Here is a 43,476-nt window from a genome sequence, read left to right on the forward strand (position 1 = left end):
CCATGTTCTACCGTGAAGCCGGAGATTTCAAAGTCTCCTACAGGGATGACAGCCAGACCTTTCCGATCAGGTTCGACCGGTACCGGTATTACTTTGTGCTGGCCGTGGCCTTCGGCATCATACCCTTCTTCATCAACGACTACTGGGCCAATGCTCTGCTGCTGCCGTTTCTGATCTATGCCATCGCGGCGATCGGGCTGAATATCCTGGTGGGCTATTGCGGGCAGGTCTCGCTGGGCACCGGCGGGTTCATGGCCGTGGGGGCCTATGCCTGCTACAAGCTGATGACCGCCTTTCCCGATGTCTCCATGTTCATCCACGTGATCCTTGCGGGCGGCATCACCGCGCTGGTCGGCGTGCTGTTCGGCCTGCCAAGCTTACGGATCAAGGGCTTCTACCTTGCCGTGGCCACGCTGGCGGCGCAGTTCTTTCTCGTCTGGCTCTTCAACCGGGTGCCGTGGTTCTACAACTACTCGGCCTCGGGTCAGATCAACGCGCCCGAGCGTGACGTGTTCGGCATCATCATCACCGGCCCCAACGCGCCGGCCTGGGCCACCTACCTGTTCTGCCTGATCTTCCTGACGGTCTGCGCGCTGATCGCCCGCAACCTGACCCGCGGCACCACCGGCCGGAGCTGGATGGCGATCCGCGACATGGACATCGCCGCCGAGATCATCGGGGTCAACCCGCTCAAGGCCAAGCTGACCGCCTTTGCCGTCAGCTCCTTCTTTGTGGGCGTCTCGGGGGCGCTGTTTTTCTCGGTCTATCTGGGCGCGGTCGAGGTCGGCGAGGCCTTCGGTATCCAGAAATCGTTCCTGGTGCTGTTCATGGTGATCATCGGCGGGCTGGGCTCGATCTTCGGCTCGTTTGCCGGGGCGGCGTTCCTGGTGCTGCTGCCGGTGGTGCTCAAGGTCGTGGGCGCCGACATGCTGGGCTGGCCCACCGATATCGTTGCGCATCTGCAGCTGGTGATCGTGGGCGCGCTGATCGTCATGTTCCTGATCCTCGAACCGCACGGGCTGGCGCAGCTGTGGCGCGTGGCCAAGGAAAAACTCAGGCTCTGGCCCTTCCCGCACTAGGGCCGCCTACATCGAAGGGGGCCGCTGGAGAGCCCCGACCCAACATCGGACAAACCAAGGGAGGAGAAACCCGATGAACAAGAAACTGGCAACCGTGGCGCTGAGCGCCCTGATGGCCGCAGGCCCGGCGATGGCCGACCTCGTGTTCCCGTCGCTCAGCTATCGCACCGGCCCCTATGCTGCGGGCGGTATCCCGTTTGCGGATGGCTATGCCGACTATTTCACCCTGCTGAACGAGCGTGATGGCGGCATCGGCGGCGTTCCCATCAAGGTGATCGAATGCGAAACTGGCTATAACACCGAAAAAGGTGTGGAGTGCTACGAATCCACCAAGGGCGAAGGCGCGCTGGTCTATCAGCCGCTCTCGACCGGGATCACCTATCAGTTGATCCCCAAAGCCACGGTGGATGATATTCCGATCCACTCGATGGGTTACGGCCGCACCTCGGCCAAGAACGGCACCGTGTTCAGCCACACCTTCAACTATCCCGCCAACTACTGGGATGGCGCTTCGGGCGCGGTCAACTACCTGCTGGACGAAAACGGCGGCGACCTGAGCGGCAAGAAAATCGCGCTGGTCTACCACAATTCGGCCTATGGCAAGGAACCGATCCGCACGCTTGAGGAGCTGTCCAAGAAGCACGGCTATGAACTGGTCGCGCTGCCGGTGGATCATCCGGGTCAGGAGCAGAAGTCGCAGTGGCTGCAGATCCGCCGCGACCGTCCCGACTATGTCCTGATGTGGGGCTGGGGCGTGATGAACCAGGTCGCCGTGCAAGAAGCTGCGAACATCCGCTTCCCGATGGAGAACTTCATCGGTATCTGGTGGTCGGGCGCCGAGCATGACGTGATGCCCGCCGGCGAAGCCGCCAACGGCTACAAGGCGTTGACCTTCCACAATGTGGGCACCGACTTCCCGGTCTTTGACGACCTCAAGACCCACGTGATCGACGCGGGCAAAGCGGCCGGCGCAGGCGATCAAGTCGGTACCGTGCTCTACAACCGGGGTCTCTATGCCGCGATGCTGGCGGCGGAAGCCGCCAAGAAGGCACAGGAAATCCACGGCACCGCCGACATCACGTCTGCAATGATGCGGGACGGCATGGAAGCGCTGGAGATGACCGAAGCCAAGATGACCGAACTGGGCCTGCCCAACTTTGGTCCGGCGTTCTCGGTTACCTGCGAAAACCACGGCGGCGACGCGCTGGTTGGTGTGACCCAGTGGGATGCGGCCAACAAGACATGGTCGCTGATCTCCGACTTCAAACCCACCGATGGCGAAGTGATCGGTGCACTGATCGAAGAAGATTCCGGCGCCTACGCCTCGGAAAACAACATCTCGGCGGGCTGCAACTAAGCCGAGCCTGTCCCGGCCCGGCGCCGGGACGGACAAACACCCGGGGCGGCAGGTGCCTTGCCGCTCCGAACCGGACAAGTCCCGCAAGGGACAGGCATGAGGACGAACGCTAATGCTGGACATGCTCCAGACAAAAGCAGGAATGATGTTGGGCGCATTGCTGATGCTCGCCGCGTGTGGCGAGCCCGTAATCGATGGCCCGGCATGCACGGGGCTTGTCCGACCCTATTCCCCGGCTCCCGATTTTAGGGGCGCTGACTCCACGACCGATCCGTTCGTCCGCGTTCTCGAAGCGCAGGCAGCGCAAGTCGCGGGATTCGCCGTGCCCAAGACCGGCATTCCAATCGACGTTCTGGCAATGACCACCGGCGGCCAATATGGTGCGTTTTCCTCCGGGGTGTTGACCGGATGGCCCGAAGGCGAACGTCCGAAATTCAACATCGTGACCGGCGCCAGTGCTGGTGCCGTGATTGCTCCGCCGGCCTTTGCCGGGAAGGACTTTGATGACAGGCTTAAGGGGAATGTGGGCATCTCGACCAAGGATGTCCTGACGCAGAGGCCATTCTGGACGCTTCCGGGTTCAAGCTCACTCTATTCAACGGCGAAGCTCCGCAGGCGCGTCAGCGATAGGATAGACAAGCCACTTCTGGACGCGATCAAAGGACGCGCTGATACCAGCACAAAAGGTCAAATAGTCAACACCGTGGTGCTCGGCGCGGTCAACCTCGACAATGGCAAGTTCGAGGTGTTGGATATCGGCCAGTATCTCACGGTCACACAAGATGATCTCGCTCAACGCAAGGAATGCCTCACCGAGGCGGTCCTGGCCAGTTCTGCGATCCCGGTTCTGTTTCCACCGCGGCGCATCGGGGGGTCACTCTATGCGGATGCGGGTGTTCGGCAGCATGTCTTCCTGGAACGCCTGGCCAGGGCACAGAAATTCGCCACGCAAAGCACAGGCCGAAAGTTCGACGTTAGGGTCACGATGCTCGTCAACGGTGACCTTGTCGTCAACCAGACCGAACAAAGCGCCCAGTTGATAAAGCTAGCCCAGCGCAATTTTCAATTGGTCAATGATCAGGGGTTTCGCGACTCAATCGGTCGGGTGATCCGCGTGGTAGAGAAGAACAAATGGGGTTTCCGGGCCCTGATGGCACCGCGGATTCCACCGGATACCTGCACAAGCCCCGATCCCCTGTTTGACGCCTGCATAACCAATTTCCTGTTCGAGGCGGGCAAATCCATGACCGAAACCGGACCGATCAAATGGCTGAACAAGGATCAGCTGAAAAACAAGATTAACGAATTCTGAGGGAGTTGAAGATGCTGGATGCGGCAAATACCACCGACGTGCAGGCCGACACCCTGCTTGAGGTCAACAATATCGAGGTGATCTACAACCACGTGATCCTCGTGCTCAAGGGCGTCAGCCTCACCGTGCCCAAGGGCGGCATCACCGCTCTGCTTGGAGGCAATGGCGCGGGCAAGACCACCACGCTCAAGGCGGTGTCGAACCTGCTGCACTCCGAACGGGGCGAGGTCACCAAGGGCTCGATCAAGTATCGCGGCCAGAGCGTCCATGAAAGCGACCCGGCCGATCTGGTCGAGAAAGGCGTGATCCAGGTGATGGAGGGGCGCCACTGCTTCGAACACCTGACCGTCGAGGAAAACCTGCTGACCGGCGCCTATACGCGCAAGGACGGCAAGGCCAACATCCAGCAGGATCTGGAGCTGGTGTACAATTATTTCCCCCGCCTCAAGGAACGCCGCCGCTCTCAGGCGGGCTACACCTCGGGCGGCGAGCAGCAGATGGTGGCGATGGGCCGCGCGCTGATGTCCAGGCCCGAGACCATCCTGCTGGACGAACCCTCGATGGGTCTGGCGCCGCAGCTCGTCGAGGAGATCTTCGGCATCGTGAAGGACCTCAACGAGAAAGAGGGCGTATCCTTCCTGCTGGCCGAGCAGAACACCAATGTGGCCCTGCGCTTTGCCCATTACGGCTATATCCTGGAATCGGGCCGTGTGGTGATGGACGGCCCCGCCGCCGAGCTGCGCGAGAACCCGGACGTCAAGGAGTTTTACCTCGGCATGTCGGATGAAGGGCGCAAAAGCTTCCGCGACGTGCGGTCCTACCGCCGCCGCAAGAGGTGGTTGTGAGCCAATGGCGGATCCAGTCACCCTCGCGGATTTCATAGGTCTCTACGAAAAAGAGTATCTGCTTCTCGTGAAGACCTACGAGGATTACAACAATCAGAGCCTCCTGATCAAAGGGTGGAGCGTCACCGTCGGCATGGCGTCGATCCTGGCGGCCTATCTGGCGAAACCGCCCGACCGTCCGGGCCGTCTGGCCGTGCTGATCGCCGCCTGCTCGGTCCTGCCATTCCTTGCTCTCGACACCTTGTGGAAGGCGCTTCAGCACGGGTATCTGCTGCGCATCGGCGAGATCGAAGAGGTTTTCCGTCAGATAGCCGACAATCCCAAGATCGGGCTGGGCGATCTTGCCGGGGCTCCGTTGCAAGGGTTTGAAACCTGGGCAACCGGTTTCGACAAGGTTTCCCTTTCAGGTTACCTCAAGGCGTTCTGGAACAGCACGGTGCTGCTTCCGCACATCCTGATCATCGGCTTCGGAATACTCCTTGCCTGGCGTTTTCCTCCCAAACCCGCTCAGCAGACAGCTCAGGGAAACTTGTCATGACGACCGTTCACTATGATGCCCTCGAGACCCGCAGCGCGGATCAACGCGCCTCGGATATCGCCAAGGCGCTGCCCGAACAAATCGCACGGGCCAAGGCCGCGCCCGGCTTTGCCGCGCTGGCAGATGCCGACCCTGCCGCCGTCACCAGCACCGAGGCGCTGGCCGCCCTGCCGGTATTGCGCAAATCCGAGCTTAGCCGGGCACAGGCCGAGCATCCGCCCTTTGGCGGTTTCACGGTCAAACCTGCGCATGGGTTCGCGCATATCTTCCAGTCTCCGGGTCCGATCTATGAACCGGGCGGAGTGGACCACGACTGGTGGCGCATGGGCCGCTTTCTGCACGCCACCGGGATCGGGCAGGGCGATATCGTGCAGAACTGCTTCGGCTATCACCTGACCCCTGCGGGCATGATCTTTGAAAACGGTGCCCGGGCCGTCGGTGCCGCCGTACTGCCCGCCGGCACCGGCCAGACCGAGTTGCAGGTGACCGCCGCCCGCGACGTGGGCTGTACGGCCTACGCAGGCACGCCGGATTACCTCAAGGTGATCCTAGACAAGGCCGACGAGATGGGCGTGGCGCTGAACTTCTCCAAGGCCGCCGTCGGCGGCGGGGCGCTGTTCCCCTCCCTGCGCCAGGAATATGCCGATCGCGGCATCACCTGCCTGCAAAGCTACGCCACCGCCGATCTGGGCAACATCGCTTATGAAAGCCCGGCGATGGAGGGGATGATCGTGGACGAGCATGTCATCGTCGAGATCGTCACCCCCGGCACCGGAACCCCCGTGGCCCCGGGTGAGGTGGGTGAGGTCGTGGTGACCTCGCTCAATCCCGACTATCCGCTCATTCGCTTCGCCACCGGCGACCTGTCTGCGATGATGCCGGGGCAGAGCCCTTGCGGCCGCACCAACATGCGGATCAAGGGTTGGATGGGCCGCGCCGATCAGACCACCAAGATCAAGGGCATGTTCGTGCGCCCCGAGCAAGTGGCCGCGCTGGTCGAGAAACATGACGAGATCGTCAAGGCCCGCGTCATCGCCTCGCGCCAGGGCGAGATGGACGCGATGACCGTCCAGATCGAGAGCCCCTGCGGCAATGACGACGCCTATGCCAGATCGGTGGTCGAGGTGCTGAAACTCAAAGGCGCGGTCGAGGTCGTGGCCCCCGGCTCTCTGCCCAAGGACGGGCTGGTGATCGAGGATCAGCGCGTCTACGACTGACCGGTTCGGCCCTGGCCGCCCCGCTTGCCATCGCCCCGATCCGAGGTATCCTTGGCCGATGGCAGGGGCGGCGCGATGATGCGGGTGATCAGGGTTCTGTCGATACTGGGCCTGCTCTTGGGCTGTTCCGCCCCGCAGCCCCGGCCGCCATCCGCACCCGACCCTTTCGTCTATCGTCAGGAAGAACTGGCCCGGGCGCACAGTATCGTGTTCCTGCTGCCGGGCGTCCTGACCCCAGGCGAGATCTTCGACCCGGTCCGCACTTGGACGCCGTCGGGCTATGCGCCGGTCTACTACCGCTTTCCCGGCATGGACGGAGCGCCGCCGGATTACGATCTGGTCATCTCTCAGGCCGCGGCCGAGATCGCCGCCTTTGCCAATCGTCACCCCGGCAAGAAAATCAGGCTGATCGGCTATTCGACCGGCGCCCCCGTCGCCCTGATCGCCGCAACCGGGATCGACCGCGACGACACCCGCGTGGCGGCGATGTCCTCAGCAGTCGAGCAAGCAGGCGGCCTGCGCACCGCGCTGAATGGTGCCGCCGATATCCTTGCGGCGGCTCTTCGCAGCGGCAGTCTCGACCTCAACCGGATCTGGCCGGAATATTACAAGACCCTTCTTTTCGGTCGCGACGGGCTGCGCGACCCCGACCGGCGCAAACGAGCCGCGCAACTGCTCGAGCAGGAGCGTGACAGGTTGATCCAGCCCGACATTGCGCTCAGCCGCGCCCAGACCCGCGATCTGCGCCGCTGGCGCCTGCCGCCGACGCGGGTGCTGGATGCCGACCGGATCCGGTTCTTCGTCGGGACCAGCGATCCGGTTTTCCGCCCTGCCCAGACCCTGCGCTTCGCCCGCAAGCTCGGTAACCCGCGCATCCTGGGCTATCCCGGCCATGGGCATGTCCTGTTCGTGTCCAGGCCCGAGGTCTTCGACGATATCCGCGCGTTCTTCGAGGAGCCCGGGATTGGGGCCTATTAAGCCCGTCCGCGATCATCATCGAAAAGAGCGAGATCCGTAGCGCACCGATGAAAACCGGCTAAGCGACCGTCCGGGGCATCCTGCAATCTAAAGATCCGTGCACGCCCTCGGCCCGACCCCGGCCGCGCTGCGGCGGCATTTTGGCTCTGGCCATGCGATTATCCGGCGTGGGCACTGGTATTTCCGACCAATCTGGTCGAATAAGAGGCAAAGGCAATCCCGCAACCGACCCGCATGGCCGATATCGAATACTCAGAACAGGGCTCACGCCACCGCAACGCGCTCGGCACTCGGGTGCTGGGGGGGATCGCCTTTGCTGTGGCGGCGGCCTGCCTGTTGCCGATGTTGGCGGTGGCGCTGGCGGCGATCACCGGCGGGACGGATACGATCTCGCATCTGATCGGAACGGTGCTGCCCGGCTATGCGCTGACCACGCTGCTGCTGGTGGGTCTGGTGGCCTGCGGCACCTTCTGTCTGGGCGTCGGCGCGGCCTGGCTGGTGACCATGACCCGCTTTCCCGGCGTCCGTTTCATGGAGATCGCGCTGGTCTTGCCGCTGGCCTTTCCCGCCTATGTACTGGCCTATGCCTACACCTTCGTGCTGGATCATCCGGGCATCGTGCAATCCACGCTGCGGCAGGTGACCGGCTGGGGCCCACGCGACTACTGGTTCCCCGAGATCCGCTCGACCGAGGGCGCCGCGATCATGCTGATCCTCGTGCTCTACCCTTACGTCTATCTGCTGGCCCGCGCCGCCTTCCTGCAGCAAAGCGCCACCGCCTTTCTTGCAGCCCGCGCGCTGGGGTCGAGCCCGTGGTCGGCCTTCTGGAAGGTCTCGCTGCCGATGGCACGCCCGGCGATTGCGGGCGGTGTGCTGCTGGCGGTGATGGAGACCATCGCCGATTTCGGAACCGTCGCCTATTTCGGCGTCCAGACCTTTGCCACCGGCATCTATACCAGCTGGTTCTCGATGGCCGACCGGGCGGCGGCGGCGCAGCTGGCGCTGTGCCTGCTCAGCTTCGCGCTGCTGCTTGCAGTGATCGAGCGCACCCAGCGCGGCAAGGCGAAATACTACCAGTCGGGCAAGCGCCACGCGGCGATGCCCGCTTCGCACCTCCACGGCTGGCAGGCGGTCGCGGCGTTCATCCTGTGCGCCATTCCGGTGGTGCTGGGCTTTCTGCTGCCGGTGGTGATCCTGGTGCAAATGGGGATGGATTCGGAGCAAAACCTGCTGTCGAAGCGCTATGTCGGCTTCATCCGCAACTCGCTGACACTGGCCGGAACCGCCGCCTTCGTCACCGTCTGCGCCGCGATCTGCGTGGGGTTCTTCCAGCGCCTGAAACCGGGCCGCAACTCGGCCGCGGCGGCTTATCTGGCGCGGCTCGGCTATGCGGTGCCCGGCGGCGTCATCGCCGTGGGCCTGATCGTGCCCTTCGCCGCCTTCGACAACGCGCTGGATGCATGGATGCGGGCCACGTTCGACATCTCCACCGGGCTTTTGCTTACCGGTTCGATCTGGCTGCTGGTCGCGGCATACATGGTGCGGTTTCTGGCGGCGGCGCTGGGCGCCTATGAAGGCGGGCAGAGCATGGTGCATTCAAACATGGACGCCGCTGCCCGCTCGCTGGGCCAGACCCCGTTCGGCACCCTTCGCCGGGTACATCTGCCGATCCTGACGCCCTCGCTGCTGACCGCGCTGCTGATCGTGTTTGTCGACGTGATGAAGGAACTGCCCGCGACGCTGATCATGCGCCCCTTCAACTTCGACACGCTGGCGGTGCAGGCCTACCGGCTGGCCTCGGACGAGAGGCTCGAAGGGGCGGCGGTGCCCTCGCTGGTCATCGTTGCCGTGGGGCTGCTGCCGGTGATCCTGATCTGTCGTCAGGTCGGGCGCAACCGTTAGGTAAAGGCGACCCCAGATCCATCTATAGCATGGTAAGACGCGATCTCTGGGCAGGTTGGTTCGCGTTGAAACTTGGGGAGCTTAAACATGCGCCCCTCTCTTGCCCGGGCCTATGATCGCCCTGACGATCAACGCCACAACTGCGCCCAGGAACATGAAAGGTAAACAGTATTGGAGGATATCCAGCCACGTGGCTGTGGAATAATGCCAGTTATAGAGGTCGCCGGCATCGCCACCGGAGCTTTGCGGAACAATCAAGCGGCGTGGAGACAACAACAAACCATAAACGCCGCCAATCAATGCCGAAATCAAAGCACCCCAAACCACTGCTCTCAACCAGGATAGCGGCTTTCGCATAACACAATAAAGAACCGGTGCCGCAACGATCCAGCAAAAGGCAAATGCGATTGGTAGACCGCACAACATGATCAGAAAGAACAAGCGGGGAGCCGCAAAAGCAAACGGGCCGGCAAAACTCAGGCATCCCAGAAAAGCAGCAATGTTCACCGCACGCGCCCGCTCCCGGGTGGTGTATGCGCGCGTTGTACTTCTGTCCGTTCCAGGGTCCGGCATTTCGCATTCCAAGTGGGTTGGGCATCAGGTCCAAGAAGACGAATATTCATAGGATAACTGTTCGTAAAGACACCAAAAATGACTATCGATGCGCTTGTATCTCGTTGTTTTAACGCCAGACCACCAACACCGACCCGGCGCCCACCATTGCCAGCCCGGCCAGATTGGCTGCCGAGAACTCCCGCGCCGCCATCCCAAACGCTCCCGCCCGGTCATAGGCATAGCTTGCCGCAAGCTGCCCCAGGATCACGCAGACCATGTACGAGGCTACACCCAACCGCGGCACGGCGAGGATCGAGACCAGCACCACATAGACCCCGATCAACCCGCCAGCCCACACCCATAAAGGCACCGCTGCCATCTCCGCACGCCGGGGAAACGGGCCGCCAACGGCAGTGAGTAGCGCCAAAAGCGCCGCCGCGCCCACGGCAAAGGCCAGCGTCGCCGCCTGCACCGGGCCGCCCAGCATCCCGGCCATGCGGGTATAGATCGGTCCCTGTGCCGCGATCAGCGCGCCGCCCGCGATCACGGCCAGGATCAGAACCCCCGTCATGCCAGCACCTTGTAGAGATAGGTGGTCGGTTCATAGACCTCCTCGAGCGGGTTGCGGCAATAGTTCGGAATCTCTCCCGCCACCTCATATCCCAGCCCCTGATACAGCGCCTGCGAGGGGTCACCGCTGCGCGTATCCAGCACCAGCAGCGTCTTGCCCAGTTCTCGCGCCCGTGCCTCGAGCGCCTGCATCAGGGCCCGGCCCAGCCCCTGCCGCCGTGCCTCGGGATGCACCAGAAGCTTGGCCACATCTGCGCGGTGCGGCTGGTTCGGCATCGCCGCCATGGCCAGATGCACGGTTCCCACGACCTGGGCCCCGTCGCAGGCGGCAAACAGTTCCACCCCGCGTCCCACGGACGGAAACACCCGGTCGGCCCAATAGGCCCGCGCCTCGGACACCGGGAAGGGCAGGATGAACCCCACGCTGGCCCCCGCCTGCACGCAGTCCCGCAACAGGCCGGTCAGATCCTCCAGCGCCTTCGGCAGCGCCGCGCGCTCCAGCCGCCGGATCATATCAGCACCAGCATGTACCGCGCCCCGCGCGCCGGAGCGGTGACGAACTCGGTCGTGCCCGACAGGTGATAGCGCAGGCAGTCGCCGCCGCTCAGCGCATGGGGCACGCCGTCCACGGTCAGGGTCAGCGCCCCGTCGAGCATGATCAGATGATGCTCCTGCCCCGGTTTCGGCGGCGCGTCATAGGCGATCCGCGTACCCGGCGGCAGGTGGCATTCCAGTACCTCACCGCTCAGTCCGCCGGCAGGCGGCGACACCGAACGGCGGGTATAGCCGGTCTCGGGGTCGGTCCACTCGGTCTGCCGCTCGTAGGGCACCTTGGGCGCGAATGTCTCCTCGACCATCATCAGCAGCCGCGACATCGGCAGGCCATAGGCGGCACACAAACGACCCAGGCTTTCGGCAGTCGGGCTCACCTCGCCCTTTTCCATCCGCGACAGGGTCGCCCGGCTCAGCCCGCTCTGCGCGGCAAGCTGATCCAGCGACCAGCCACGCCCCTGCCGCAGCTCCTTCAGGCGTAGCGACAGGCGGTGGGAGAGATCATCCAGCATATCTCATATCCGAAACAGATTCTCGTATCCGGAAATGCTGCGCTGAACTGGAATGGAAAGTAAATAGAAAAGGGCACAGAGAATCCCTCTGCGCCCCAGAACGCCCGATTTTCAGGCAGATTACTTCCAGCCGACCTCGTTAAAGATCTTCTGCGCTTCGGGGATGTTCTTGGCGACGTCGGACAGGTTCACCTCGTCCGCCTTGAACTCACCCAGCGCCGAGACGTTCTCGGCCAGTGGCACCCCGGCGACGGCGGGGTATTCGTCGTTGCCGTTCGAGAAATAGACCTGCGCCTGTTCACCGGCGAGGTATTCCAGGAACTTGACCGCGTTTTCCTTGTTCGGCGCATGCGCCGCCACACCGGCCCCCGACAGGTTCATATGCGCGCCCTCGGCCTCCTGCGAGGGGAACTGCACCGACACCGAGTCGATCGCGTCCGACAGGCCCTTCACGTCCTTGCGCAGCGCCCGGGCGTAGTAATACGAGTTCGACACCGAAATCTCGCACTCGCCCGACACGATGCCGCGCAGTTGGTCAGTGTCGCCGCCCTGCGGCTCGCGCGCCATGTTGTCGACCACGCCGGCGGCCCAGTCCTTGGCGGCTTCGGCGCCGTGATGGGTGATGATCGAGGCCAGCAGCGTCTGGTTGTAAGTGTTGGTCGACGAGCGGATGCAGACCAGACCTTTGTATTCGGGCTTGGCCAGATCCAGATAGGTCGCCGGCGGGTTGGCCACGTCGTTCTTGTCGTAAAAGATGATGCGCGCGCGCTGCGAGAAGCCGAACCACTGATTGTCGGCATCTTGTAGGTTGGCAGGGATGCGCTCGTCCAGCGTCGCGCTGTCGATGGCTTGCAGGATGCCCGCCTCCTTGGCGCGCGCCAGGCGCGAGGTGTCCACGGTCAGCAGCACGTCAGCGGGTGAGTTGGCGCCCTCGGCCTCCATCCGCGCGATCAGCTCGTCGGCCTTGCCCTCGATGCGGTTGATGGTGATGCCGGTAGCCTCTTCGAAATCGGTATAAAGGCGCTCATCAGTGTCGTAGTGGCGCGACGAATAGAGGTTCAGCTCGCCGTCGGCGGCGGCTGATGTTGCGATCAGCGCCGTCAGCGCGGCGGCGATGCAGGTGGAAGATTTCAGCATGGCGTGTCCCAGTATCTCTTGTGCAACGGGCAATAACCCGACTGATTTGCTCAATGATACGATTCCACGCTGGATGCAAGGATTTCCGACAGAATTACTCGGACAAAATCGTCGCAAGCGTCACCCTTCGGCGCTGTCCATCTCCCAGGCCGCCAGCAATCGCGGCAGGGCGGTGTTCCAATCCATCACGCCGGTCTTGTCCGCCCAGTCCTGATAGTGCCGGATCAGATCGCGCGTGCGGTCCTGCTCGCCATGGATCAGATCGTGCAACTCGGTCCGGTCCGCCTCGATATCATAAAGCTCCCAGTCCTTGCCATGCAGGCGCACCAGCTTGAACTGGCCCAGACGGATCGCCGCGTTGCCCTCATGCTCGAAAAAGATCGGCTGTTCGCGCTCCCACGCCTGACCGCGCAGCAGGGGCACAAGGCTTTCACCCTGACAGGGCTGGATCGCGTGCCCGCCCAGCTCACTCAGATACCCGGCGCCGGTCACCTCCAGGATCGTCGGCAGGAGGTCGACGACATGACAGGCCGCATGCACCGGCGCCTGCTGGGCAAAGCCCCGGGGCCAGTGCGCGATCAGCGGGGTCGAGATCCCGCCCTCGTGCACATAGTGCTTGAACAGCCGGAACGGCGCGTTCGAGACATTGGCCCACGGCTTGTCATAGCTCTGATAGGTCAGCGCATCGCCGGGCATGACATCGGGGCGGTTGCCCATGGCGATCCGGCGTCCGTCATGGGTGGTGTCGGGAAAGAACTTGGCCCAACCATCCTCGGCCATGAATTCTGCACAGCCGCCATTGTCGCTGAGAAACAGGATCAGGGTATCCTCGAACTGCCCCAGCCGTTTCAGCGCGGCAATCAGCGTGCCGATGGACTGATCCATCCGGCCCACCATGGCGGCATAGGTCGCCATCTTGCGCGCTTCCCAGTCGCGGTTGGTTTCCGCCGCCCAGGGCTGCACGTCCGTGTCGCGCGGGCTGATCTGCCAATTGGTCTGAAACAGCCCCATCGCATTCATCGTCTCGTGCCGGGCTGTGCGCGTCGCATCCCAGCCCTTGTCGTACACACCGTCATAGCGGGCGATGTCCTCGGGATGGGCGTGCAGCGGCCAATGCGGGGCGGTATGCGCGAGATACAGGAAGAACGGCTGCTCCATCGCCACCGATTCCTCGATCATCCCGATGGCTTTGTCGGTGATCGCATCCGTGAAATAGAAGTCTTCGGGGTAAGTATCGACGCGGGCATCGTCCTCAAGCATGTAATGCGGCGAGAAGAAGTGAGTGACCCCGTCCACGATGCCGTAGAACCGGTCAAACCCGCGCTGGCGCGGGGTGGGGTGGTCGATATCGCCGACCCGCCAGCTGTCGACCTCGCGCGCTATGAAGTCACCGCCCACATGCCACTTGCCGGACATGCAGGTTCGATAACCCGCCGCGCGCAGATGCTCGGCAATGGTGGCGGCGTCATTGCGCAGGAACCCCTGATAGGCGGGCGTGCCCAGATCTGCGCCCATATGCCCGATCCCCGCATTGTGCGGGTAAAGCCCGGTCAGCAGCGAGGCGCGCGTCGGACAGCAGCGGGCGCAGTTATACATCGCGGTCAGCAGCGCGCCGTCCCGCGCCAGCGCGTCGATATTGGGGGTTCTGATCTCGGACCCGGTGCAGCCGAGATCGGCAAATCCCATATCGTCGGCAAGGATCAGGATGACATTGGGTGTTCGGGTCATGCGGGCTCCTGCCGATGGGAATTGAGAGCGCCGGGTCCTACGCCCGGTCCAGCACCTCGACCGCCAGAATGGTCGGCAGATGCCGGGCCACCTCGTCCCAGCTTGCGCCCTCATCGGTGCTGGCAAAGACCGAGCCGCTGTTGGTGCCGAAATAGATCCCCGCCGGATCGCGGGTATCGCCCGCCATCGCCTGCCGCAGCACGGTGAAGAAACAGCCCTCCTGCGGCAGCCCCTGCCGGTGGTCCTGCCAGCTCTGCCCGCCGTCGCAGGACCGCCACACCGCCGCCGCCGCATCCGGCGGATAGCGCCCGATGCTGTCGCCGTTCAGGGGCAGCGTCCAGATCATGTTGGGATCGCGGGGGTGGACATGGATCGGAAATCCGAAGGTCGAGGGCAGGCCTTGGGTGATATCCTCCCAACTGCGGCCCCCGTCGCCCGAGCGCCAGACGCCGTGGTGGTTCTGCTGATAGAGCAGATCCGCCGACCCGTTCGCCCGCATCATGTTGTGCACGCAATGCCCGGTCTCACCGTCCCGCGGTGCCGCCGGATGGTCGTGATGCCCGCAGGCATCGGCGTTCGAGAGCCGGTTGCGCCGCTCCCAGGTTTCGCCACCATCCTCCGAGGCAAAGACCCCGGCGGCCGAGATGCCGACCCACAGCTTTTGCGCATCGGCGGGATCGGACAGGATGGTGTGCAGGACCAGCCCCGCGCCGCCGGGGTTCCAGCTGTCCGCCGAAGGATGGTTGGTCAGTCCGTCCAATGTCTCCCACGTGCGCCCGCCATCGCGGCTGGCCAGCAGCCGGGCGGGTTTGGTTCCGGCCAGCAGCGTCCCATGCGCATAGCGCAGCGACCAGATCTGCGAGAACCGGTCGTCAAAGGGCAGCGGGTCATCGGTCCATCCGATCATCTCGGCAAAGCCCGGGTCGTTCGCGGCCCACTCGTCCTGCTCTCCCTTGGTCAGCCGGGTGACCTCCCAGCTCTCGCCACCTTCGTCCGAGCGCCAGACCCCCGCGCCATGCCAGTCGCTGCCACCCCCGGCCCACAGCGTGCCGGTCTCGGTGTCGCCGATCACATGGTTGATCGACCAGCCATCGCAATAGGGGCCTTTGACCGTCCAGCCGGACCGGTCCGCCCCTCCATTCACGATGAACGTGCCCTTGGTGGTGCCCACAAGAACCTTGATGTCCGATCCCGACATGTCATCCCCGCTCCGTTGTTCTGGCCAAAGGATAACACGTGACCGGAAATGACGCATCTTCGCCGCCCTGGCCCGGAATAAAGGCACGCAGTGCTGCCGGGCCGCGCCCTCCCTCCCGCATGGGAGGGCGCACTGGCGACGCCGCGCATCGTCCAGCCGTCGTCCGAGGCTTTAGAGATAAACCGCTGACCACATGCCGCGTGAGCGCCCACCCGAGGGAGGGCGCGTCCCTCCGTTGGGCGCAATCCCCGCGAGCACCAAAACAAAAAAACCGCGCCCGAAGGCGCGGCTTTTCGTACATCTCGGTATGCGAGCTTCTCAGCCCTGACGAGCTTTGAACTTGCGCTGCGTCTTGTTGATCACATAGACGCGGCCTTTGCGACGCACGACCCGGCAGTCACGGTGCCGGTTCTTCAGCGAGCGGAGCGAGTTCTTGACCTTCATGGCCTGTCTCCTGTTCCTTCGGCGCGGGCCAGCGCCTTCGTGTTGCGGGTGCCCCGGTGACCTCTTGCAAGGGCCGGAACAGTGAATTCATGGTGGGCGGTACAAGGATCGAACTTGTGACCCCTTCGATGTCAACGAAGTGCTCTACCGCTGAGCTAACCGCCCATGAAACCTTTGCGTGCCCTGCCCCATAACGAAATGGGGCGCGGAACTCCGCGCCGGTGGAGGGGTCTATAAAAGGAGTCGCGGCGGGGATCAAGGGCTTTGGAAGAACTATTTTCCGGTCTATGTTTCTTCCCGACAAGGAGTGACCATGCAGAACGCAGCCTACCATCTCAGCGCCCCGGCAGACCGCAGCTCCTGCGTGGTTTTTTCCTCGCCTCATAGCGGTCGCGACTATCCGCAGGACTTCCTGCGGCGCTCTGTTCTGGACCGACACGCGATTCGGTCGTCCGAGGATGCCTTTGTCGATCTGCTCTTCGAACCGGCGGCCGAGTTCGGCGCGCCGCTGCTCAAGGCGGCGGTCCCGCGCGCCTATCTCGACCTCAACCGCAGTGTCGAGGAGCTGGACCCGGCGCTGGTGCAGGGCGCGCGCAAGCACGGGCACAATCCACGGGTGGCCTCGGGGCTGGGGGTGATACCACGGGTGGTGGCGAACGGGCGCGCGATCTACAGCGGCAAACTGCCGATGTCCGAGGCGCAGCGCCGGATCAACGCCTACTGGCGGCCCTATCACGCGCGGCTGCAATCGCTTCTGACCGAGTCGTTCGATGCGTTCGGGCAAGCCATCGTGATCGACTGCCACTCGATGCCGCATGAGGCGGTCGCCGGTCTCGCCCGTGGCAAGACATCCTGCCCCGAGATCGTGCTGGGCGACCGCTTCGGTGCCGCGGCCAGTGCGGATGTCGTGGACCGGATCGAGGCCGCTTTTGCCGCCGCCGGGTTCAACGTCACCCGCAACACGCCCTTTGCCGGTGCCTATGTGACCCAGACCTATGGCCGCCCGTCCCGGCATCAGCACGCGGTGCAGGTCGAGATTGACCGCTCGCTTTACATCGACGAAGAGCGCATCCTGCCCAATGCCAATTTCAACACCTTCCGGACCGCATTGCGCAGCGTGATCGAAGAGATTGCGGGGATCGGGCGGGACGAGGTTCCGCTGGCCGCCGAATAACCGCTCCCGCCGGGTTTTGGCCGCTACCGCAGCGCCCGTCCTTTCAGTATCGCATCCGTTCCGAACCGCTTGCGGATCTCGTCCGTGGCCCGCTCGGCGCCCGTCCGCTGCGTGGCGCCGGGGTCCAGCAGATCGCCCGAGACATCCGCCTGCTCGGCATCGCACAGATCCGACAGGCCGCAGCCCAGCAACCGGTACGGCCCCTGATTGCCCACCTGATCGAACAGCCCCCGCGCGGTCCGATAGATCCGGTCCGCCATCTGCGTCGGATCGCGCAGCGACACCCGCCGGGTGAGGATCTTGTGGTTGGCCTTCTTCAGCTTCAGCGTCACCACCCGCCCGGCCAGATCCTTGGCCTTGGCCCGGTCCGAGACCTTCTCGGCCATCCGCCACAAATGCCCGTCCAGCACATCCGTATTGGCGGTGTCCTCGAAAAACGTGGTCTCGTTGCTGATCGACTTCATCGGCTCATGCGCCGACACTTTCCGTCGGTCCTGTCCCCGCGCCAGATGCCACAGCCGATAGCCCATCGAGCCGAACCGCGCGGTCAGCGCCTCCTGCTCCCAGCGCAGGAGGTCGGAGAAGGTGCGGATACCAGCGCGCTCCAGCGACTCCTGCGCCGCCGGGCCAATGCCCCAGATCAGCCGCACCGGCTTGTCATGCAGGAACTCAGCGGTCTCGGCCTTGCCAATCACCGAAAACCCGCGCGGCTTGTCCAGATCCGAGGCTACCTTGGCCAGGAACTTGTTGTGGGACAGGCCAATCGAGCCGGTCAGCCCTAACTCATCCTTCATCCGCCTGACCAGCCGCGCCAGCATCACAGCAGGCGGCGCACCATGCAGCCGCTGAGTGCCGGACAGATCCATGAACGCCTCATCCAGCGACAGCGGCTCCACCACCGGCGTCAGCTCATCCATCATCGCCCGGATCTGTTTCGAGATCGCCGCATAGACCGACATGCGCGGCTTGATCACCACCGCATCGGGGCACAGCGCCAGCGCCTTGAACATCGGCATCGCCGAACGCACGCCCCGGATGCGCGCCACGTAACACGCGGTCGACACCACGCCCCGCTTGCCGCCCCCGATGATCACTGGCTTGCCCGCAAGCTCCGGATTGTCGCGCTTTTCCACCGAGGCATAAAAGGCGTCGCAATCCATATGCGCGATGGTCAGATCGAACAGCTCGGGATGCAGCGTGACCCTCGGGCTGCCGCAGTCGGGACAGCGCCGTGCATCGTCAAAACAGGTCAGGCAGTCGCGACACAGGCCGGGCATCAACTCTTTTACGCGCATGAGGTTTCGTTTCGGGGTATAAGCGGCCCATATCTAACCCGAGTCGCGGCATCGTTCAAAGGCAAGGCAGTCCTTCATGGAGTTTTCAGGCGCGAAAATCGCCCTTTTCATGGGCCCCGATCTGCTGGTGATCCGCCGGGACGACAACCCCGACATTCCCTATCCCGATCACTGGGATTTCCCCGGTGGCGGGCGTGAGGATGGCGAGACGCCGCTTGACTGTGCCCTGCGCGAGACCCTCGAAGAGGTCGGGCTGAGCCTCAGTGCCGACGATATCGCCTGGAGCAACGCCTATCACCGCCCGCGCGGCGACGTGTGGTTCTTCGTGGCTCACCTGCCGCCGGAAACGGTGGACCGGGTCCGCTTCGGTTCCGAAGGGCAGGGCTGGCGCCTGATGCCGCCCGAGGAATATGCCGATCACCCCAAGGCGGTGCCGCATTTCGCCGATCAGATCCGGCGCTATCTGATCCTGCGCCGCCAGACCGCATCGGCCTGACCGGCGCGCGGCTCCGGATAAATCACTGTCTTCTCAGAAAATCCCCCCGCAAAGTGGGCGGGGGGGAGGTAACGAACCACAGGAAGAGACGGTTCGTTGGGGAGTGTCTCAGGTTTAGAATCGCTCAAAACCGCCCTTGGTGGTAGTCCGGATTTCCTGCACCCCAAAACCTGCCTGTATCATGTGCTTTTGCGGGCACAGGGGAATAAGAGCGCAAAGGGCCGCGCTCGACCTTGGGAGGGCGCAGCCCGAGTTGGTCGCCTGGCCATCATTAGAGGTGGCGTAGCCATCCATGCCCAAGCCCGGAATCAAGGCACGCAGTGCCGCCGGGCAGCGGTCGCCCTTGTTGCGCCATTGGTTCGAGCGACAATGGCGACACCGCCCCTATGGGCGGGCGCTATGTTGACGTTTGTGGTGCATTCGGAGGTCAGATATGGCGGTACCATAAAGAGAAAACCACGAAAGTCAGGAGCGCGCACCCGCGGTCGGGCGCCGCCCTCTGTTCGGCAATATCGTCAACTGCGGCGGTTTCGGTTCGCCCGTTGGCCGGCCTCAATGCACCTGCAGCGACCCCATCTCCTCCAGGATCGCCGCCACCGCCGCCTTCGGATCGGCGGCCTGATAGACCGGACGTCCCACCACGATGTGATCGGCCCCGTCGCCGATCGCACGGGCCGGGGTTGCCACCCGTTTCTGGTCACCCGCCGCAGCCCCCGCCGGGCGCACACCAGGGGTGACGATCAGACGGCCCTCCGCCTCGGGTAAGGCACGGATCAAAGCGGCCTCTTGCGGGCTGGCGATAACGCCATCCGCCCCGGCCTCGAACGCCCGGGCGGCCCGCTCCAGCACCAGCTCCTGCACATCGCCCGGCTTGATCTGCCCCGCATCCAGATCGGCGCGGTTCAGCGAGGTCAGGACGGTCACCGCAAGGATCTTCAGATCCTTGCCCGCTGCACCCTCCTTGGCCGCCCGCACCACGTGCGGATCGCCATGCACGGTCAAGAAATCCAGATCGAACTGCGCCAGCCCGCGCACCGCGTTCTCCACCGTGTTGCTGATGTCAAAGAGCTTCATGTCCAGAAAGATGCGCTTGCCGTGATCCTGCTTCAGCTCATTGGCTAGCGCCAGCCCGCCGCCCGTCAGCATCCCCAGCCCGATCTTGTAGAACGACACGCTGTCCCCCAGCTTTTCGGCCATCGCCAGCCCCTGCAGGGCGTTGGGCACGTCAAGGGCGACAATCAGGCGGTCATCGGACATTCGGCGGGCTCCTTTATGACAAACGCTTGCGTCCTAGCGGGTTTGGCGCGATCTGTCCATGCGTGGCGCGCGGTGATTTGTGTTATGGTGCCCGCGCTTGAGACACTTGTTCAATACGGGGGACAGAACATGAGAAAGCTGGCTTTGCTTGGAGTGCTCATGGCCATAGGGGCCTGTGACGAGGCCCCGGAATGGGAAAGAGGGGCCGCACCGGACCCGACAAATGACGATCTGAAATTTGTGCGCGGCTACCGGGCCGGGGATGACTGGTGCCAGCTGACCGGCGAAACCGCCTTTACCGCAGAATTTCTGGATCACACTGCCGATCTGGTTTCCTGCCCGACCGGCAGCATCGCCGCGCAAACTCTGGTCGAGGCATACGGCGCGCAGCAAGTGGCCGAGACGGGCGGTTACACGGTCTATACGATACCGCAAATATAGGGCTGGTTTCTGTGCCTTAGCCTCTTGAACCGTCAAAGATATCTCCCAGATTGAATGCGAGGCCCAGACCGACGCGTGCCGCCAAGCGGGCGCAGAGACCTTGGGCGCTTGGAAAAGGAGAGAAAGATGGACTTGTCGAAGTTCACCGAGCGGGCACGAGGCTTCGTGCAGGCCGCCCAGACGATTGCACTGCGCGAAGGGCACCAGAGACTGGCGCCCGAACATATTCTCAAAGCACTGATGGATGACGACCAGGGGCTGGCAAGCAACCTGATCACCCGTGCCGGCGGCGCGCCCAACCGCGTGGTCGAGGCGCTGGATGTGGCGCTGTCCAAGATCCCGCAAGTCAGCGGCGATGCCGGTCAGGTCTATTTGGACGGCCAGACTGCAAAGGTGCTGGATGAGGCTGAAAAGATCGCCAAGAAGGCAGGCGACAGCTTTGTCCCGGTCGAGCGGGTGCTGATGGCGCTCTGCATGGTGAAATCCAAGGCCAAGGAGGCGCTGGACGCAGGCGCCATCACCGCACAGAAACTCAACGAAGCGATCAACGACATCCGCAAGGGCCGCACCGCCGATACCGCGTCTGCGGAAGAGGGCTATGACGCACTCAAGAAATACGCGCGCGACCTGACCGAGGCGGCGGCCGAAGGCAAGATCGACCCGATCATCGGGCGCGATGAGGAAATCCGCCGCTCGATGCAGGTGCTCAGCCGCCGCACCAAGAACAACCCGGTCCTGATCGGGGAACCCGGCGTTGGTAAAACCGCGATTGCCGAGGGCATGGCCCTGCGCATCATCAACGGTGATGTGCCCGAATCCTTGCGCGACAAGAAACTGCTCGCGCTCGATATGGGCGCGCTGATCGCCGGTGCCAAATACCGCGGCGAGTTCGAAGAGCGTCTCAAGGCTGTCCTGACCGAGGTTACCGAGGCCGCAGGCGAAATCATCCTGTTCATCGACGAGATGCACACGCTGGTCGGCGCCGGTAAATCCGACGGCGCGATGGACGCTGCCAACCTGATCAAACCGGCGCTGGCGCGCGGGGAACTGCACTGCATCGGCGCCACCACGCTGGATGAATACCGTAAATACGTGGAAAAGGACGCGGCTCTGGCCCGCCGGTTCCAGCCGGTTATGGTCACCGAACCCACGGTCGAGGACACCATCTCGATCCTGCGCGGCATCAAGGAGAAATACGAGCTTCACCATGGTGTCCGCGTCTCGGATTCCGCGCTGGTCTCGGCGGCGACGCTTTCGCATCGCTACATCACCGACCGCTTCCTGCCCGACAAGGCCATCGACCTCGTGGACGAAGCCGCCTCGCGCCTGCGCATGGAGGTGGATTCGAAACCCGAAGAGCTCGACCAGCTCGACCGCCAGATTCTGCAGATGCAGATCGAGGAAGAGGCGTTGAAGCTCGAAGACGACGCCGCCTCGAAGGACCGGCTGGAGACCCTGCAAAAGGATCTGGCCGAGCTGCAGGAACGCTCCGCCGAGATGACCGCCCAGTGGCAGGCCGAACGCGACAAGCTGAACGCGGCGCAGTCGCTCAAGGAACAGCTCGACAAGGCCCGCGCCGAACTGGACATCGCCAAGCGTGAGGGCAACCTGGCCAAGGCTGGGGAACTCTCCTACGGCGTCATCCCGGGGCTGGAAAAACAGCTACAAGAGGCCGAAAGCCGCGAAGAGGGCGGCATGATGGCCGAGGAAACCGTGCGCCCGGAACAGATTGCCAGCGTGGTCGAACGCTGGACGGGTATTCCGACCTCGAAAATGCTCGAAGGCGAGCGCGAGAAACTCCTGCGCATGGAGGATCAGCTGCACACCCGCGTGATCGGCCAGAACACCGCCGTCACCGCCGTCGCAAATGCCGTGCGCCGGGCGCGTGCGGGCCTGAATGATGAGAACCGCCCGTTGGGTTCGTTCCTCTTCCTCGGGCCGACCGGCGTCGGCAAGACGGAACTGACCAAGGCCGTGGCCGAGTTCCTGTTCGACGACGAACACGCGATGGTCCGCATCGACATGTCCGAGTTCATGGAGAAACACGCCGTCGCCCGCCTGATCGGTGCCCCTCCGGGCTATGTCGGCTATGACGAGGGCGGTGTCCTGACCGAGGCCGTCCGCCGCCGCCCCTATCAGGTGGTGCTGTTCGACGAGGTGGAAAAGGCGCATCCGGACGTGTTCAACGTGCTGCTGCAGGTGCTCGATGACGGGATGCTGACCGACGGTCAGGGCCGCACGGTGGACTTCAAGCAGACGCTGATCGTCCTGACCTCGAACCTCGGGGCGCAGGCGCTCAGCCAACTGCCCGAAGGCGCCGATGCCTCGGACGCGCGGCGCGACGTAATGGATGCGGTGCGGGCGCATTTCCGCCCCGAATTCCTCAACCGTCTGGACGAGACCATCATCTTCGACCGGCTCGCCCGCGCCGATATGGACGGCATCGTCGACATCCAGCTCGCCCGCCTGCGCAAGCGTCTGGCCGGCCGCAAGATCACGCTGGAACTGGACGACGGCGCCCGCAAATGGCTGGCCGACGAAGGCTATGACCCGGTTTTTGGCGCCCGCCCGCTCAAGCGAGTGATCCAGCGCGCGCTGCAGAACCCGCTGGCGGAACTGCTGCTGGCCGGAGACGTCAAGGATGGCGAAACCGTCCCGGTGTCCTCCGGCAGCGACGGCCTGATCATCGGAGACCGCCTCGGCACCTCCGACCGCCCCCGCCCGGACGACGCGGTGATCCACTGACCAAGGGGCGGGGCCACACCCCGCCGCACAACAAGAAGGCCCTCCGGGACCGGCGGGCCTTTTTCGTGTGGACAATGCTGATTCTGAGCCCACAGCGATCAATATGGCACTCCGACTGAATATCCGCTCTGTTGTATCTCATAATTCATGCAACTTGCGACGTGACCAGAAAACAAGAAAGTCAAAATGTGGGTGCGTTGGAATAATTAGGCGCAAGTTTAAGGCCGATTTGACATGTTAAAAGCGATGGTTATCGCTGTGACTGATTACCAGCTCGCAAGTCCGATCGGTAATGCCACAAGTGATCTAATTAAGAAGATCAGTGAATGGGGAGTTTTCAGCCGTGGATTATTTCATTTTTTATCAACGGATTAGGAATAGTCATTTTTACCCGGTTTAAATCATCCGGTGTCGGCAAAAATCGCTGCGGCGGGCATTGGACCGACTTCACCGTGAGCAGTCATCAAGACGAGTGTGGTGGCTTGGGCGCCCGCGCCCAGCGAAAACACTCTGAGGTCTGCGTTCTCGACTGGCTCACTGACCCCGGGCCAAGTCGTGTGTTTGTATTGGGCCACATCGAACACGGTTGTATCTCCTGCCGGGGATAGGGCGCATTCGCGCCCCTGCCTGCTGTCTTTAGAAGCACTCGGGAACCCAAGCGTCGATGCGGGCGTTCTGCTCGGCAGTCACGCCCAACGCTTTCTGGTGGTCGGCATCGTTGAACAGCTTGTGCGTCGCCTCGTACTTCTCACCCTTATTCGACTTGGTGAAGGCCCGGAAGGCATCCGCCACATCGGTGAGGTCCAGAAGCTCCTTGTAGAGGGCATCAAGCTGCCAGCACTTGAGCCGCTTGAAACGGTCGTCGTGGAAGGCGTCCAGGCTCATATCCCAAAGAGAGAGATCAAGCTATATGACACCGGCAAGTTCGCCAATCGGTATCAGAATGATCATGCTGGCGTCGAGGCGATCGTCATTGCGGCACGTCAGCCTGATATGCCTTTCGTTGAGCCGAAGACGGCAAAGCTTCAATCCACGCCCGCACTACCAATCGCAACGGACCACTTAAGTGGAGTTGGCCACGGGCGTCGAGCAACTATCTCTGCTGATCAGAGTTACGTCGATCGTTTTAATCTCGCACGCAGCGCTAAGCTCTCCATCGTTTTCAAGCCGTTTGAGCAGTTGACCCGCAGCTTGCTCTCCGAGGGCGCTACGGTCCTGGCGTATCGTGGTCAGGGACGGAAGGCTGAATGCCGCCAGTTCGATGTCGTCAAACCCAACAACCGACATGTCTTGAGGCACCGACAGACCCGCTGCGTTCAGACGTGCAATCAGGCCAAGCGCAACCATGTCGGAAGCACAAAAAACTGCTGTGGGGCGCTCCTTCATTCTCAAGATATCGTCACCCGACTTCCACCCTGATTGCACCGAAAAATCGCCGCGTATGATCCATTCATCTCTCAGCGGGAGGTCCAGCTTGCGACGGGCGTGCAGCATCCCTTCACGCCGTGCTGCCGTAAGGACGTTTCCGCGCGGCCCGGTGACGTGGGCAATCTTTCTATGGCCGAACTCATAAAGGTGCTCGACGGCCATTATCGCGCCCTTTCGATTGTTGCTTCGCACCGACGGGTAAGGGGCATCCTCGAGCCATTCGCAGGCAAAAACGATGCGGTTCTCCAGACCGTTCAAATGGAACTGTTCGAGATCGTCATTCGTGAGAGAGCCATCCAGGCAGACGACCCCGTCAACCCTTCCGTCAAGTAAATAGTCGACCACCTGGCGCCCCGGTGCTTCCTGCACGTTCGAGTCGCTGATCAGAACTGAGTACCCGCCATTGGAGAATGTCGCATTCAAGCTGGCAAGGATTTGCGAGAAGAACGGATTTCCAAGATTGGGTACAAGTACAAGGACGGCACCTGACCTCTTCCGGCGCAAGTTACGTGCAGCCTGATTGACTCGGTATCCGGTATGCCGAATGGCCTCGAGAACCAGGTCCCGCGTCTGCTCACTGACGACTTCCGGCGTACTGATCGTGCGGCTGACAGTTGCCGCCGACACGCCGGCCTGTCGCGCAACATCTTGTACTGTAACTGATTTTTCGGGTTCTCTTCTGGGCATGAAAGACCTTCTGGTTTTCCCATCAAGGGGCGCTTGACAGCTTTCCGCAAGACATGATTATCTATGTAATCGATTACATGCAAGGCGATTCGACCTCAAATGTAATCGATTACAGTGCCGCTCTTGCGTGAACCAGGCGGGAAAGGCCCAGGCTCAAGTTGAGAATTGGGCCCGATCAGGGAGGAGAGAAGATGAAAGCAATTCGGAAGACGTTGATAGCCACCGGTACACTTTGCGCTGCCACATCGGCTGTCGCAGCGGACTTGGAGGTCACTCATTGGTGGACGTCCGGAGGCGAGGCCGCGGCCGTCAGTGAACTGGCGAAAGCCTTCGATGACACGGAACACAATTGGGTCGACGGCGCTATCGCCGGGTCCGGAGGCACAGCCCGCCCGATCATCATCAGCCGCATTCTCGGTGGCGATCCGATGGGCGCAACGCAGCTAAATCATGGTCGCCAGGCGGAAGAGTTGATCGAGGCAGGCCTTCTCACGGACCTGACCGAATTGGCCGAACAGGAAGGCTGGAGAGACATCGTCAACCCGCCCTCGTTGCTTGATGCCTGCACCTATGAGGGTCGCATATACTGCGCGCCGGTCAACATCCACTCAGCCCAGTGGCTATGGCTTAGCCACAGCGCGTATGAACAAGCCGGTCTTGATGTGCCAGCAAATTGGGCGGAGTTTGTTACTGCGGCACCCAAACTGGAAGAAGCCGGTATAGTGCCATTGGCAATGGGCCAGCAAGGCTGGCAGCAAAACCTGGCCTTTGGCACGTTGCAGATTGCCATTGCCGGTGTTGACGCCTGGCGCAAGGTTCTGGTCGACAAGGATGCAGAGGTTGCAGCCGGGCCAGAATACGCAAAAGTGTTTCAGGCTGCCGCCGATGCGCGCGAACTAGCCCGTTCCTCCAACGTCCAGGACTGGAACCTGGCCACAAACATGGTCATTACCGGCAAAGCTGGCGGTCAGATCATGGGAGACTGGGCGCAGGGTGAATTCCAGATTGCCGGGCAGGTTGCCGGCGCCGACTATACCTGTCTTCCGGGGCTCGGCGTGAATGAAATTCTGGATACCGGTGGAGACGCTTTTTATTTCCCGGTTATCGAAGACGATGACATCAAAGCCGCGCAATTGGAACTGGCCTCGCTTATTGTGTCGCCCAAGGTTCAGGTCGCTTTCAACCTGAAGAAGGGATCGCTTCCGGTCCGTGGCGATATCGACCTCTCGACAGCGAACGACTGCATGCAAAAGGGTCTGCAAATTCTCGCCAAGGGGAACGTCCTTCCGTCAGGAGACATGAACCTAAGCGCGGATACACAGACCCAGATCGAAGATCTCATGGCCGAGTTCTGGACCTCAGACATGAGCGCAGAAGACGCTCAGGAGCGCTACGCAAGCATTGTTGCTTCGGCCGATTGATCACTCCTGACGCAGGTGCGCTGTACCGTTGGCGCACCTGCTCCGGAAAACTCGTGTTCAGGGAGGGTGAAATGGAGTCGGCCCGGAAGCCTCTTTCCGTATTCAAAAACTTAAGCGCCAAAATCGCATCGGTTCCGATGATCCTGACGGCTCTGGTCGTCTTTGTCGGCGGAACCGCCTGGACGGTTCTGCATTCCTTTACAGGCTCCCGACTGCTGCCCAAGCTCAATTTCGTTGGCTTCGACCAATACGAGCGGCTTTGGTCCACCCGGCGATGGCTTGTTTCCATCGAAAATCTCGCGATCTATGGGGTTTGCTCTCTGATCCTGACACTGTCCATTGGCTTCTTCCTGGCTGCACTTCTGGATCGCAAGATCCGTGGGGAGGCGGTGTTCCGGACGATTTTTCTCTATCCCTTTGCTTTGTCCTTCGTGGTCACGGGGTTGGCTTGGCAATGGATCCTGAACCCTGACTTCGGCATCCAGAACACGGTGCGCAGCCTTGGATGGCAAAGCTTCACATTCGACCCGCTAAACAATCCGGACATCGTGATTTTTGGCATCCTGATTGCCGGTCTCTGGCAAGGGACCGGACTGATCATGGTGATAATGCTCGCGGGTCTGCGTGGAATCGACGAGGACATTTGGAAGGCAACGCGAGTTGACGGCATTCCCACCTGGAAGACTTATATCCGCGTAATCATCCCCATGATGCGCCCGGTGTTCATCACCGCGCTCGTGTTGATCGCCTCGGGCATCATCAAGCTCTATGACCTCGTGGTTGCACAAACCAACGGCGGCCCAGGCATCGCCTCGGAGGTGCCTGCGAAATACGTGATCAACTACATGTTTCGGGCGCAGAATCTCGGGCAAGGTTTTGCGGCCTCCACCATGATGCTGGTTTCGGTCATCATCATCCTCGTGCCCTGGGCGTATCTCGAGTTCGGGGGAAAGAAACGTGACTGACGTCCAGCTCTCGTTTGACGGTCCCAGAGGGCCAAAGCCGCGCCGTCGTTTGAGTCCGGCAAACATCATGCTTTATGGCACTTTGCTTGTGGTATCGCTCTACTATTTGCTGCCGCTGTACGTGATGGTCGTGACCTCGCTTAAAGGCATGCCAGAGATCCGGCTTGGCAACATTTTCAGCCCGCCGGTGGAGGTCACGCTTGAGCCCTGGGTCAAGGCCTGGGCCGAAGCATGTACCGGGATCAATTGCGACGGGCTATCGCGTGGCTTCTGGAACTCGGTCCAGATCCTCATACCCTCGGTGATACTGTCCATAGCGGTGGCATCGGTGAACGGCTACGCGCTGGCAAACTGGAAATTCCGCGGCTCCGAACTGTTTTTCACCATCCTCATCATCGGGGCATTCATCCCCTATCAAACCATGCTTTACCCGTTGGTGATCATCCTCCGCGAGATCGGCCTTATGGGCAAACTCGGTGGGCTGGTGCTGGTTCATACAGTCTTTGGCATGCCGATCCTGACACTTCTGTTCCGCAACTATTTTGCTGCAATTCCGGAGGAGCTGTTCAAAGCTGCACGCATTGATGGAGCCGGTTTCTGGGGCATCTACTTTCGCATCATGCTGCCGATGTCACTGCCGATCTTCGTCGTTGCGATCATCCTGCAGGTCACCGGCATCTGGAACGACTTTCTCTTTGGTGTGATCTACACAAAGCCAGACACTTACCCGATGACCGTGCAGCTGAACAACATCGTCAACTCGGTTCAGGGTATCAAGGAATACAACGTCAACATGGCCGCAACCCTGCTTACGGGGCTGGTGCCGCTGATCATCTATTTCGTTTCCGGAAAACTGTTTGTGCGCGGCATTGCTGCTGGCGCCGTGAAAGGTTGATCACAATGGACACAAATATCGCCATCAAGAACCTCGACCTTAGCTTTGGTGCGATCAACGTTCTTCAGGATCTCAATCTGGACGTCGCCAAGGGTGAGTTTCTGGTGCTGCTGGGCTCTTCTGGCTGCGGCAAATCCACCCTGCTGAACTGCATCGCCGGTTTGTTGGATGTCACGGACGGCCAGATTCACATTGGAGGACGCAACGTGACCTGGGAAGAGCCATCTAACCGCGGCATCGGCATGGTCTTCCAGTCCTATGCGCTCTATCCGCAGATGACCGTCGAAGGTAATCTGAGCTTCGGGCTAAAAAACGCGGGGGTGTCACGAGAGCAGATCACCGATAAGGTAGCGCAAGCGGCCAAGACACTTCAGATCGAACCTTTACTCAAGCGCAAACCGCGCGCCTTGTCTGGTGGCCAGCGCCAACGCGTCGCCATTGGTCGGGCCCTGGTACGGGATGTCGAGGTGTTTCTGTTTGACGAACCGCTTTCCAATCTGGACGCCAAGCTGCGCGCCGAGCTTCGGGTCGAGATCAAGCAATTGCACCAGACGCTTGGCAATACCATGATCTATGTGACTCACGACCAGATCGAGGCGATGACACTTGCGGATCGGATCGCGATCATGAAGGGCGGCAAGATCCTTCAGCTCGATACCCCGAACCAGATCTATAACCGCCCGGCGAACAAGTATGTTGCCGAATTCATAGGCTCACCCACCATGAATTTCTTTGACGGCACGTTGTCGGGAACGGCATTTTCGTGCCCGCAGGGTGATTTCTCGGTCGAAGGCTACGAGTTTGCTGCAACTCCGTCAGCTGGTGCCACCCTGCTTGGTATTCGTCCCGAACATATTCTGACCGGTGATCAGGCCGCGAGCGCTCAGGTGCGGCTGCTGGCAACCGTAGACCTGGTCGAGCCACTTGGTTCCGACACATTGGTGCGGTGCGACGTTGCGGGTCAGTCGGTCTGGGCGCGTCTGGACGGACAAACACCGATCGAACCGGGCGCTGACCTGCCCCTCGGTTTCAACGCCAATCTCGTCAACCTGTTCTCCAAGACCAGTGAAAACCGGCTTTGAAACGTCTTGGACCCGGAAAGGAATCCAAAATGAGCGTCTCTTATCAGCTCTACTCGTCACGAAATTTTACGCCCTGGTCCAACGTGATAGAGACTCTGGCTACGCTTGGTTACAAGCAAGTCGAGGGTTTTGGTGCGGTCTACGATGACCCGGTAAGGTTCCGCCAGTTGCTGGATGAGAACGGGCTGTCCATGCCCTCGGGGCATTTCAGCATCGAGGCGCTGGAAGACGATTTCGACGCCACGGTGGCTCAGGCAAGGCTGCTTGGAGTGCAGAAGATCTTTGCGCCTTACCTAGGAGAAGAGGATCGGGCGTGTGACACGGCAGGCTGGACCGATTTCGCATCCAGATTGTCGGCCATCGGACACAAGCTCAGAAATGCAGGTTTTGGTTTCGGCTGGCACAACCACGACTTTGAGTTCAGACCATTAGAGGATGGCGGCATCCCGATGCGGATCCTTCTTGAGGCCGATCCCGCGCTGGAATGGGAAGCTGACATCGCTTGGGTCATCCGCGGTGGTGCAGACCCGTTTGAATGGATCGAAACATACGGCCACCGGATCACCGCCGCACATGTCAAGGACATAGCACCCGATGGCCTGAATGCTGACGAAGATGGCTGGTCCGATCTCGGCCGTGGAATTGTGGACTGGGCCGGGCTGACCGCAAGTCTGCGCAGCAAGGGGGTCACTCTCTTCATCATGGAGCACGACAACCCGTCAGATGACGCGCGCTTTGCCCGGAATTCCATCGAAACCTTCAAAAGCTTCTGAGGAGACACCATGAACAAGCTGGGTATCGGCGTGATGGGCTGCGGCAATATCTCGGCGGCATACATGCGCCTTGCGCCGCTCTTCAAAGGGATCGAGATACGTGCCTGCGCTGACGTAAATGCGAAGGCCGCCCAAACCAGGGCCAGGGAATTCGGCCTCCGCGCGCAGAGCGTTGAAGATCTGTTGGCTGCCGACGATATTGACATCGTTGTGAACCTGACGGTTCCTTCCGCCCATTTCGAGGTGTCGAAACAGGCACTGAAGGCCGGAAAGCACGTCTATTCGGAAAAGCCATATGTACTGAGCCTTCAGGAAGGGCTGGATCTGACCGCAATCGCAAAGGAACAAGGACTGCGCATCGGCTCGGCACCGGATACGTTTCTGGGCGGCGCTCATCAATTGGCCCGTAAGTTGATCGATGATGGGGCAGTGGGCAAAGTGACATCCGGCACGTGTTTTGTGCAAAGCGCCGGCATGGAAATGTGGCACCCCAATCCTGACTTCTTCTTCAAGCCGGGCGGAGGTCCGGTCCTTGATCTGGGGCCGTATTACATCTCGAACCTTGTACAGCTCTTGGGACCCGTTCGTCGGGTGGCGGCCACGACGTCTGCCGCAACCGAGTATCGCACCATCACATCCAAACCGCGGCGCGGAGAGAAGATAAAGGTGGAAACGCCGACCACCGTACACGCCCTTCTGTCATTCGAAACCGGCGCGCAGATCTTATACGGCACGTCCTGGGACGTGCAGCACCACGGGCACTCCAACATGGAACTCTACGGTACCGAAGGTACGCTTTATGTGCCGGATCCGAATTTTTTCGGGGGAGAGGTGAAAGCCACCTCCGGCGGGAAGTTCGCTAAGGTTCCGAAGTGGGATCACCCGTTTGCACGGGTCAACGAAGGAGCAAACGCCAATTACCGTGTCGCTGGTCTGGCCGACATGGCCAGCGCCATAATCGAAGAGCAAACACACCGCTGCAACAGTGCATTTGCGTTGCATGTGGTCGAGGTGATGACCGCTATCCTTCGCTCCGGCGAAGAGGGGGCATTTATCGACATAACGACGCGATGCGATCGGCCGGCGCCGCTTTCTCCCGCAGAGGCAAGAGAGTTGCTGCAATGAAGGACGGGTATCGCCGCAACCGGAAAATCTAAAGGCTGCTGGCGCATAACAAATGCGCCTGGAAATCACGCACAGGTCAAAGGTCAAGGAGAGAATAATGCCGGGAAGAATCAAGGGGCCGGCGCTGTTTTTGGCGCAGTTCGCCGGAGATGAACCACCGTTTAACTCGCTGGAATCTATTGTCGGATGGGCCGCAAGTCTTGGTTACAAAGGCGTCCAGATACCCACATTCGATGCGCGTCTTTTCGATCTGGACAAAGCGGCTCAAAGCGAAACTTATTGCCAGGAAATCCAAGGGATCTGCGCTGATGCCGGTGTCGAGATCACCGAGCTTTCGACCCACTTGCAAGGCCAATTGGTGGCCGTGAACCCGGCCTATGACATTGCCTTTGACGCCTTTGCGCCCAAATCCTTGCAGGGCAATTCGACCGGACGGACACAATGGGCGACTGAGCAGCTGAAAAAGGCCGCCAAAGTCAGCCGTAGGCTTGGCCTGGACACTTCAGTGAGCTTTACAGGCTCGCTGGCCTTTCCGTTTCTCTATCCCTGGCCACAGCGGCCGGCGGGTCTGATCGACGAGGCATTTGCCGAACTCGCCCGGCGCTGGCGCCCAATCCTGGATGTTTACGAAGAGTACGGAGTGGATGTCGGCTTTGAAATCCACCCGGGCGAAGACGTCTTTGACGGCGCCACATTCGAAATGTTCTTAGAAGGGCTGGATCATCACAATCGCTGCAGGATCAACTATGACCCGTCGCATTTCCTGCTGCAGCAACTGGACTACCTGGCCTTCATCGACATCTACCACGAGCGTATCTGCGCCTTCCACGTAAAGGACGCCGAGTTCAATCCGGACGGACGCCAAGGGGTTTATTCAGGTTATCAGCCTTGGATTTCACGCGCGGGTCGTTTTCGCAGTTTGGGCGACGGTCAAGTGGATTTTGCCGGCATCTTTTCCCGCCTTGCCACACATGGGTACGACAGCTGGGCAGTGCTGGAATGGGAATGCTGTCTCAAATCACCGGAACAAGGCGCCAAAGAAGGGGCCCCGTTCATCTCCCGTCACATTATCGATGTGACCGACAAGGCGTTTGACGATTTCGCAGGCGGTGACACGGACGCTGGTCGGATCAAAGCCATGCTGGGGACTACATGATTAAGAAACTAAAGCTTGGCATGGTCGGCGGCGGTCAAGGGGCGTTCATTGGCGCGGTTCATCGGATGGCTGCCCGGCTTGACGGCCACTGGGAGTTGGTGGCTGGTGCGCTCAGCTCAGATCCCACGCGTGCCAGAACCTCGGCCGCGGAGTTGGGTTTGGCATCCGATCGCACATATACCGACTTCCAGGAAATGGCCCGTGCGGAATCAAAACGCTCTGATGGAATTGATGCGGTGGCAATCGTGACGCCAAACCACATGCATGCTCCCGTCGCACTCGCATTTCTGAAGGCGGGCATTCACGTCATATGCGACAAGCCCTTGGCGGCCACACTGGCTGAGGCAGAGACCATTGCGAAAGCGGTGAAAGACAGCGACAAGCATCTGATCCTGACCCACAATTATACCGGCTATCCTCTGGTGCGACAGGCACGTGAAATGGTGGCGCGCGGAGATTTGGGCAAAATTCGTGTAGTGCAAGTTGAGTATGCTCAGGACTGGCTGGCTGAACCGTTGGACAACAAACAAGCCGATTGGCGCACCGATCCCGAGCGCGCAGGCGCAGGCGGTTGCGTCGGAGACATTGGCACGCACGCCCTGAATCTGGCTCATTTTGTGACGGGTCTTGAGATCAAAGAACTGTCTGCCGATCTCGATAAATTTGTCGAAGGCCGGCAACTGGATGACAACGTTCAGGTTCTTCTGCGATTCAAAGGAGGCGCAAAAGGAATGCTCTGGGCATCTCAGGTCGCTGTAGGAGAAGAAAACGGGCTGCGCCTTCGCATCTATGGCGACAGGGGGGGACTCGCCTGGCAACAGGAGAATCCAAATGCCATGACATTCACCCGTTTCGGACAACCAAAACAGATAATGACCAGAGGCGGTGCAGGAGCTACGGAAGCATGTCTCGGTACGATCCGAGTGCCTCCCGGTCATCCCGAAGGATACATCGAAGGTTTCGCAACAATTTACTCGGAGGCAGCAGCGCTGATCCGAGAGGCCGGGGCAAATCCCTGTCGATCGCAATCAAACCAACTACCAGGGATCATCGATGGCCGCCTGGGGATGCAGTTTATTATGGCTTGCATCCGTTCTTCCATGGCTGACGCACGGTGGACGTCTCTGGAAACCTATGGCGAAGTTCATCTGCCGAACTCCTGACAGATCCGCTCTTTTTAGCTTGAAAAATCAAGCACGTAGACATCCCTCAGGTTGTTCCACTCCCTTCGGTGCCGATTGCGCGCACTTGATCCAAACCGCTTGATCCCGTGCACAGGGAGTGGTGAGCGCATGGAACTCCAGGCCTGCTCGGCTTGCTGCGCGAGTACTGTCCCGAAGCTCGGCCCGAGGGCTGGCTGTTCCCGGGTAAGCCGAAGATCAGCCCGATCCCGCCGCGCCAACTGAAACGCGCCTTCACGTCAGCCAAGAACATGGCAGGGATTAAAAAGGTCGCGACACTGCGCACCCTTCGGCGAAGCTTCGCGACGCATCTCCTGGAAGCAAATACCGATGTGCGCGTCATCCTGATCCTGCTCGGCTACGCCAAGCTGACAACCACGGCGCGATACACCCATGTCGCCACCAAGACGATCGGCAACAACGTCAGTCCCTACGACATCCGACTATCTCGGTTTCGATCTGGTCATGGCAGACAATCTGCCCATGCCAAGCGTCCTGCTGGCCGACCGTGGCTACGACGCCGACAGCATTCGCAAAACCATGGACAGCCGCGACGTGCTGCCGGTCATCCCCATGCGGAAATCACGCAAGAAACATGTCGGTGTCCACCGGTGGCTCTATCGCCTTCACAACTTGGTGGAGCGCTGCTTCAACAAGCTGAAGAATGCCCGCCGTGTCGCCACCCGTTATCACAAGACCGCCGAAAGCTACCTTGGCTTCATCGACATCACATCAATCCGCCTCTGGCTGCGCCATTTGTCAACATGACCTAGCGAAAATGATGAATGGAAAATCTTGCGATTGGTGCCGTGTATTATCACGCTACCGGCATGTACCGTTGCTGCGATACGGTGGATAGGCTTCCCGCGCTTGTTTCTTAAACTAGGCTCAGAAAACCAGCATTCTCACCACGATGTTGGCAAGCATTTTGATTGGCACAGCACAAAGAAACTGGTGTGTTTCTAGCGATCCAAAGCGGGTATTCGGCGAATCCATCGAGTGGCAACTTTGCCTCGCATAGACAATCCACTAGCCGGCTCTATCGGGACCTTTCGACCCCGCGACACCGGCCACCCAACATCAAACCACCAAACCCAGCGCCGCCCCAATCTGCGCCCCAGCATTGGCCGCTTGATACAACGGGCGCGGTGGGTGCGACGATGTGTTGACGCGGCGCTGCAGCCAATGCTGCGCCTGAAGATGCTGCAGAGATTGTGAAAGGGCGCGGTCGGTGATCGGCGGTAGCGCGGTCTTGATCTCGGAGAAATGTCTGGGCGCCTGACTGACCGCCAATATCGGAACCGTCCATGATCTGCGCAGCAGGGCGGTCTCGTCGGGCTGCGGCGCCAGCCTCTCGATGCGCCGGGCAACCTGCGCGATCTGCGCGCCAAGCGCCGTCAGCCGGTATTCCGGGCGCAGCGGATGGCCATGGCCGGGGTTACGCTCCAGCAGCCCGAGGTCGACCAGATGTTTCAGGCTCTGGGAAAACGCCGTCCGGCTGGCGCCCGACGCGGACAACAACGGCGCCTGCCGGCCCGGAACACCGGCCTGCATCAGGGCAAGGATCTTCAGCGACCAGGCGCGAGAGGTAATCTTGACAACCAGATCAATGTCCATAAAGTATAGTTACTATATTTTAGGATCAAAGGGAAGTACCATGTCCGTTATCTCTCTGGAAAACACGATCACCATCGCCTTGTCCGTCCGCGACCGGCACGCCAGTGCCAAATGGTACTCCGAGAAACTGGGGTTCGATCTTCTCTACCACGCTGACGAGGCCGGATGGAGCGAACTGGAAACCAGGACCAGCGGCGTGACCCTCGGTCTGGGAGAGCAGGCCGAGCCCTCGCCGGGCAACATGGTTCCGGTCTTCGGCATCGCCGACATTCATGACGCGCGCCGCAAGCTCGAGGCCGAAGGCGTCAGGTTCGACGGCGAGACCGATACGATCGAGGGCATGGTTAGCACCGCCACCTTCTACGACCCCGACGGCAACGCCCTGATGCTCGCGCAGGATCTGACCCAGGGCGGCTGAGCCACGATGCCGCGCTGCACTTTGTTCCGGATCGTCATCTCTGCTTTGAGTTATCGCCCGGCCTGCGTCTATTCTGTGTGCAGGAAACAGGCGGGTGCAGGCAGATGGGCAGTTCCGGGCCGGACATGGATGAGCTGAAAAACCTGATCGCATTGTCGCGGCAGCGCGACCTGAGCTTTGGGTTCTGCCTGGGCAAAAAGGCCGAAACCTCGGTTCTGGTCATGCACCGCGACCGCGCGCCCGACGCCATGGCCCGCGAGGCACGCCAACAGGGAGAGACCCCAAAGATCGCCTTCGGCACCGCGTCGACCAGGGGCAGGGTGCTCACCCTGACCTGCGCGAACCGGCCCCCGCCCAGACTGGCGCGCAAGGTCAAACGCTACCTGCACAGCCATGGCATGAAGCTTAGGGTGCAACTGGCCGAACCGGCCGCACCCCAGAAAGAGGCGCAACAGCCAGCATCCGAATCCGAAACCGAGACCCCGCAAAAACCCACGTCCTGGGAGGCGCTGCGCAAGGCGGTCGGACGGCTGGCCGACAGAAAAACCCGGCAAAACCCCGAGATCGGCGACAAGCTGAGCACAGCGCTGGGGATCGCCGACCGCAAATCGCGCGACGGCGAAACCAAAGCCGCAGCCAAAGCCCTCCGCCAGATCGTCCGCGCCTTCGGCCTGTCCACAAAAGAGTAGGGCGGGCTTCAGCCCGCCACAGATCGCTGACAACCTCCATCAGCCTCGTGGGGGTCTGTCTGTTATGCAGGATGGGTGTCGCAGGCTTTGGCGTGCGGGCGTTTCACCACGGCCAGCCGAGACAGCCGCGCCGCATCGGATCCAGCGCAACAGGAAAAACCGCATATGGCGGCACTGCGGACCATTGCTGCCATTCGAGTCGTGCGCAGGGCAATCATACAATCGCCTGTTTGCCCCCAAGAGGATTGCTCAGGCGAAAACCTGCGGCCATCTCTAGGAAACGTGTTATCGTTGGCAATTGTTGGAACAAGTTTCAGGGGAGGAACAAATGCCGACTTTTATCGTTACCGGAAATTACACGGCCAAGGCGATCCAGGGTATGATTGCAAACCCATCGGATCGGGCCGCTGCCGTCAAACCGTTGGTCGAGGCCACAGGCGGACAGATGCTGTCCTACTATGCAACGACGGGAGAGACCGATTTTTTGATGATCTGCGAAGCTGCGGATGGGGAAGATATTCTCCCTGCTCTGATGGTCGCGGGAGCAACAGGTACAGTGTCGAATTTGAAAACGGTTCGGGCTTACTCAAGCGCAGATTTCGCGACGGCGCAGCAGAAGGCAGGCGGGATAGCCGCCAAGTTCAAACCGGCTGGTTAGAGCGGCTACGCAGCTTCGAGAATTCGAAGTCCGTGCTTTTTGCTCCCGAGGTCTGTTGAGCGGACATTGCTGCCGATCATCTACTTGCTTGGAAGTTGACCACATTGAGCCTTCGATGCCATGTTTGGCGCCATGGCAATTGGTCTACTCAAACTCAGCAGCGGTCACTTTTCTTTGGAATTCGAAGAAGAGGATGTTTCAGACGTTGTGGAGGCAATTAGAACTGAGTTCGGCAAAGCCGAACAAAAGCAATTTGTTATAGCGAGCGAAGTGAAGTTTGGTAGCGCCACTTTCGTGTTTCAAAATGAGTGGCAAGACCCATGCCTGGTCTCGTCCAGTCTTCAGGGCGATCGGTGCCTTCGGCAAATTCATGAAAAGCTGAGTAGGCAATAGTGCCGACACATGGACAGAGTGAGTTTGGACAGTTTGGGCTCACACTGGTCATCCGACGGATTTGGTCGGGCTTCATGGCGGGTCATGCGGCGTCAACGACGGCTCCGCGGACGTCGCCGACATTTGCTGCGCTCAGCACAAACGAAGGTATCGGCGTCACTTTGACTGCGACCGCTCGTACTCCATGCGCGCCGTCTTCACGTGCTCCATTTGCTCGTGCGACCAGAAAACAAGCGGCTTCAGCAGCTCCAGCAAACTGCGGCCCAATGGGGTCAGTTCGTAGGATACGGCAACCGGAGGGCCCGGATCGACGGTGCGGGTCAGGTAGCCGTCGCGCTGCAGGCCGCGCAGGTTCTCGGTCAGCACGCGCTGTGTCACATCTCCGATACAGCGTTTGATCGCGCCAAACCGTTTGGGTTCGTCTTCCAGCGCCAGAATGATGATCATCCGCCATTTACCCGTGACATTGGACAGAACGGATCGAATGGAGCAGTTCGATGCTTCCGCTTTATTGTTGACGCCTACAGGCAGCATTGAAACCTCTGGTTCACTTTTCATACTAGAGACGATCATAGTACCATATCCATCTGATTCAAGTGCCTGAATTTCAACGCGGTATCCTCTAAACAACCATGTTCCTGGTAAGTGCGTAATTGCAATGTGGTGCAGATTTAATACCAACTATTGCCACAACGCGAATCGAAAGGAATCACAGCATGACCCCCAAAGAACTGGTCCTTGCCCTGTTCACCGCAGCCTTCGTCGAGCACGACCCCGAGGCCGCGGGCCAACTGGTGACGCCCGACTACATCCAGCATAATCCGCAAGTTCCCACCGGTGCCGAAGGTCTGTTGGGGCTCATACCGCTGGTCGAACAATCCGGCATGACGGTGACAACGCACCGGGTGATCACCGAGGGCGATCTGGTGGTGCTCCACAACACTTATGAAAATGCCGATGCCTTTGGCGCCTCGTCACTTGCCGCATTCGATGTCTTCCGGGTCAAGGACGGCAAAGTCGCCGAGCATTGGGACAATCTGCAGCCGATTCCGGACACCACCGTATCCGGTCGCGGAATGACAGACGGCGCCACGGAAATCACCGACCTGGATCAGTCCCAGGCCAACAAAGAGCTTGTCCTTGGTTTTGTTCGCGACGTGCTGGCCGGAGCGGCCCCGGAAAATGTCGCCAATTACATGGATCCCGAGGTTTACATGCAGCACAACCCGATGATCGACGATGGTCTGGACGGGCTCATGGCAGCGGTTGAAGCCTTTGCCGCGCAGGGTCAGGCCATCACCAAATTCGAACCCCAATTCGCGGTTGCCGAGGGGAATTTCGTCTTCGTCGCGACCGACGCAATCATGGGTGGCCAACCTTGGGCCTTTTTTGACCTCTGGCGCGTCGAAGACGGCAAGATCGTTGAGCATTGGGATGTCGTTTCGCCGATCCCCGAGGAAATGGCGCACGAGAACGGAAAGTTCTGACACCTTCCGCAACACGGCTCGGTGGGCAGCTCTCCGATGGCTGCCCGCCGACCGACACAGCCCTTTGTGGCCTCGCGACGCAGTTGCAAGTTGGGCTTCAGGCCGGCATCCAGGAATGGTTGGAACCCACCTGAGCTTTGCCCTCAAACCGCCACTCGCACCACCAAAACCCTTTGTACAATTTGAAAGATCGCCCTTCCAAACCCTGTACAAACCGGAAGAATTCACTCTCCCGCCGCCTCGCGGGCGATCTCGTCGAGCAGCGCCTGAACCTCCTGCATCGGCCCCTCCGGATAGCCGCGATAGCCCACGATCACCTCTCCGGGCCGGTCCGCCAGTTCTGCAACGAAGACGTCATAAGGGCAGAACATGATATTCATCGGGTCCGCCTCCATCACCTTGCGCGACAGTGACGCCGAGCAGAACGAATAGACATTCGCGTTTGAAAACAGTACTTTGTCCGATCCCACATCGGCCCGCGTCCGCTCCAGCATCTCGCCCACATGGGCCACATGCTCGATCCGCAGCCCCCGGTCCAGAATGGCGCTTTCGACTCCAAAGGTCACATCGTCGAAACTCTCGGAGGTCGTGTAGCTCACCATATCTTGTGCCGTCACGGCAGAAGCCCACAAAATAAGCGCCAAACTCACCAAAATCTGTTTCAAATTTCTTCTCCCTTTGTGAACACCCGTGGGTTGCGCAGGGGGCCGTTCCCGCCCAGTCTGGCCCCAACGCGCCAGATTAACATATCGGAGTTTTCGCATGGGTTTTGCGATGAATGCAATCGAGGCCATGGCTTTCCTCGTCGTCAGCCTCATCGGCCTTGTCGCCCTGACCGCTCTGGTCTTCTTCTTCATCGACCGGTTCCAGACCAGCGATGCGATCCGCCGCAACTATCCGGTGATCGGGAGATTCCGCCATATTTTCAGCGAGTTGGGAGAGTTCTTCCGCCAGTATTTCTTTGCCATGGACCGTGAGGAGCTGCCCTTTAACCGCGCCCAGCGGGACTGGGTCGGGCGCGCCTCGGACGGCAAGGGGAACACCGTCGCCTTCGGCTCGACCCGCAACCTCAACGTGCCCGGCACTGCGATTTTCGTGAATGCGCCATTCCCTCCGCTCGACGATCAGGCCGCCAAAACCGAGCCGCTGATGATCGGCCCCACCGCCCGCCAACCCTTTCTGGCGCCATCGTTTTTCAACATCTCGGGCATGAGCTACGGTGCCATCTCGAAACCCGCCGTGCAGGCCCTGAGCCGTGGCGCCAAAGAGGCTGGCGTATGGCTGAACACCGGCGAAGGCGGCCTCAGCCCCTTCCACCTCGAAGGCGGCTGCGACATTGTCTTTCAGATCGGCACCGCCAAATACGGCGTCCGCGATACCGACGGCAATCTGAGTGATGATAAGCTGCGCGAGATCGCCGCGCATGAGACGGTGCGCATGTTTGAAATCAAGCTGTCGCAAGGCGCCAAACCCGGCAAGGGCGGCATCCTGCCGGCCGAAAAGATCACCGACGAGATCGCGGCAATCCGGGGCATCCATCAGGGCAAGGACAGCCAGTCCCCGAACCGCCATCATGAGGTCAAAAGCTTTGATGACCTTCTGAACATGATCACGCGCGTGCGCGACGTGACCGGAAAACCTGTTGGAATCAAAACCGTTGTCGGCTCAGAAGAAGTCATGCGCGACCTGTTCCGCACCATCGAGGCGCGCGGCGCAGACAGCGCGCCCGACTTCATCACCATCGATGGTGGTGAGGGCGGTACCGGCGCCGCGCCGATGCCGCTCATCGATCTGGTCGGCATGTCGGTGCGTGAGGCGCTGCCTCTGGTTGCCAATCTGCGCGATGAACACGGGCTCAAGGACCGCATTCGCCTGATCTCAAGCGGCAAGCTGATCAATCCTAGCGACGTGGCCTGGGCATTGGCGGCGGGGGCGGATTTCATCACCTCCGCCAGGGGGTTCATGTTTGCGCTGGGCTGCATTCAGGCACTGAAATGCAACAGGAACACCTGCCCGACCGGTATTACTACCCATAATCCGCGGTTCCAGAAGGGGCTGGTGGTCAAGCATAAATACCAACGCGTCGCCCGTTATGCGCGCGAGATGATCCACGAGGTCGAGACCATTGCCCACTCTGTCGGCGTCCCCGAGCCGCGCCAGATGCGGCGGCGGCATGTGCGGATCATGCAGGCCAATGGCCGGTCGGTGCCGATGAATGAGATTCTGCCAAGTTACAATCCGATAGCCTGATTGTGAGAGCATTTGCTTTGGCTTTGCCTGTATGCAGGGCTAAGTCGGTTGCGACTGAAATGACCGGAGACCCCAATGGCCCACCGCTGGACGAATGACCTGACCCGTGCCGACGCGACCCCCGAGGCCGCCTTTCTCAACCGGCGGCACTTCATGGCCGGGGCGATGGGTCTGGGACTGGCCGCGATGGCTCGCCCGCTGGCTGCCGAAGAGTTGAAGCTGAACAGTTGGGATGAGATCACCAACTACAACAACTATTATGAGTTCGGCACCCGCAAGGAGGATCCGGCGAAATATGCCCACGTGCTGACCACCGAGCCGTGGAGCGTTAAGATTGACGGTCTGGTGGACCGCCCGGGCGACTATGACTTTAAAGACATCCTGTCCGAGATGACCATCGAAGAGCGTATCTATCGCTTCCGCTGTGTCGAGGCCTGGTCGATGGTGGTGCCGTGGAACGGGTTCGAACTGGCCGATCTGCTGAACATGGCAGGCGTCAAGGAGGGGGCGAAATACGTGGCCTTCGAAACCCTCTACCGGCCCGAGGAAATGCCCGGCACGCAATTCCCGGTGCTGAAATGGCCCTATCGCGAGGGGCTGCGGCTGGACGAGGCGATGCACCCGCTGACGCTGATAGCCACCGGCATCTATGGCAAGCCGATCCCGAACCAGAACGGCGCGCCGCTGCGTCTGGTGGTGCCGTGGAAATACGGGTTCAAGTCAATCAAGTCGATCGTCCGCATCACGCTGACCGACAAAGAGCCGCCGACAAGCTGGAACATGGCCAATGCGGGCGAGTATGGCTTTTATAGCAATGTGAACCCGAACGTGGATCATCCCCGCTGGTCGCAGGCCAGCGAACGGCGTCTGGGCGGCGGATTGTTCGCCAAGCGCCAGCCGACGCTGATGTTCAACGGCTACGAAAAAGAGGTCGCGGGCCTTTACGAAGGCATGGACCTGTCGAAATACTATTGATCCCATGAGCAACGTGAACTCGATACTCCGCCGCGTGCCGGTCTGGCTGATCTATCTGATCGGAGCTCTGCCTGCGCCCTGGCTGTTCTATCTGGGCATGACCGGCGGTCTGGGGGTCGAGCCGATCAAGGCGCTGGAACATGAGTTGGGCGAACTGGCGCTGCAACTGTTGATCCTTGGGCTGGCAGTGACGCCGCTGCGGCGGTTCGCGGGGCTCAACCTGATGAAGTTCCGGCGCGCTATCGGGGTTCTGACCTTTTCTTATGTGGCGCTGCATCTGCTGGTCTGGCTGGTGCTGGACGTGCAGATTCTCAGCCAGATCTGGGCGGATATCCTCAAGCGGCCTTATATCACCATCGGCATGACCGGTTTCGCGCTGCTGCTGCCGCTGGCGGTGACGTCGAACAACTGGTCGGTGCGCAAGCTCGGGCCGCGCTGGCGGTCGCTGCACAAGCTGGTCTACCCGGCGGCGGTTCTGGGCGGGCTGCACTATGTGATGTTGGCCAAGGGGTTCCAGCTTGAACCGCTCGTGTATCTCGCGATCATCCTCGGGCTGCTGGCCCTGCGCCTGCCGTTGCCTCGCCGCAAACTGGCGGCTTGATCCAGCCAGGATTCGAGGCCGAGTCGCCGCTTCGGGTCAGCGAGTCTGTGGGTAACTTTGTGAGTTTCTTTCCCTCTGCTGGGGATTCTGTGGTTGATGCATATGAGAGTGGTTTGTTCGGATGCGATTTCAGCCGGATTTTGCCGTTCTGGCGGTGCGCAACTCACTGAATAAGAACAACAAACCAATATTTCTCCAAGTTTTTCCATTTTTTATGTGAAATGGGGTTGCGGGTGTTTGAGGTGTTCCGTAAATAGCCCTTCACCGGCGCTTGAGGGTTTGCTGGTGGCGCGCTGGAGAGACGGCGGGACACACTGGAGAGACGGTTGGGACGCTCAGGAGA

General features: G+C 60.9%; 44 protein-coding genes, 1 tRNA gene and 2 pseudogenes. 30 read left to right on the plus strand and 17 right to left on the minus strand.

Annotation, left to right across the window (positions count from 1 at the left end; translation table 11 throughout):
* Positions 1-2 precede the first annotated feature (2 nt).
* The 8 genes from AB3N21_RS16515 (at position 3) to AB3N21_RS16550 (ending at position 9,228) form a co-directional block, all read left to right on the plus strand.
* Positions 3-1,079 (plus strand): branched-chain amino acid ABC transporter permease, encoded by a 1,077-nt coding sequence (locus tag AB3N21_RS16515; RefSeq protein ID WP_367936252.1) that lies wholly within the window; start codon positions 3-5, stop codon positions 1,077-1,079.
* A 73-nt stretch (positions 1,080-1,152) separates the two neighbouring features.
* Positions 1,153-2,436: an ABC transporter substrate-binding protein gene (locus tag AB3N21_RS16520; protein ID WP_367936253.1), complete on the plus strand. Its 1,284-nt coding sequence runs from the start codon at positions 1,153-1,155 to the stop codon at positions 2,434-2,436.
* A gap of 112 nt (positions 2,437-2,548) precedes the next feature.
* Entirely contained in the window at positions 2,549-3,748 is a 1,200-nt protein-coding gene (locus AB3N21_RS16525) for a patatin-like phospholipase family protein (RefSeq protein ID WP_367936254.1), read from the plus strand.
* A gap of 11 nt (positions 3,749-3,759) precedes the next feature.
* Positions 3,760-4,593 carry an ABC transporter ATP-binding protein gene (locus tag AB3N21_RS16530; protein WP_171177688.1) on the plus strand — a complete coding sequence of 278 codons (834 nt, stop codon included), beginning with the start codon at positions 3,760-3,762 and terminating at the stop codon, positions 4,591-4,593.
* 4 nt (positions 4,594-4,597) lie between these two features.
* Positions 4,598-5,131 carry a hypothetical protein gene (locus AB3N21_RS16535; protein WP_367936255.1) on the plus strand — a complete coding sequence of 178 codons (534 nt, stop codon included), beginning with the start codon at positions 4,598-4,600 and terminating at the stop codon, positions 5,129-5,131.
* On the plus strand, positions 5,128-6,348 hold the full coding sequence (locus AB3N21_RS16540; protein WP_367936256.1) for a phenylacetate--CoA ligase family protein: 1,221 nt from the start codon (positions 5,128-5,130) through the stop codon (positions 6,346-6,348). Before AB3N21_RS16535 ends, AB3N21_RS16540 begins: the two co-directional genes overlap by 4 nt.
* 51 nt (positions 6,349-6,399) lie before the next feature.
* Positions 6,400-7,326 (plus strand): alpha/beta fold hydrolase, encoded by a 927-nt coding sequence (locus tag AB3N21_RS16545; RefSeq protein WP_367936257.1) that lies wholly within the window; start codon positions 6,400-6,402, stop codon positions 7,324-7,326.
* Between the two features lie 234 nt (positions 7,327-7,560).
* On the plus strand, positions 7,561-9,228 hold the full coding sequence (locus AB3N21_RS16550) for an ABC transporter permease (RefSeq protein WP_367936258.1): 1,668 nt from the start codon (positions 7,561-7,563) through the stop codon (positions 9,226-9,228).
* An 81-nt stretch (positions 9,229-9,309) separates the two neighbouring features.
* Here the strand turns inward: AB3N21_RS16550 and AB3N21_RS16555 are convergent, their stop codons facing one another.
* The 9 genes from AB3N21_RS16555 to AB3N21_RS16595 form a co-directional block, all read right to left on the minus strand.
* Positions 9,310-9,735: a hypothetical protein gene (locus tag AB3N21_RS16555; protein ID WP_367936259.1), complete on the minus strand. Its 426-nt coding sequence runs from the start codon at positions 9,733-9,735 to the stop codon at positions 9,310-9,312.
* Positions 9,736-9,910: 175 nt separating this feature from the next.
* A complete protein-coding gene (locus tag AB3N21_RS16560; protein ID WP_367936260.1) occupies positions 9,911-10,354 on the minus strand; it encodes a DMT family transporter in 444 nt (147 codons plus the stop codon).
* Positions 10,351-10,866 (minus strand): N-acetyltransferase family protein, encoded by a 516-nt coding sequence (locus AB3N21_RS16565; RefSeq protein WP_367936261.1) that lies wholly within the window; start codon positions 10,864-10,866, stop codon positions 10,351-10,353. Before AB3N21_RS16565 ends, AB3N21_RS16560 begins: the two co-directional genes overlap by 4 nt.
* Entirely contained in the window at positions 10,863-11,417 is a 555-nt protein-coding gene (locus AB3N21_RS16570; RefSeq protein ID WP_367936262.1) for a helix-turn-helix domain-containing protein, read from the minus strand. The genes AB3N21_RS16565 and AB3N21_RS16570 overlap by 4 nt, the downstream gene beginning before the upstream one ends.
* 120 nt (positions 11,418-11,537) lie before the next feature.
* Complete coding sequence (locus tag AB3N21_RS16575; protein ID WP_367936263.1) at positions 11,538-12,554, minus strand: Fe(3+) ABC transporter substrate-binding protein; 1,017 nt, start codon at positions 12,552-12,554, stop codon at positions 11,538-11,540.
* Positions 12,555-12,674: 120 nt separating this feature from the next.
* The gene (locus AB3N21_RS16580) at positions 12,675-14,282 is read right to left on the minus strand and encodes an arylsulfatase (RefSeq protein ID WP_367936264.1); all 1,608 of its coding nucleotides are present in this window, start codon (positions 14,280-14,282) and stop codon (positions 12,675-12,677) included.
* 37 nt (positions 14,283-14,319) lie between these two features.
* Positions 14,320-15,480 (minus strand): exo-alpha-sialidase, encoded by a 1,161-nt coding sequence (locus AB3N21_RS16585; RefSeq protein ID WP_367936265.1) that lies wholly within the window; start codon positions 15,478-15,480, stop codon positions 14,320-14,322.
* Positions 15,481-15,798: 318 nt separating this feature from the next.
* Positions 15,799-15,924, minus strand: coding sequence for a type B 50S ribosomal protein L36 (gene ykgO, locus AB3N21_RS16590; RefSeq protein WP_005648635.1), 126 nt, complete (start codon positions 15,922-15,924; stop codon positions 15,799-15,801).
* Positions 15,925-16,014: 90 nt separating this feature from the next.
* Positions 16,015-16,089, minus strand: a tRNA-Val gene (locus tag AB3N21_RS16595).
* Positions 16,090-16,237: 148 nt separating this feature from the next.
* On the opposite strand from AB3N21_RS16595, the gene AB3N21_RS16600 reads away from it, so the two are divergent.
* Positions 16,238-17,098 carry an N-formylglutamate amidohydrolase gene (locus tag AB3N21_RS16600; protein ID WP_171177668.1) on the plus strand — a complete coding sequence of 287 codons (861 nt, stop codon included), beginning with the start codon at positions 16,238-16,240 and terminating at the stop codon, positions 17,096-17,098.
* A 23-nt stretch (positions 17,099-17,121) separates the two neighbouring features.
* On the opposite strand, the gene AB3N21_RS16605 is transcribed toward AB3N21_RS16600, so the two are convergent.
* A complete protein-coding gene (locus AB3N21_RS16605; RefSeq protein ID WP_367936266.1) occupies positions 17,122-18,375 on the minus strand; it encodes a DNA polymerase IV in 1,254 nt (417 codons plus the stop codon).
* Between the two features lie 94 nt (positions 18,376-18,469).
* Here AB3N21_RS16605 and AB3N21_RS16610 point away from each other — a divergent pair, with 94 nt between their 5' ends.
* Positions 18,470-18,889 (plus strand): NUDIX hydrolase, encoded by a 420-nt coding sequence (locus AB3N21_RS16610; RefSeq protein WP_367936267.1) that lies wholly within the window; start codon positions 18,470-18,472, stop codon positions 18,887-18,889.
* Positions 18,890-19,441: 552 nt separating this feature from the next.
* Here the strand turns inward: AB3N21_RS16610 and pyrF are convergent.
* Positions 19,442-20,146, minus strand: coding sequence for an orotidine-5'-phosphate decarboxylase (gene pyrF, locus AB3N21_RS16615; RefSeq protein ID WP_367936268.1), 705 nt, complete (start codon positions 20,144-20,146; stop codon positions 19,442-19,444).
* Positions 20,147-20,275: 129 nt separating this feature from the next.
* Here pyrF and AB3N21_RS16620 point away from each other — a divergent pair, with 129 nt between their 5' ends.
* Together AB3N21_RS16620 and clpB are read left to right on the plus strand one after the other, a co-directional pair.
* The gene (locus tag AB3N21_RS16620) at positions 20,276-20,587 is read left to right on the plus strand and encodes a hypothetical protein (protein ID WP_367936269.1); all 312 of its coding nucleotides are present in this window, start codon (positions 20,276-20,278) and stop codon (positions 20,585-20,587) included.
* A 126-nt stretch (positions 20,588-20,713) separates the two neighbouring features.
* Complete coding sequence (clpB, locus tag AB3N21_RS16625) at positions 20,714-23,332, plus strand: ATP-dependent chaperone ClpB (protein WP_367936270.1); 2,619 nt, start codon at positions 20,714-20,716, stop codon at positions 23,330-23,332.
* A 636-nt stretch (positions 23,333-23,968) separates the two neighbouring features.
* Here the strand turns inward: clpB and AB3N21_RS16630 are convergent.
* Positions 23,969-24,217: a hypothetical protein gene (locus AB3N21_RS16630; protein ID WP_367936271.1), complete on the minus strand. Its 249-nt coding sequence runs from the start codon at positions 24,215-24,217 to the stop codon at positions 23,969-23,971.
* A 177-nt stretch (positions 24,218-24,394) separates the two neighbouring features.
* Complete coding sequence (locus AB3N21_RS16635) at positions 24,395-25,447, minus strand: LacI family DNA-binding transcriptional regulator (RefSeq protein ID WP_367936272.1); 1,053 nt, start codon at positions 25,445-25,447, stop codon at positions 24,395-24,397.
* 191 nt (positions 25,448-25,638) lie between these two features.
* Here AB3N21_RS16635 and AB3N21_RS16640 point away from each other — a divergent pair, with 191 nt between their 5' ends.
* The 10 genes and pseudogenes from AB3N21_RS16640 to AB3N21_RS16685 form a co-directional block, all read left to right on the plus strand.
* The gene (locus tag AB3N21_RS16640; protein WP_367936273.1) at positions 25,639-26,868 is read left to right on the plus strand and encodes an ABC transporter substrate-binding protein; all 1,230 of its coding nucleotides are present in this window, start codon (positions 25,639-25,641) and stop codon (positions 26,866-26,868) included.
* A 71-nt stretch (positions 26,869-26,939) separates the two neighbouring features.
* Positions 26,940-27,833 carry a carbohydrate ABC transporter permease gene (locus tag AB3N21_RS16645; RefSeq protein WP_367936274.1) on the plus strand — a complete coding sequence of 298 codons (894 nt, stop codon included), beginning with the start codon at positions 26,940-26,942 and terminating at the stop codon, positions 27,831-27,833.
* Positions 27,826-28,728, plus strand: coding sequence for a carbohydrate ABC transporter permease (locus AB3N21_RS16650; protein ID WP_367936275.1), 903 nt, complete (start codon positions 27,826-27,828; stop codon positions 28,726-28,728). The genes AB3N21_RS16645 and AB3N21_RS16650 overlap by 8 nt, the downstream gene beginning before the upstream one ends.
* 5 nt (positions 28,729-28,733) lie before the next feature.
* Positions 28,734-29,810 (plus strand): ABC transporter ATP-binding protein, encoded by a 1,077-nt coding sequence (locus AB3N21_RS16655; RefSeq protein WP_367936276.1) that lies wholly within the window; start codon positions 28,734-28,736, stop codon positions 29,808-29,810.
* Positions 29,811-29,839: 29 nt separating this feature from the next.
* A complete protein-coding gene (locus AB3N21_RS16660) occupies positions 29,840-30,583 on the plus strand; it encodes a sugar phosphate isomerase/epimerase family protein (RefSeq protein WP_367936277.1) in 744 nt (247 codons plus the stop codon).
* Between the two features lie 9 nt (positions 30,584-30,592).
* Positions 30,593-31,708 carry a Gfo/Idh/MocA family protein gene (locus AB3N21_RS16665; protein WP_367936278.1) on the plus strand — a complete coding sequence of 372 codons (1,116 nt, stop codon included), beginning with the start codon at positions 30,593-30,595 and terminating at the stop codon, positions 31,706-31,708.
* 97 nt (positions 31,709-31,805) lie between these two features.
* On the plus strand, positions 31,806-32,864 hold the full coding sequence (locus tag AB3N21_RS16670; protein ID WP_367936279.1) for a sugar phosphate isomerase/epimerase family protein: 1,059 nt from the start codon (positions 31,806-31,808) through the stop codon (positions 32,862-32,864).
* Positions 32,861-34,027 carry a Gfo/Idh/MocA family protein gene (locus tag AB3N21_RS16675; RefSeq protein WP_367936280.1) on the plus strand — a complete coding sequence of 389 codons (1,167 nt, stop codon included), beginning with the start codon at positions 32,861-32,863 and terminating at the stop codon, positions 34,025-34,027. Before AB3N21_RS16670 ends, AB3N21_RS16675 begins: the two co-directional genes overlap by 4 nt.
* Before the next feature lie 134 nt (positions 34,028-34,161).
* A pseudogene (locus AB3N21_RS16680) lies at positions 34,162-34,482 on the plus strand (tyrosine-type recombinase/integrase); the annotation flags it as partial.
* A gap of 1 nt (position 34,483) precedes the next feature.
* Positions 34,484-34,813: pseudogene (locus AB3N21_RS16685) on the plus strand (transposase); the annotation flags it as partial.
* 312 nt (positions 34,814-35,125) lie between these two features.
* Here the strand turns inward: AB3N21_RS16685 and AB3N21_RS16690 are convergent.
* Positions 35,126-35,662, minus strand: a complete 537-nt coding sequence (locus AB3N21_RS16690; RefSeq protein WP_367936281.1) for a winged helix-turn-helix transcriptional regulator — start codon at positions 35,660-35,662, stop codon at positions 35,126-35,128.
* Between the two features lie 40 nt (positions 35,663-35,702).
* Here AB3N21_RS16690 and AB3N21_RS16695 point away from each other — a divergent pair, with 40 nt between their 5' ends.
* The 4 genes from AB3N21_RS16695 to AB3N21_RS16710 all read left to right on the plus strand — a co-directional run bounded on the left by AB3N21_RS16695 (position 35,703) and on the right by AB3N21_RS16710 (position 37,820).
* Positions 35,703-36,080 carry a VOC family protein gene (locus tag AB3N21_RS16695; RefSeq protein WP_367936282.1) on the plus strand — a complete coding sequence of 126 codons (378 nt, stop codon included), beginning with the start codon at positions 35,703-35,705 and terminating at the stop codon, positions 36,078-36,080.
* Positions 36,081-36,205: 125 nt separating this feature from the next.
* Positions 36,206-36,769: a hypothetical protein gene (locus tag AB3N21_RS16700; RefSeq protein WP_367936283.1), complete on the plus strand. Its 564-nt coding sequence runs from the start codon at positions 36,206-36,208 to the stop codon at positions 36,767-36,769.
* A 328-nt stretch (positions 36,770-37,097) separates the two neighbouring features.
* Positions 37,098-37,427: a GYD domain-containing protein gene (locus tag AB3N21_RS16705; RefSeq protein ID WP_367936284.1), complete on the plus strand. Its 330-nt coding sequence runs from the start codon at positions 37,098-37,100 to the stop codon at positions 37,425-37,427.
* A gap of 120 nt (positions 37,428-37,547) precedes the next feature.
* The gene (locus AB3N21_RS16710) at positions 37,548-37,820 is read left to right on the plus strand and encodes a hypothetical protein (protein ID WP_367936285.1); all 273 of its coding nucleotides are present in this window, start codon (positions 37,548-37,550) and stop codon (positions 37,818-37,820) included.
* Between the two features lie 156 nt (positions 37,821-37,976).
* Here AB3N21_RS16710 and AB3N21_RS16715 read toward each other — a convergent pair whose 3' ends face one another.
* Positions 37,977-38,378, minus strand: coding sequence for a winged helix-turn-helix transcriptional regulator (locus AB3N21_RS16715; RefSeq protein WP_367936286.1), 402 nt, complete (start codon positions 38,376-38,378; stop codon positions 37,977-37,979).
* 158 nt (positions 38,379-38,536) lie between these two features.
* Between AB3N21_RS16715 and AB3N21_RS16720 the strand changes: the two genes are divergently transcribed.
* Entirely contained in the window at positions 38,537-39,307 is a 771-nt protein-coding gene (locus tag AB3N21_RS16720; RefSeq protein WP_367936287.1) for a nuclear transport factor 2 family protein, read from the plus strand.
* A 224-nt stretch (positions 39,308-39,531) separates the two neighbouring features.
* On the opposite strand, the gene AB3N21_RS16725 is transcribed toward AB3N21_RS16720, so the two are convergent.
* Entirely contained in the window at positions 39,532-39,972 is a 441-nt protein-coding gene (locus AB3N21_RS16725) for a DUF302 domain-containing protein (RefSeq protein ID WP_367936288.1), read from the minus strand.
* 97 nt (positions 39,973-40,069) lie between these two features.
* On the opposite strand from AB3N21_RS16725, the gene AB3N21_RS16730 reads away from it, so the two are divergent.
* The 3 genes from AB3N21_RS16730 to msrQ all read left to right on the plus strand — a co-directional run bounded on the left by AB3N21_RS16730 (position 40,070) and on the right by msrQ (position 43,133).
* Positions 40,070-41,557 (plus strand): FMN-binding glutamate synthase family protein, encoded by a 1,488-nt coding sequence (locus AB3N21_RS16730; RefSeq protein WP_367936289.1) that lies wholly within the window; start codon positions 40,070-40,072, stop codon positions 41,555-41,557.
* 75 nt (positions 41,558-41,632) lie between these two features.
* Complete coding sequence (gene msrP / locus AB3N21_RS16735; protein ID WP_367936290.1) at positions 41,633-42,532, plus strand: protein-methionine-sulfoxide reductase catalytic subunit MsrP; 900 nt, start codon at positions 41,633-41,635, stop codon at positions 42,530-42,532.
* Positions 42,533-42,536: 4 nt separating this feature from the next.
* Positions 42,537-43,133: a protein-methionine-sulfoxide reductase heme-binding subunit MsrQ gene (gene msrQ / locus AB3N21_RS16740; protein WP_367936291.1), complete on the plus strand. Its 597-nt coding sequence runs from the start codon at positions 42,537-42,539 to the stop codon at positions 43,131-43,133.
* Positions 43,134-43,296: 163 nt separating this feature from the next.
* Here the strand turns inward: msrQ and AB3N21_RS16745 are convergent.
* Positions 43,297-43,476: hypothetical protein (locus AB3N21_RS16745; RefSeq protein ID WP_367936292.1), on the minus strand; the 180-nt coding region annotated here is incomplete at its 5' end.

This window comes from Ruegeria sp., from assembly GCF_040830605.1.
Classification (GTDB): Bacteria; Pseudomonadota; Alphaproteobacteria; order Rhodobacterales; family Rhodobacteraceae; genus Ruegeria.

Coding starts and splice junctions, on each gene's coding strand:
- AB3N21_RS16515 (WP_367936252.1), top strand. CDS start 3: ATGTTCTACCGTGAAGCCGGAGATTTCAAAGTCTCCTACAGGGATGAC.
- AB3N21_RS16520 (WP_367936253.1), top strand. CDS start 1,153: ATGAACAAGAAACTGGCAACCGTGGCGCTGAGCGCCCTGATGGCCGCA.
- AB3N21_RS16525 (WP_367936254.1), top strand. CDS start 2,549: ATGCTGGACATGCTCCAGACAAAAGCAGGAATGATGTTGGGCGCATTG.
- AB3N21_RS16530 (WP_171177688.1), top strand. CDS start 3,760: ATGCTGGATGCGGCAAATACCACCGACGTGCAGGCCGACACCCTGCTT.
- AB3N21_RS16535 (WP_367936255.1), top strand. CDS start 4,598: ATGGCGGATCCAGTCACCCTCGCGGATTTCATAGGTCTCTACGAAAAA.
- AB3N21_RS16540 (WP_367936256.1), top strand. CDS start 5,128: ATGACGACCGTTCACTATGATGCCCTCGAGACCCGCAGCGCGGATCAA.
- AB3N21_RS16550 (WP_367936258.1), top strand. CDS start 7,561: ATGGCCGATATCGAATACTCAGAACAGGGCTCACGCCACCGCAACGCG.
- AB3N21_RS16560 (WP_367936260.1), bottom strand. CDS start 10,354: ATGACGGGGGTTCTGATCCTGGCCGTGATCGCGGGCGGCGCGCTGATC.
- AB3N21_RS16565 (WP_367936261.1), bottom strand. CDS start 10,866: ATGATCCGGCGGCTGGAGCGCGCGGCGCTGCCGAAGGCGCTGGAGGAT.
- AB3N21_RS16570 (WP_367936262.1), bottom strand. CDS start 11,417: ATGCTGGATGATCTCTCCCACCGCCTGTCGCTACGCCTGAAGGAGCTG.
- AB3N21_RS16575 (WP_367936263.1), bottom strand. CDS start 12,554: ATGCTGAAATCTTCCACCTGCATCGCCGCCGCGCTGACGGCGCTGATC.
- AB3N21_RS16580 (WP_367936264.1), bottom strand. CDS start 14,282: ATGACCCGAACACCCAATGTCATCCTGATCCTTGCCGACGATATGGGA.
- AB3N21_RS16585 (WP_367936265.1), bottom strand. CDS start 15,480: ATGTCGGGATCGGACATCAAGGTTCTTGTGGGCACCACCAAGGGCACG.
- ykgO (WP_005648635.1), bottom strand. CDS start 15,924: ATGAAGGTCAAGAACTCGCTCCGCTCGCTGAAGAACCGGCACCGTGAC.
- AB3N21_RS16600 (WP_171177668.1), top strand. CDS start 16,238: ATGCAGAACGCAGCCTACCATCTCAGCGCCCCGGCAGACCGCAGCTCC.
- AB3N21_RS16605 (WP_367936266.1), bottom strand. CDS start 18,375: ATGCCCGGCCTGTGTCGCGACTGCCTGACCTGTTTTGACGATGCACGG.
- AB3N21_RS16610 (WP_367936267.1), top strand. CDS start 18,470: ATGGAGTTTTCAGGCGCGAAAATCGCCCTTTTCATGGGCCCCGATCTG.
- pyrF (WP_367936268.1), bottom strand. CDS start 20,146: ATGTCCGATGACCGCCTGATTGTCGCCCTTGACGTGCCCAACGCCCTG.
- AB3N21_RS16620 (WP_367936269.1), top strand. CDS start 20,276: ATGAGAAAGCTGGCTTTGCTTGGAGTGCTCATGGCCATAGGGGCCTGT.
- clpB (WP_367936270.1), top strand. CDS start 20,714: ATGGACTTGTCGAAGTTCACCGAGCGGGCACGAGGCTTCGTGCAGGCC.
- AB3N21_RS16630 (WP_367936271.1), bottom strand. CDS start 24,217: ATGAGCCTGGACGCCTTCCACGACGACCGTTTCAAGCGGCTCAAGTGC.
- AB3N21_RS16635 (WP_367936272.1), bottom strand. CDS start 25,447: ATGCCCAGAAGAGAACCCGAAAAATCAGTTACAGTACAAGATGTTGCG.
- AB3N21_RS16640 (WP_367936273.1), top strand. CDS start 25,639: ATGAAAGCAATTCGGAAGACGTTGATAGCCACCGGTACACTTTGCGCT.
- AB3N21_RS16645 (WP_367936274.1), top strand. CDS start 26,940: ATGGAGTCGGCCCGGAAGCCTCTTTCCGTATTCAAAAACTTAAGCGCC.
- AB3N21_RS16655 (WP_367936276.1), top strand. CDS start 28,734: ATGGACACAAATATCGCCATCAAGAACCTCGACCTTAGCTTTGGTGCG.
- AB3N21_RS16660 (WP_367936277.1), top strand. CDS start 29,840: ATGAGCGTCTCTTATCAGCTCTACTCGTCACGAAATTTTACGCCCTGG.
- AB3N21_RS16665 (WP_367936278.1), top strand. CDS start 30,593: ATGAACAAGCTGGGTATCGGCGTGATGGGCTGCGGCAATATCTCGGCG.
- AB3N21_RS16670 (WP_367936279.1), top strand. CDS start 31,806: ATGCCGGGAAGAATCAAGGGGCCGGCGCTGTTTTTGGCGCAGTTCGCC.
- AB3N21_RS16675 (WP_367936280.1), top strand. CDS start 32,861: ATGATTAAGAAACTAAAGCTTGGCATGGTCGGCGGCGGTCAAGGGGCG.
- AB3N21_RS16690 (WP_367936281.1), bottom strand. CDS start 35,662: ATGGACATTGATCTGGTTGTCAAGATTACCTCTCGCGCCTGGTCGCTG.
- AB3N21_RS16695 (WP_367936282.1), top strand. CDS start 35,703: ATGTCCGTTATCTCTCTGGAAAACACGATCACCATCGCCTTGTCCGTC.
- AB3N21_RS16700 (WP_367936283.1), top strand. CDS start 36,206: ATGGATGAGCTGAAAAACCTGATCGCATTGTCGCGGCAGCGCGACCTG.
- AB3N21_RS16705 (WP_367936284.1), top strand. CDS start 37,098: ATGCCGACTTTTATCGTTACCGGAAATTACACGGCCAAGGCGATCCAG.
- AB3N21_RS16710 (WP_367936285.1), top strand. CDS start 37,548: ATGTTTGGCGCCATGGCAATTGGTCTACTCAAACTCAGCAGCGGTCAC.
- AB3N21_RS16715 (WP_367936286.1), bottom strand. CDS start 38,378: ATGAAAAGTGAACCAGAGGTTTCAATGCTGCCTGTAGGCGTCAACAAT.
- AB3N21_RS16720 (WP_367936287.1), top strand. CDS start 38,537: ATGACCCCCAAAGAACTGGTCCTTGCCCTGTTCACCGCAGCCTTCGTC.
- AB3N21_RS16730 (WP_367936289.1), top strand. CDS start 40,070: ATGGGTTTTGCGATGAATGCAATCGAGGCCATGGCTTTCCTCGTCGTC.
- msrP (WP_367936290.1), top strand. CDS start 41,633: ATGGCCCACCGCTGGACGAATGACCTGACCCGTGCCGACGCGACCCCC.
- msrQ (WP_367936291.1), top strand. CDS start 42,537: ATGAGCAACGTGAACTCGATACTCCGCCGCGTGCCGGTCTGGCTGATC.